This window comes from Rhizobium sp. WW_1, from assembly GCF_003610155.1.
Taxonomy (GTDB): domain Bacteria; phylum Pseudomonadota; class Alphaproteobacteria; order Rhizobiales; family Rhizobiaceae; genus Rhizobium; species Rhizobium tropici_A.
The window spans coordinates 57,474-113,317 of record NZ_RAIN01000005.1; the positions used below are offsets into that span (position 1 = coordinate 57,474).

56 protein-coding genes and 1 pseudogene (2 of these 57 cut by a window edge) are annotated in these 55,844 nt (G+C 60.2%); 28 read left to right on the plus strand and 29 right to left on the minus strand.

Going from position 1 to position 55,844, the window contains the following annotated elements; translation table 11 throughout:
- The 5 genes in view from BJ928_RS16030 to BJ928_RS16050 are tightly spaced (at most 30 nt apart) and all read left to right on the plus strand, a layout consistent with a single transcriptional unit that may run on beyond the window.
- Positions 1-6, plus strand: the final stretch of a protein-coding gene (locus BJ928_RS16030; RefSeq protein WP_047631498.1) for an ATP-binding cassette domain-containing protein. It extends 765 nt beyond the left edge of the window; the window shows 6 of its 771 coding nt (coding positions 766-771); its start codon lies off the left edge, out of view; it ends in the stop codon at positions 4-6.
- Between the two features lie 30 nt (positions 7-36).
- Entirely contained in the window at positions 37-1,023 is a 987-nt protein-coding gene (locus tag BJ928_RS16035; protein WP_047631497.1) for an autoinducer 2 ABC transporter substrate-binding protein, read from the plus strand.
- Positions 1,024-1,041: 18 nt separating this feature from the next.
- Complete coding sequence (locus BJ928_RS16040; RefSeq protein ID WP_082011853.1) at positions 1,042-2,019, plus strand: ABC transporter permease; 978 nt, start codon at positions 1,042-1,044, stop codon at positions 2,017-2,019.
- A complete protein-coding gene (locus tag BJ928_RS16045) occupies positions 2,016-2,975 on the plus strand; it encodes an ABC transporter permease (protein ID WP_245432363.1) in 960 nt (319 codons plus the stop codon). Before BJ928_RS16040 ends, BJ928_RS16045 begins: the two co-directional genes overlap by 4 nt.
- Positions 2,976-2,977: 2 nt before the next feature.
- The gene (locus tag BJ928_RS16050; RefSeq protein ID WP_052227677.1) at positions 2,978-4,294 is read left to right on the plus strand and encodes an ArgE/DapE family deacylase; all 1,317 of its coding nucleotides are present in this window, start codon (positions 2,978-2,980) and stop codon (positions 4,292-4,294) included.
- A 206-nt stretch (positions 4,295-4,500) separates the two neighbouring features.
- On the opposite strand, the gene BJ928_RS16055 is transcribed toward BJ928_RS16050, so the two are convergent.
- The 9 genes from BJ928_RS16055 to BJ928_RS16095 form a co-directional block, all read right to left on the minus strand.
- Positions 4,501-6,597 carry a carboxy terminal-processing peptidase gene (locus tag BJ928_RS16055; protein WP_047631496.1) on the minus strand — a complete coding sequence of 699 codons (2,097 nt, stop codon included), beginning with the start codon at positions 6,595-6,597 and terminating at the stop codon, positions 4,501-4,503.
- Positions 6,598-6,944: 347 nt separating this feature from the next.
- Complete coding sequence (locus BJ928_RS16060; protein WP_047631495.1) at positions 6,945-8,096, minus strand: M20 aminoacylase family protein; 1,152 nt, start codon at positions 8,094-8,096, stop codon at positions 6,945-6,947.
- Between the two features lie 8 nt (positions 8,097-8,104).
- The gene (locus BJ928_RS16065; RefSeq protein ID WP_047631494.1) at positions 8,105-8,869 is read right to left on the minus strand and encodes an ATP-binding cassette domain-containing protein; all 765 of its coding nucleotides are present in this window, start codon (positions 8,867-8,869) and stop codon (positions 8,105-8,107) included.
- A 26-nt stretch (positions 8,870-8,895) separates the two neighbouring features.
- Positions 8,896-9,597, minus strand: coding sequence for an ABC transporter permease subunit (locus tag BJ928_RS16070; RefSeq protein ID WP_047631493.1), 702 nt, complete (start codon positions 9,595-9,597; stop codon positions 8,896-8,898).
- A complete protein-coding gene (locus BJ928_RS16075; RefSeq protein WP_047631492.1) occupies positions 9,597-10,310 on the minus strand; it encodes an ABC transporter permease subunit in 714 nt (237 codons plus the stop codon). Before BJ928_RS16075 ends, BJ928_RS16070 begins: the two co-directional genes overlap by 1 nt.
- A gap of 195 nt (positions 10,311-10,505) precedes the next feature.
- Positions 10,506-11,306: a transporter substrate-binding domain-containing protein gene (locus BJ928_RS16080; RefSeq protein WP_047631491.1), complete on the minus strand. Its 801-nt coding sequence runs from the start codon at positions 11,304-11,306 to the stop codon at positions 10,506-10,508.
- Positions 11,307-11,336: 30 nt separating this feature from the next.
- A complete protein-coding gene (locus tag BJ928_RS16085) occupies positions 11,337-12,140 on the minus strand; it encodes an arginine deiminase family protein (RefSeq protein WP_047631490.1) in 804 nt (267 codons plus the stop codon).
- 40 nt (positions 12,141-12,180) lie between these two features.
- Positions 12,181-13,143 (minus strand): arginine deiminase-related protein, encoded by a 963-nt coding sequence (locus BJ928_RS16090; RefSeq protein ID WP_047631489.1) that lies wholly within the window; start codon positions 13,141-13,143, stop codon positions 12,181-12,183.
- 420 nt (positions 13,144-13,563) lie between these two features.
- A complete protein-coding gene (locus BJ928_RS16095; RefSeq protein ID WP_047631603.1) occupies positions 13,564-15,036 on the minus strand; it encodes a nucleobase:cation symporter-2 family protein in 1,473 nt (490 codons plus the stop codon).
- Between the two features lie 334 nt (positions 15,037-15,370).
- Here BJ928_RS16095 and BJ928_RS16100 point away from each other — a divergent pair, with 334 nt between their 5' ends.
- A complete protein-coding gene (locus BJ928_RS16100) occupies positions 15,371-15,703 on the plus strand; it encodes a hypothetical protein (protein ID WP_047631602.1) in 333 nt (110 codons plus the stop codon).
- A gap of 320 nt (positions 15,704-16,023) precedes the next feature.
- A complete protein-coding gene (locus tag BJ928_RS16105; RefSeq protein WP_047631488.1) occupies positions 16,024-17,652 on the plus strand; it encodes a thiamine pyrophosphate-binding protein in 1,629 nt (542 codons plus the stop codon).
- Between the two features lie 96 nt (positions 17,653-17,748).
- Here BJ928_RS16105 and BJ928_RS16110 read toward each other — a convergent pair whose 3' ends face one another.
- Positions 17,749-18,336 carry a TetR/AcrR family transcriptional regulator gene (locus BJ928_RS16110; protein WP_047631487.1) on the minus strand — a complete coding sequence of 196 codons (588 nt, stop codon included), beginning with the start codon at positions 18,334-18,336 and terminating at the stop codon, positions 17,749-17,751.
- Positions 18,337-18,454: 118 nt separating this feature from the next.
- On the opposite strand from BJ928_RS16110, the gene BJ928_RS16115 reads away from it, so the two are divergent.
- From BJ928_RS16115 to BJ928_RS16140, 6 genes are all read left to right on the plus strand, one after another.
- Positions 18,455-19,327, plus strand: coding sequence for a metallophosphoesterase (locus BJ928_RS16115; protein WP_047631601.1), 873 nt, complete (start codon positions 18,455-18,457; stop codon positions 19,325-19,327).
- Between the two features lie 16 nt (positions 19,328-19,343).
- Positions 19,344-20,651, plus strand: coding sequence for an ABC transporter substrate-binding protein (locus BJ928_RS16120; RefSeq protein ID WP_047631486.1), 1,308 nt, complete (start codon positions 19,344-19,346; stop codon positions 20,649-20,651).
- Between the two features lie 110 nt (positions 20,652-20,761).
- Positions 20,762-21,700 (plus strand): sugar ABC transporter permease, encoded by a 939-nt coding sequence (locus tag BJ928_RS16125; protein ID WP_047631485.1) that lies wholly within the window; start codon positions 20,762-20,764, stop codon positions 21,698-21,700.
- Positions 21,690-22,544: a carbohydrate ABC transporter permease gene (locus BJ928_RS16130; protein ID WP_052227676.1), complete on the plus strand. Its 855-nt coding sequence runs from the start codon at positions 21,690-21,692 to the stop codon at positions 22,542-22,544. The genes BJ928_RS16125 and BJ928_RS16130 overlap by 11 nt, the downstream gene beginning before the upstream one ends.
- Positions 22,544-23,281: a tyrosine-protein phosphatase gene (locus BJ928_RS16135; RefSeq protein WP_047631484.1), complete on the plus strand. Its 738-nt coding sequence runs from the start codon at positions 22,544-22,546 to the stop codon at positions 23,279-23,281. The genes BJ928_RS16130 and BJ928_RS16135 overlap by 1 nt, the downstream gene beginning before the upstream one ends.
- A gap of 217 nt (positions 23,282-23,498) precedes the next feature.
- Positions 23,499-23,939, plus strand: coding sequence for a Fur family transcriptional regulator (locus BJ928_RS16140; RefSeq protein ID WP_047631483.1), 441 nt, complete (start codon positions 23,499-23,501; stop codon positions 23,937-23,939).
- Positions 23,940-24,014: 75 nt separating this feature from the next.
- On the opposite strand, the gene BJ928_RS16145 is transcribed toward BJ928_RS16140, so the two are convergent.
- Genes BJ928_RS16145 through BJ928_RS16160 form a run of 4 tightly spaced genes read right to left on the minus strand, consistent with a single transcriptional unit; the run spans position 24,015 to position 27,533 of the window.
- Positions 24,015-24,860 (minus strand): metal ABC transporter permease, encoded by an 846-nt coding sequence (locus BJ928_RS16145; RefSeq protein WP_047631482.1) that lies wholly within the window; start codon positions 24,858-24,860, stop codon positions 24,015-24,017.
- Entirely contained in the window at positions 24,857-25,714 is an 858-nt protein-coding gene (locus tag BJ928_RS16150; protein WP_047631481.1) for a metal ABC transporter permease, read from the minus strand. The genes BJ928_RS16145 and BJ928_RS16150 overlap by 4 nt, the downstream gene beginning before the upstream one ends.
- 5 nt (positions 25,715-25,719) lie before the next feature.
- Entirely contained in the window at positions 25,720-26,619 is a 900-nt protein-coding gene (locus BJ928_RS16155) for a manganese/iron ABC transporter ATP-binding protein (RefSeq protein WP_047631480.1), read from the minus strand.
- The gene (locus BJ928_RS16160; protein ID WP_047631479.1) at positions 26,616-27,533 is read right to left on the minus strand and encodes a metal ABC transporter substrate-binding protein; all 918 of its coding nucleotides are present in this window, start codon (positions 27,531-27,533) and stop codon (positions 26,616-26,618) included. The genes BJ928_RS16155 and BJ928_RS16160 overlap by 4 nt, the downstream gene beginning before the upstream one ends.
- A gap of 173 nt (positions 27,534-27,706) precedes the next feature.
- On the opposite strand from BJ928_RS16160, the gene BJ928_RS16165 reads away from it, so the two are divergent.
- A complete protein-coding gene (locus tag BJ928_RS16165) occupies positions 27,707-29,011 on the plus strand; it encodes an Nramp family divalent metal transporter (protein ID WP_047631478.1) in 1,305 nt (434 codons plus the stop codon).
- A gap of 340 nt (positions 29,012-29,351) precedes the next feature.
- Here BJ928_RS16165 and BJ928_RS16170 read toward each other — a convergent pair whose 3' ends face one another.
- On the minus strand, positions 29,352-29,636 hold the full coding sequence (locus tag BJ928_RS16170; RefSeq protein WP_047631477.1) for a phosphopantetheine-binding protein: 285 nt from the start codon (positions 29,634-29,636) through the stop codon (positions 29,352-29,354).
- Between the two features lie 96 nt (positions 29,637-29,732).
- On the opposite strand from BJ928_RS16170, the gene BJ928_RS16175 reads away from it, so the two are divergent.
- The 3 genes from BJ928_RS16175 to BJ928_RS16185 all read left to right on the plus strand — a co-directional run bounded on the left by BJ928_RS16175 (position 29,733) and on the right by BJ928_RS16185 (position 33,092).
- Entirely contained in the window at positions 29,733-30,947 is a 1,215-nt protein-coding gene (locus BJ928_RS16175) for a beta-ketoacyl-[acyl-carrier-protein] synthase family protein (protein ID WP_047631476.1), read from the plus strand.
- Positions 30,948-31,329: 382 nt separating this feature from the next.
- Complete coding sequence (locus BJ928_RS16180) at positions 31,330-31,653, plus strand: metalloregulator ArsR/SmtB family transcription factor (protein ID WP_281024136.1); 324 nt, start codon at positions 31,330-31,332, stop codon at positions 31,651-31,653.
- Between the two features lie 74 nt (positions 31,654-31,727).
- On the plus strand, positions 31,728-33,092 hold the full coding sequence (locus BJ928_RS16185) for a GGDEF domain-containing protein (RefSeq protein ID WP_052227675.1): 1,365 nt from the start codon (positions 31,728-31,730) through the stop codon (positions 33,090-33,092).
- Positions 33,093-33,440: 348 nt separating this feature from the next.
- Here BJ928_RS16185 and BJ928_RS39355 read toward each other — a convergent pair whose 3' ends face one another.
- Positions 33,441-33,776: a hypothetical protein gene (locus BJ928_RS39355; protein ID WP_245432418.1), complete on the minus strand. Its 336-nt coding sequence runs from the start codon at positions 33,774-33,776 to the stop codon at positions 33,441-33,443.
- Between the two features lie 48 nt (positions 33,777-33,824).
- Here BJ928_RS39355 and BJ928_RS39360 point away from each other — a divergent pair, with 48 nt between their 5' ends.
- Together BJ928_RS39360 and BJ928_RS16195 are read left to right on the plus strand one after the other, a co-directional pair.
- Positions 33,825-34,439, plus strand: coding sequence for a LysR substrate-binding domain-containing protein (locus BJ928_RS39360; RefSeq protein ID WP_281024140.1), 615 nt, complete (start codon positions 33,825-33,827; stop codon positions 34,437-34,439).
- A gap of 272 nt (positions 34,440-34,711) precedes the next feature.
- Positions 34,712-35,353 carry a Pr6Pr family membrane protein gene (locus tag BJ928_RS16195; RefSeq protein ID WP_047631475.1) on the plus strand — a complete coding sequence of 214 codons (642 nt, stop codon included), beginning with the start codon at positions 34,712-34,714 and terminating at the stop codon, positions 35,351-35,353.
- Positions 35,354-35,433: 80 nt separating this feature from the next.
- Here BJ928_RS16195 and BJ928_RS16200 read toward each other — a convergent pair whose 3' ends face one another.
- Both BJ928_RS16200 and BJ928_RS16205 read right to left on the minus strand, forming a co-directional pair.
- Positions 35,434-36,219 carry an SDR family oxidoreductase gene (locus tag BJ928_RS16200; RefSeq protein WP_047631474.1) on the minus strand — a complete coding sequence of 262 codons (786 nt, stop codon included), beginning with the start codon at positions 36,217-36,219 and terminating at the stop codon, positions 35,434-35,436.
- 15 nt (positions 36,220-36,234) lie between these two features.
- The gene (locus BJ928_RS16205) at positions 36,235-37,167 is read right to left on the minus strand and encodes a dihydrodipicolinate synthase family protein (RefSeq protein WP_047631473.1); all 933 of its coding nucleotides are present in this window, start codon (positions 37,165-37,167) and stop codon (positions 36,235-36,237) included.
- Between the two features lie 115 nt (positions 37,168-37,282).
- On the opposite strand from BJ928_RS16205, the gene BJ928_RS16210 reads away from it, so the two are divergent.
- Positions 37,283-38,176, plus strand: a complete 894-nt coding sequence (locus BJ928_RS16210; RefSeq protein WP_047631472.1) for a LysR substrate-binding domain-containing protein — start codon at positions 37,283-37,285, stop codon at positions 38,174-38,176.
- 7 nt (positions 38,177-38,183) lie between these two features.
- Here the strand turns inward: BJ928_RS16210 and BJ928_RS16215 are convergent, their stop codons facing one another.
- The 6 genes from BJ928_RS16215 to BJ928_RS16240 form a co-directional block, all read right to left on the minus strand.
- A complete protein-coding gene (locus BJ928_RS16215; RefSeq protein ID WP_052227673.1) occupies positions 38,184-39,215 on the minus strand; it encodes a LacI family DNA-binding transcriptional regulator in 1,032 nt (343 codons plus the stop codon).
- Positions 39,212-40,048 carry an ABC transporter permease subunit gene (locus BJ928_RS16220; protein WP_245432365.1) on the minus strand — a complete coding sequence of 279 codons (837 nt, stop codon included), beginning with the start codon at positions 40,046-40,048 and terminating at the stop codon, positions 39,212-39,214. The genes BJ928_RS16215 and BJ928_RS16220 overlap by 4 nt, the downstream gene beginning before the upstream one ends.
- Entirely contained in the window at positions 40,045-40,869 is an 825-nt protein-coding gene (locus BJ928_RS16225; RefSeq protein WP_047631470.1) for an ABC transporter permease subunit, read from the minus strand. Before BJ928_RS16225 ends, BJ928_RS16220 begins: the two co-directional genes overlap by 4 nt.
- Positions 40,870-40,933: 64 nt before the next feature.
- On the minus strand, positions 40,934-42,067 hold the full coding sequence (locus BJ928_RS16230) for an extracellular solute-binding protein (protein WP_047631469.1): 1,134 nt from the start codon (positions 42,065-42,067) through the stop codon (positions 40,934-40,936).
- Positions 42,068-42,141: 74 nt separating this feature from the next.
- A complete protein-coding gene (locus BJ928_RS16235) occupies positions 42,142-43,218 on the minus strand; it encodes an ABC transporter ATP-binding protein (RefSeq protein ID WP_047631468.1) in 1,077 nt (358 codons plus the stop codon).
- 214 nt (positions 43,219-43,432) lie between these two features.
- The gene (locus BJ928_RS16240) at positions 43,433-44,527 is read right to left on the minus strand and encodes a lactonase family protein (protein WP_047631467.1); all 1,095 of its coding nucleotides are present in this window, start codon (positions 44,525-44,527) and stop codon (positions 43,433-43,435) included.
- Between the two features lie 330 nt (positions 44,528-44,857).
- Here BJ928_RS16240 and BJ928_RS16245 point away from each other — a divergent pair, with 330 nt between their 5' ends.
- The 5 genes from BJ928_RS16245 to BJ928_RS16265 are packed head-to-tail and all read left to right on the plus strand — an operon-like array spanning position 44,858 to position 49,503.
- Entirely contained in the window at positions 44,858-46,045 is a 1,188-nt protein-coding gene (locus BJ928_RS16245; protein WP_047631466.1) for an ABC transporter substrate-binding protein, read from the plus strand.
- 60 nt (positions 46,046-46,105) lie between these two features.
- Entirely contained in the window at positions 46,106-46,843 is a 738-nt protein-coding gene (locus tag BJ928_RS16250) for an ATP-binding cassette domain-containing protein (protein ID WP_047631465.1), read from the plus strand.
- Complete coding sequence (locus BJ928_RS16255; protein ID WP_047631464.1) at positions 46,836-47,585, plus strand: ATP-binding cassette domain-containing protein; 750 nt, start codon at positions 46,836-46,838, stop codon at positions 47,583-47,585. Before BJ928_RS16250 ends, BJ928_RS16255 begins: the two co-directional genes overlap by 8 nt.
- Positions 47,582-48,535: an ABC transporter permease gene (locus tag BJ928_RS16260; protein WP_052227672.1), complete on the plus strand. Its 954-nt coding sequence runs from the start codon at positions 47,582-47,584 to the stop codon at positions 48,533-48,535. Before BJ928_RS16255 ends, BJ928_RS16260 begins: the two co-directional genes overlap by 4 nt.
- A complete protein-coding gene (locus tag BJ928_RS16265; RefSeq protein ID WP_047631463.1) occupies positions 48,532-49,503 on the plus strand; it encodes an ABC transporter permease in 972 nt (323 codons plus the stop codon). The genes BJ928_RS16260 and BJ928_RS16265 overlap by 4 nt, the downstream gene beginning before the upstream one ends.
- 21 nt (positions 49,504-49,524) lie before the next feature.
- Here BJ928_RS16265 and BJ928_RS16270 read toward each other — a convergent pair whose 3' ends face one another.
- The gene (locus tag BJ928_RS16270; RefSeq protein WP_052227671.1) at positions 49,525-50,613 is read right to left on the minus strand and encodes an LLM class flavin-dependent oxidoreductase; all 1,089 of its coding nucleotides are present in this window, start codon (positions 50,611-50,613) and stop codon (positions 49,525-49,527) included.
- A gap of 128 nt (positions 50,614-50,741) precedes the next feature.
- On the opposite strand from BJ928_RS16270, the gene BJ928_RS16275 reads away from it, so the two are divergent.
- Entirely contained in the window at positions 50,742-51,299 is a 558-nt protein-coding gene (locus BJ928_RS16275) for a winged helix DNA-binding protein (RefSeq protein WP_047631461.1), read from the plus strand.
- Between the two features lie 50 nt (positions 51,300-51,349).
- Here the strand turns inward: BJ928_RS16275 and BJ928_RS16280 are convergent, their stop codons facing one another.
- Entirely contained in the window at positions 51,350-52,573 is a 1,224-nt protein-coding gene (locus BJ928_RS16280) for an MFS transporter (protein WP_047631460.1), read from the minus strand.
- Between the two features lie 135 nt (positions 52,574-52,708).
- On the opposite strand from BJ928_RS16280, the gene BJ928_RS16285 reads away from it, so the two are divergent.
- Positions 52,709-53,302: a TetR/AcrR family transcriptional regulator gene (locus BJ928_RS16285; protein WP_047631459.1), complete on the plus strand. Its 594-nt coding sequence runs from the start codon at positions 52,709-52,711 to the stop codon at positions 53,300-53,302.
- A gap of 57 nt (positions 53,303-53,359) precedes the next feature.
- Here BJ928_RS16285 and BJ928_RS16290 read toward each other — a convergent pair whose 3' ends face one another.
- The 3 genes and pseudogenes from BJ928_RS16290 to BJ928_RS16300 form a co-directional block, all read right to left on the minus strand.
- Positions 53,360-54,010 (minus strand): glutathione S-transferase family protein, encoded by a 651-nt coding sequence (locus tag BJ928_RS16290; RefSeq protein WP_047631458.1) that lies wholly within the window; start codon positions 54,008-54,010, stop codon positions 53,360-53,362.
- Between the two features lie 133 nt (positions 54,011-54,143).
- Complete coding sequence (locus tag BJ928_RS16295; RefSeq protein WP_047631457.1) at positions 54,144-54,707, minus strand: hypothetical protein; 564 nt, start codon at positions 54,705-54,707, stop codon at positions 54,144-54,146.
- A gap of 60 nt (positions 54,708-54,767) precedes the next feature.
- Positions 54,768-55,668, minus strand: a pseudogene (locus tag BJ928_RS16300) (LysR family transcriptional regulator).
- Positions 55,669-55,803: 135 nt separating this feature from the next.
- On the opposite strand from BJ928_RS16300, the gene BJ928_RS16305 reads away from it, so the two are divergent.
- Positions 55,804-55,844, plus strand: partial view of an SDR family NAD(P)-dependent oxidoreductase gene (locus BJ928_RS16305; protein WP_047631456.1) — the 5' end (the start) only. It continues 673 nt past the right edge of the window; only the first 41 of its 714 coding nucleotides appear in the window; its start codon is at positions 55,804-55,806; the stop codon falls past the right edge of the window.

Here is a 55,844-nt window from a genome sequence, read left to right on the forward strand (position 1 = left end):
CAATAAGAAGCGCGTCCAATCTCCAGAGAGGCTCTTATGTTCCACCATCTCAAGAAAGCATTCATTGCATCATCTCTCACACTGGTCATCGCATCGGCCGCCCTTGCGCAGGACAAGCCGAAAGTCGCCTTTGTGCCGCAGCTGATCGGCATTCCCTATTTCAACGCCATGGAAGAAGGCGGCAAACGTGCCGCAAGCGAACTGGGCGTCGATTTCATCTATACCGGCCCGGTCGATACCAACCCGGTCGACCAGTTGCAGATTGTGCAGAACCTGATCGACCAGGGTGTCAACGCCGTGTCCGTTAGCGTGCTTGACGCTTCCTCCATCGCCCCCGTCGTCGAAGCGGCAAAGGCGAAGGGTATCAAGCTGTTCACCAGCGATAGCGATGCGCCCGACAGTGGGCGAGCCGTCTATGTCGCCCAGGCGACCGACGAAGGTCTCGGCGGCGCTGTCATCGACGAGCTCGTGAAGCGCGTCGGCGACAATGCGAAGATTGGCATCGTCTCCGGCGAGGCGACAGCCTCGAACCTGAATGCCTGGATCGGCTTCATGAAGAAAAGAGCGGCCGAAAAATATCCGAAGCTGCAGCTCCTGGAACCGCAATATGCCGGCGGCACGGCACAACGCGCCGCACAGATCGCAGGCGACCTCATGACCGCCAATCCCGATCTGAAGGCGATCGTCGCGGTCGCATCCTCCACATGCCCGGGCGTCGCGCAGGCGATCGAGACGGCCGGCAAGATCGGCTCGGTCATCGGCACCGGCTATTGCAGCCCGAACACGGCCCGCGCTTACCTCAAGAGCGGCGCATTCGGCTTCACGGTTCTGTGGGACCCGGCTCAGCTTGGCTACCTGACGGTCTGGGCCGGCAAGCAGCTGATCGATGGCAAGCCTTTTGCGGTTGAGAATACCGTTCCGGGCTTTGCGGCGCCCGTCACCTACGACGCTTCGAAGGGGATACTGCTGCTCGGGCCGCCGGCTGTCTTCACCGCCGACAACGTCGACAAGTTCAATTTCTGAACCTGGATGACTGACGCGATGCGACCGTCGAAACCAGTCTTCTTCGCCATGGGCGGACGGGAATGGGCACTCCTTTGTGCCACCATTCTCGCCGCACTCCTCTTCACTGCCGCATCGCCCTTCTTTGCGACTATGGGCAACATCGACACGATCGTACGTAACAGCATCGAACTGATGCTGGTCGGCCTCGGCATGACCCTGCTGCTTGCCATGGGCGGCATCGATGTCTCGATCGGCATCGTCATGGGCCTTGCGGCGATCGGTGTCGCCAATACGCTGCTTGCGGGTTGGGGTGCACTGCCGGCCGCACTACTGGGCCCGGCGATGGGTGCCGTCCTCGGTCTTTTGACCGGCAGCGTCGTCGTTATCGGGCGCATTCCCGCGATCGTCGGCACGCTCGGTCTTTTCGGCGTCTATCGGACGGGCGTTTTCGCCCTGCTCGGCGGCCAGTGGCTGTCGGGCTTGCCGACGAACCTCACCGGGCTTTTGGGCGCAACCGTGTTTGGTGTGCCCATGGCGGGGATCGCCATTGCCGCTGCCTATCTTGCCGTCTGGACCGCGCTCAGGCGGACCCCCTATGGTCCGCATCTCCTGTCCATCGGCAATTCCGAGGAAAAGGCACGCCTGTCGGGCGTGCCTGTAATCAAGGTGCGGCTTGCGACCTTCGTGATCAGCGGCGCACTGACCGGACTGGCCGCGAGTTTCTACGTGGCCAATTATCGTAATGTCGAAATGGCGATCGGCTCGACCTTGGCGCTTGACGCGATCGCAGCCGTGGTGCTTGGCGGGACCAGCATCATGGGCGGCCGTTGTAGCCTCATTGGTACTGTCCTCGGTGTCGTGCTCCTGCGCATCCTGCAGAACGGCCTGCTGCTCATAGGTGTGCCCTCGCTTTGGCAGCCGGTGGTAACCGGAGCACTCCTGATCGGCGTACTGGCACTTGAGATGCCAGCAAAACGCCTTGGAGAACTGAAAATGAAGTGGATGCGGGGATGACGATGAGAATTCCAGCCGTTATCGGCTCGTCGCGCATCCTCATGCTGCTGGGCATCCTTTGGCTTGCCGTCGTTCTTCTGTTTGCGATGTTCAAGCCCGCGATGTTCAACGGGGCAACCGTGACGACCATCCTGCAGTTTTCGACCATCCTGGCATTGGTCGCACTGGGGCAAGGCTTGATTGTTCTGGCCGGTGGCGCCGGCATCGACCTTTCGGTCGGCGGGACGGTGTCGCTGTCTGCGACGCTTTGCATGCTCGCCGTCAAGTTCGGCATGCCGGTCTTCGCCATTCCAGTGTTCTGCCTCGTCATCGGCGCCGCACTCGGCGCATTGAACGGATTGCTCGTCACACGTCTCTCGATCCTGCCCTTGATCGCGACACTCGGGACGCTCTTCGTCTACTCGGGCTTAGCGGTCGCCTTGACCGGTGGGGCCGCCCAATCCGGCGTGCCAGCCTGGCTGCTGGCTTGGGGACGTGGGGTGTTTTTCGGCGTGCCCGTGCCATTCCTCACCACCGTCATACCGGTCTTCGTCTTCGGAGCCGTCACGCTATTGCGGACAGCCTGGGGCGCCTGGATCTTCGCGATGGGCTACAACGAGCGTTCCGCCCGGCTCGTGGGCATTCCGGTCGATCGCGTTCGACTGTTGATATACGCGCTGAGCGGCGCACTTGCCGGTCTTGCCGGGCTGATTTCCATCGCATGGCTCGGCAGTGCCCGACCGAACATCGGACAGAACCTCGAGCTTGAATCGCTGACGGCGGTGATGCTCGGCGGCATTGCCATTACCGGCGGCGTCGGCGGGGTGGGCGGCATCCTCGCCGCCGTGGTCCTGCTGATCACGCTCAAGACCGGCTTGCTGCAGCTGAATGTCAACACCGTCTGGCAGGTCGGTATCGTCGGCGCCCTGCTGATTGCCGTCCTCTTGATAGACCGCATCTCGAAACATTGGAGATAAGAATGCCATCCATCGAAACTTTGATTGCCGAACAGGTCGAGGCAGCGCATGAGCGTATCGTTTCGACCCTCAGTGATCTCGTCGCCTTTCCGTCGATCGTCAAATCCGACCCGAAGGAGGCAGGCCCCGGCGAGCGTGACTGCCAGCTCTACCTCCAGAAGCGGCTCGAACATCTCGGCTTTTCGACCGATCTTTGGGATCCGGACGGGCCAGCGCTCTATGCCAAGTATGAAGGGCGTCCCGGCGCGAACAAGGGCCGGACATTCGAAGGTCGGCCGAACCTCGGCGGCGTGCTGAAGGGCACGGGCGGCGGCCGATCCATTATGTTGACCGGCCATATCGATGTCGTACCGCCCGGCGCGCCTGAACATTGGACAACCGACCCCTTCGTGCCGGTGCTGAAGAACGGCTTCCTGCACGGCCGCGGCACCGTCGACATGAAGGGCGGCGTCGCCTGTATGCTGATGGCCGTCGAAATCCTGAAGGAGATGAATATTCCGCTGAAGGGCGATATCGTCTTTACGACCGTCGTCGACGAGGAGATTGGCGGCATGGGATCGCTTGCCATGGTCGATCGCGGCTTCCGGGCAGACGCCGGCATCATGACCGAGCCGACCGCAAATCGCATCGCTCCTCTTTGCCACGGCATTTTATGGGGCAAGATCATCATCGATGGCATTGGTGGACACGCCGAGTTGACGCCGAACGCCTGGTATACGAGCGGCCCGGTGGATGCCGTCCAGCTTTGCCGCCAGATGCTCGACGGCATCGATATCCTCAACCGGCGCTGGATGTTCGACCCGAAGAAGAACCATCCGCTGATGGATCTGCCGAACCAGATCATCGTCACTCAGGTCAAGGCCGGCGAGCACCCATCATCGATGGCGGGCAAGGCCGAGATCATCATCGATGCGCAATATCTGCCGAGCGAAAAGGACGAATTCGGTCTCGGTGGCCATGTGAAGCGCGAGATCGAGGAGCATGTGAAGAATGTCTGCCAGGCTGATCCCTATCTGCGCCAACATCCGGCGAGAGTAGAATGGATACTCGATGCGGATTGCGCGGAAGTTCCAGCCGATAATCCCTTCGTTCAGTTGTTGCAGGAGGCAGTGGAAGCCGCCGATCTGTCTTCGGCTCTATCCGGATTCGGCGCCCATAGTGACATCGGTCTCCCGACGTCGCTCGGCAACACGCCGACCATTAATTTCGGGCCGGGAGACCCGGCACAGGCTCATCAGCCGAACGAGCGCGTGTCTGTGCGCGATCTTATCGATTGTACCAAGGCGATTGCGCTCGCGGTGCAGAAGTGGTGCTCCTGATCGGCTGGCGTCGCAGGAGGAGGCCGAACGGCACGATGCCGGCGATCGAGCTTTGCAAAGGTGCCAGCCGTTCGCTTTGATGTTGGCAGATCGCAGATGAAACCGTGATACTGGCGTCGCAACTGCAGTGATGATGCCCCGATTTTGCGCGACCGATGAGCATTCGACATCGGTCGCGGTAAGCAGGGCCGGGGCGAGCTTGCCGATTACTTCGCCGCGGCCTTCGACACGCCGACTTGCAAATCCGCCTCGTCGGCAACGATGGAGGCGGCTTCGGTCTGCAGGATGTCCTTTGCGTTTTTGCGCGCTTTTTCGATGGCGATATCGGCGCTCAAGCTGCGTTCGTTTGCCTGCAGGCCATCATCTTCGCTGGTGTCGAGGCCATCATTGACCTGACCGCGCGCCTTGAGACGATTTGCCTGGGCGGTCAGTTCGTCGCGACGTTCGGTTTCGTTGAGGGAAATCACCTTCTTATCGCGCTGCTCCTTCAGCGTGGCGATGTCTTCCACGAAGCGCTGGTATTCCGAATCATTCTTCACGCGGGCATCGTGGCGGCTTTGCAATTGCGGCAGCACCGCCTGGATGTCACCCCAGGGCTTGTAATTCGCCGGCTTTACCTGCGTCCACGGCAGAGCATTGTCGTAGCTCGACTCGCCGAAGGTCTTGAGATCCGAAAGTCCCGGCAGGCTGATGTCGGGCGTCACGCCGCGCAACTGTGTCGTACCCCCGTTGACGCGGAAGAATTGAGCAACCGTCAGCTTCAGCTCACCGAATTTCGGCTTTGCGTTATGGGCGACCTGATCGAGATTGACCACGGTTTGCACCGTGCCCTTGCCGAAGCTCGGCTCGCCGATGATCACGCCGCGGCCGTAATCCTGGATCGCGGCCGCAAAGATTTCGGAAGCGGATGCGGAACCGCGATTGATCAGCACGCCGAGCGGGCCGGTCCAGGCCGGAGTGGCAAGATCGTCGCTCGAAACTTCGACTTCGCCGCCCGCATCCCGTTGCTGCACCACGGGGCCCTTGCCGACGAACAGACCCGTCAGGTCGATCGCCTCTGACAACGAGCCGCCGCCATTGTTGCGCAGGTCGATTAGCACGCCGTCAACCTTATCCTGCTTCAGTTCGGTGAGGAGTTTGGCGACGTCACGGCTGGCGCTGCGGTAATCCTTGTCGCCCTTTCGCCGAGCTTCGAAATCCTCATAGAAGGCTGGCAGGGTGATGACGCCGATCTTGCGGGTGGCATCGCCATCCTTCACCGACAGGATCGTTTGCTTGGCGGCCTGCTTGTCGAGGCTGATCTTGTCGCGCACCAGGCTGATGATGTGATGCTTGCTATCCGGGCCAGCGTCGGCCGGCAGGATGTCGAGCCGCACGACGGAGCCCTTGGCGCCGCGGATCATCTGCACGATTTCGTCGAGACGCGTGCCGACGACTTCCTTGATCGGGCCGTTCTCGCCCTGACCGACGCCGGTGATGCGGTCACCGACCGCAAGCTTGCCGGATAGTTGCGCCGGGCCGCCGGCCACGAGTTCGCGGATCGTCGTATAATCGTCTCTTTCCTGCAGGACGGCGCCGATGCCGACCAGCGAGAGCTTCATCGAAATATCGAATTCGGCTGAGGCAGTCGCGCCGAAGTAATCGGTATGCGGGTCGACGGACGTCGTGTAGGCATCCATGAACATCTGGAAAACATCGTCGCCCTTGTACTTGTAGGCACGCTCGAGCGAATTTTGATAGCGCTTGTCCAGCGTATCGCGAATGGAGGCATCGTCCTTCCCGGCAAGCTTCAGGCGCAGCCAGTCGTTCTTGACGCGCTTGCGCCAGAGATCGTTGCTTTCCGCTTCCGACTGCGGCCAGGGCTCGTTGTCGCGGACGAGCGGGTAGACTTCCTTGGTATTGAAATCAAACTTCTGATTGAGCAGGCTGCGCGCGTAGGTCATGCGATTGACGACCCGCTGCTCGTAGACGTTGAAAATGGAAAACGGGATATTCAGGTCTTCCTGATTGATGGCATCGTCGATCTTGGTGCTGCCGGCCATGAACTTGTCGATATCCGTCTGCAGGAAAAGGACCCGATCCGGATCGAGGGATTTGATGAAGCGGTTCATGATCCTGGCCGACAGAACGTCGTCCAAGGGAACAGGCTTGTAGTGGAAGCGCTGCAGAAACTGCGCTGTCAAATGCGCGGCTTGCGCCTGCTGCGGCAGCGGCGTCAGAACTGGCGGTGAACCGGCTTCCAGAGCATATGCCGACGAAGCAAATGCCAGGAACAGGCAGAGGAAACCATATTTCATACGCATCAAGTCTTGGCCCGATTCTCAACGTTAAATGTTCAATCTATAATCTAGGTGGAACAATTATGGTTTTTTGGCAACCAGACAGATGCTTTCCTTTGCGAAAGTTTTTCCAAACATTTGCGTGAAGCAAGTTTGACGGGCGGTGATTTTCTGCGCCGTACGGGTCCAAATTTATCGAGGAATCAAAATAGTAACGTCACGGGATGCGGTGGTGAGGCTGTCTGAATCCCACCAAAAAGGCTTGAACTGTCAGGCGAGAGCCCATGAGAACGAACCGCCGGTCGTCGGACGCGTCACTCCGCACCATATGAAGCGCCGCATCCTTTCCCGGAATCCCTAAGATGCTTACTCTAGGACAGGCGACCCTTGGCCAGATGGTAGAAGTACATGGCGCCGCGCTGAAGGATGTCGTCGTTAAAGTCGTAGGTCGTGGTATGCAGGCCGGCGCTGTCGCCGTTGCCGATAAGGACGTAGGCGCCTGGAACCTTTTCGAGCAGGAACGAGAAATCCTCGCTTCCCATCAAAGGGAGATCGAGGCCGACAAAGGCGCCCTGACCGAAGTGCTGAATGATAGTGGACTTTGCGGCTTCGACCGCATCCTTGTCGTTGATGGTTGCGGGATAGCCGACCTGCCAGTCGAATGAGATATCGGCGCCATAGCTCTTGGCCTGAAGCGTTGCGACTTGCTCCACGCGCTCGCGTATCTCCTCGCGCACATTCGGGTTCATCGCCCGCATGCTGATCTCCAGCACGGCGGTGTCAGGAATGATGTTGGATGCGGAGCCGGAGAGGAAGGCACCGACGGTGACGACCGCGGGTTGATGAGGGGAGATGTTTCTCGATGTCAATGTCTGAAGCGCCATGACGATGCTGGAGCCGACGACCACCGGATCGACGGTCAATTCCGGCTGTGCACCATGGCCGCCCTTTCCCTTGACGGTCACGGTCACCACGTCGATCGAGGCTGCGATCGGTCCGGCGCGGGTCGTGAAGGTGCCCGCCGAGATGCCGGGCCAGTTATGCAGCGCGAAAATCTCGTCGCAAGGAAAGCGCTCGAACAACCCGTCTTCCATCATCAGCTTGCCGCCGCCGAAATTTTCCTCGGCCGGCTGGAAGATGAAATGCACGGTGCCGGAAAAGCTCTTGTCCTTGGACAGCGCCCAGGCCGCACCGAGAAGCATGCTGGTGTGGCCGTCATGGCCGCAGGCATGCATGGCGCCCGGATGCTGGCTGGCATAGGGAAGATTGGTTTCCTCCTGCATCGGCAGTGCGTCGAAATCAGCGCGAAAGCCGATAGCGCGATTGCCGTTGCCGGCGCGAAGGGTTGCGACGATACCGGTCTTGCCGAGGCCGCGCGTAATCTCGAAACCCCATTTTTCGAGTTGTGCGGCAATGAAATTGGACGTTTTGAGCTCGGAAAGGCCGATTTCGGGAATTTGGTGCAACTGATGCCGGATCTCGATAAGGTCTGGCAGGAAGCTCTGGAAGTCGATGTCGCTCATGGTGGTCCTCATCCCATCCGCAGAAATTGGCGAAGCCGCTCGGATTGCGGATTCCGCATGACGTCGTCGGGAGCACCTCGCTCCTCGACCAGGCCCTTGTGCAGGAAGATCACTTCGCTCGAAATGTCGCGCGCCAGCGCCATTTCGTGGGTCACCATCACCATGGTGCGACCCTCTTCGGCGAGCTTCTTGATGACCTGCAACACTTCGTTGACGAGTTCCGGGTCGAGTGCCGACGTCGGCTCGTCGAACAGCATGACTTCCGGCTTCATGGCGAGCGCACGGGCAATCGCCGCGCGTTGCTGCTGACCGCCGGACAGTTGCGCCGGATACTGGTCGCGCTTCGGCGTAATGCCGACCTTTTCCATGAGGACTTCGGCTTCGGCGATCGCTTGACTGCACGAGGTGCCGAGGACATGGATTGGCCCCTCGATGATGTTTTCGAGGATCGTGCGGTGAGACCAGAGATTGAAGCTCTGGAAGACCATGCCGAGCCGTGTGCGAATGTGTTCCAGTTGCCTCGCGTCGGCGGCATGCATCTTGCCGCCTCGACCCGGCGCCGTGCGAATGGCCTCGCCGGCGACCGAGATTTCGCCCTGGTCCGGTGTTTCGAGATAGTTGATGCAGCGAAGCAGGGTGCTCTTGCCGGAGCCGCTGCTGCCGATCAGCGAGATCACGTCGCCCTTGCGGGCTTCGAAGGAGATACCCTTCAACACTTCGACGCTGCCGAAGCTCTTGTGGATGTCCTTTACCGAGAGTGCAGTCTCGACCATTTCAATTCCTCCCGAGGCTTTCAAGCTCACGCCCGAGCGGCGCGATAGCGCGTCATGCGGAACTCGACGACGTTCATGATCCGGGTCAGGATGAAGACCACGGCGAAATAGATGATGCCTGCAGCGATCAGCGGCTCGAAGATCAGCAGCGACTGGCGTTGCAACATTCGGGCCGTTCCCATCACTTCGAGAATGGTGATCGTCGAGGCGAGCGATGTCGTCTTCAAGAGGATGATGAGGTCGCTTGTCAGAACCGGCATGCAATGGCGGAACGCCTGCGGCAGTGTCACGCGGCGGAGGATCGTCCAGGGCCGCATGCCGACCGAAAGCGCCGCCTCGATCTGGCCGCGCGGGATCGCCTGGATCGCGCCGCGAATGACTTCGGCATTGTAGGACGCCTGGTTCAGGCTGAGTGCGGCGATCGCGTACCACAGCCCGTCACGCAGATAGGGCCAGAGGAAGCTGTGCCGGACCCAGGTCCCGGGCAGGATCTGACCGAAGCCGTAGTAGATCAGATAGATCTGCACTAGCAGCGGCGTGCCGCGAAAGGCGAAGGTAAAGGCAAAGGCCGGCCAGGCGAGCAGCCTGTATTTCGACAGGCGGGCAAGCGCCGTCAGCGTGCCGATGACGAGCCCGAAGATCCCTGCCGTTGCGGTCAACAGCAGCGTCAGCGGCGTTGCCTTGATAAGGGCGGGCAGGAAGGAAATGACGTTGGTGATCGTTTCCATCAGCGATGCCCCCGGTTCAGGTGGTTTTCGATGCGGCTGATGATGAAGACGGAAACCAGAGTGATCAGCAGGAAGAGCAGGGCGGTCAGACCATAGAAGAGAATGTACTGCTTGGTGCTGGCTGCGGCGCGGTAGCCCGTATAGAGCAGTTCGCTGAAGGAGCCTAGCACCGAGATGATGGCGCTTTCCTTGGTGATGGACAGCCAGAGATTGCCCATTCCGGGAACGGCGTGGCGCATCATTTGCGGAAGGACGACGCGGGTCAGGATCTTGCGCCGCCGCATGCCGATCGATACCGCCGCCTCGATCTGGCCGGGTGGCACTGCAAGATAGGCCGACCTTAGAACCTCTGTCATGAAGGCCCCGGAGACGAATGCGAGCGCGATGATCGCGGCCCAGAAGGGGCTGAACTGGAAGCTGGCGTCGACGAGGCCGGCATATTTCAGGAAGCGCTCGGCCCCGCTTGCAACGGAAAAATAGAGCAGGAGAATGACCAGCAGTTCCGGAAGCGAACGGACGACGGTTGTATAAAGTCCGGCGATAAAGCGAAGCGATCGATGGTGCGAAAGCTTGCCGGCGGCTCCCAGAAAGCCGAAAATCACGGCCACGATGTAGGAGATGAGCGAGACCTGGAGGGTCATCAGCAGGCCCCAGGCAAAATTTGCGCCCCAGCCTTGCGGCCCCCAGCCGAGCAATTGCCAATATGTGTCCATGCGTTCTACCTGCTCGATCCGGCGTTGCTAATCGCAGCCAGCCGGACGGCCTTTGGTGTTGCCGAAATGCGAGATCAGGCGCCGTCTGGCCTATAAAGCTGCGATGAAGCCGTGGAAGCGATTTTTCGACGGAATCAGCTGGGCAGGCTGGCGCAGCGCCCGGGCGCGGCCGAAGCCACGCCCGACGTCACGCAATTACTTCTTGTCGAAGATCCACTTGTCGACGAGCTTCTGCGTCGTGCCGTCCTTGTCGAGCTCGGCAAGGGCCGTGTTGATCTTGGTCAGCGTGTCGGCATCACCCTTGCGGATGGCATAGGCAACACCTTCGCCGAGCGTGGTGTTCTTCGGCACGGTCAGCTTGACCTCGTAGTCGGCGCCGGCAGCCGTCTTCAGGAACGTTTGGATGTAGAGGTCCGGGATCAGGACATAATCGACGCGGCCGGCAACGAGATCGGCGACGGAGTTGTCGGCGGTGTCGTAGCTCTTGGCTTCGGCGCCCTTCAGGTATTTCGCGACATAGGCTGCCTGGACGCTGGAGGTCTGTACGCCGATGATCTTGCCCGAGACGATCGACGGATCGACGATCTTGCCCGAACCATCGGGCGCGTCGACCGTGGTGATCTTGGTGCTATCGGACTTGGCACCGACGAACGACGTGCCTTCGGTGTAGTAGGGAGTGCTGAAATCCACGACCTTGCGGCGGTCATCGGTGATCGAGAAGGCGCCGATGATGAAATCGACTTTCTTCTCGTTCAGCGAAGGGATGAGGCCATCCCAGGCCATCTGCTTGATCTCGCATTTGACCGGCAGTTTTGCGCAGACGGCGCGGGAGAGGTCTGCTTCGAGGCCTTCCCATTCGCCCGATGCATTGACCTCGGTAAACGGCATATAGGGTTCGGGAGTCATGCCGAGGCGGATGGTGTCTTCGGCATGAGCGAGGCCGGCGGTCAACAGAAGTGCCGCGCCGGCAATGATTTTCGATTTGAAGCTATGCATGCTGTTCTCCCAGATTGTTTTTGAGGTTGCTTAGTGACCGTTGCGATACCAGCGCAGCGACATGCAGGACAGGCCCGCATCGATCTTGCCGATCTCGGTCGTCTTCATCGGCACGACCTTGTAGCCGAGCTTGTCGAGCATCTCGATGGTGCGCGGGAAGTCCGAGCCGACCATGACGACATCGTTGACACGCAGCGCGTTGGCGGCCGGCTCTTCGCCTTCCGGAATGATGATCTGCTTGAAATCCTTGAAGACGCCCGAGCGGGCGAGGCGGGCAGTCGACAGTACGCTTTCGTCGTCGAGCAACGAGCAATCGGTCTTGAAATGCAGAACGCCTTCAGGGGTAGCCACGATCTCTGCCTTGCGGCCGAGCTTGGCGATGCAGGCGACAAGAGCCTCGGCGCCAACCTTGTCGGTGCGGGCGGAAAGCCCGATCATGACGCTCTTCGGCGTCGTCAGCACGTCACCACCGTCGGCAAAGCCGGGGGTCGGAAGATCAAGCACCGTTTCGAACATGTCGCGCAGCGTCGGGGTGATTTCGGCAGTTTCGCCGACACGGCTGACCGCGCCGGGGCGAAGCAGGATCGCGCCTTCGGTGAAGACGAGCGCCGGGTCCTCGACGAAGATCGAGTCAGGGAAGGCTTCGAGTGCCGGAAGGATCGTCACATCCACGCCGGCATCGCGCATGGCAGCGATATAGGCGTCATGCTCGGCCTTTACGCCGTCATAGGTCGGGTTGCCCCGATCGTCGGCGCGAAGCCCGTTGACGACCGAACGCGAAGGCTCGCGCACGATGACCGAATTGAAGTGATAGACTGATCTTGCTTGCGACATTTCAAGTACCTTTATTTTTGTACGGGCTTCTCTATCCGGCTCAACCGGCGGCGTAAAGCAATTGTGTGGATGCCGGCTCGCGGCGCGAAAGATGGACGCCGGCGAGCATGCAGCGAACCGATCCGCCGGCAAGCTCTATGGTCGAGACATCGAAGGGAAGCAGTTTTGCGGACTGTTCGATCGTTTCGATCTGCTCCGCATCGAGTGCGGCATGAGCCCTGGCGGACAGCACGACGAGCCTGCCGTCGCGGCCATCAAGCTCGATCGCATTGCCGGCGAAGTTCTCGATCTGCTCGATCGAAAGATCGATCACCTTGCGGCCGGTCTCTTCGAGGCGCGCGATGATTTCCCGCCTGCGTGCCTCGTCAGGTATCATCTGTGATCCGAGAAGCGCGAAATCGGTTCCGATGCACATCAGGACATTCGTGTGGTAGATCGCCTTGCCATTGCGATCGACTGCATCGAACACCATCGGCTCGAAGTTGAAGTGGGTGCAGAAACGTTCCAATGCCACTTCGTTGGTGCGGTTGGAACGGACGGCATAGGCGACGCGGCCGATATGATCGAGCACCATGGCGCCGGTGCCCTCGAGATAGACGTGATCCTTTTCGAGGCCGGAATAGTCGATGACGTCCTGAACGCGATAGTCGCTCTTCAGCATTTCGATCACATCGCTGCGCCGCTCGGACTGGCGGCTTGCGGAATACATCGGATAGATGGCGACATGGCCGCCGGAATGGGTCGAGAACCAGTTGTTCGGAAAGACGGAGTCGGGTGTTGCAGCGCTCTTGTCTTCGAAGACGTGCACGGTCACACCGGCCGCAGCCAGACCTTCGGCCATCTGCGTCACCTCATCGAAGGCGGCAGTAGCGATTGCGGCTGCTGCGCGCTTCTCGTCATTCGACTGGAAGGCATTGTCGTTGGCGGTCATCGGATTCGGCGTGAAGTGATGTGGCCGGATCATCACGACGGACTTCGGCGCCTGTACGGAAAGCTTGCTCATCGCTCGAACTGCGCTCCGCAGCCGAAGCGATCTGCCTGACCGGGCAAGAGTGCCTCAATGCCGATATTCCCGACCCACCCAACGACGCTGTCGCCGCCTGCATATTCAATCACGTTTTCAGCTCCCCCAGGAAGTTCGATGAGGCAGCGTAGGAAGGCATAGCGTCAGTTGAAATTTGAGAACTGTAGAAATTTTTACAGGAAATATGGCATATTGCTCAAGCCATTTGTACAAGTTGTTCAATGTCACTTCATGCGTGCAGACGGGCATGCGATTTCCATTCACTGCGATATCAACGAGCCCAGCCGGCTTGTCTGGGAAAAATGGGGAAACCGAGCATTTCGAGGCGGCGGATGCAAAAAAGCGTCCTGATGCCGTCAGTGCGACGACATCAGGACGCGATGTTAGAGGCGACGGCAATCAGTGAGCTTCAGCAGGGACCAGTGGAACCTCGGCGCCGTTGGCGTCATAGAGCTTGCCGTCCAGAAAATAATCGCCGTCGTGGAGACTGGCGATGTCTTGATATCGGATCAGTCGCTCCGTTCCTGCGACGAAGACCGATTGCTGATCGGAGTTGCCCGTTTTCAGGTGGTTGAACAGCAGGTTCAGGGCGATCGCCATCAACGCTGCCGAACTGATGCCGGAGTGGAAGATGGTGATGACCCATGCGGGAAAATGCTCGTAGAAGCCTGGCGAGGCGATCGGGATCATACCGAAGCCGATCGACGTCGCCACGATGATGAGGTTCATGTTGTTCTCGTAATCGACCTTAGCGAGCGTGCGGATACCGCTCGCAGCGACCGTCCCGAACAGCACGAGGCCTGCACCTCCAAGGACCGAGCTCGGCACGGCTGCGACGATGCGGCCGACGATCGGCAGCAGTCCCAGCGCGACGAGGAAAAGGCCGCCGGTCGCCACGACAAACCGGCTCTTGATGCCGGTCACGGCCACGAGGCCCACATTCTGGGCAAAGGCGCTCTGCGTGAACGAGCCGAAGACGGGAGCCAGGATGCTGGAGAGCATGTCGGCACGCAGGCCATTGCCCAACCGGCGCGCATCGACTTTGGTTCCAACGATTTCGCCGACGGCAAGGATATCAGCGGATGTTTCGACCAGCGTCACCATGATGACGATGCACATGGAGATGATCGCCGCGGTGTCGAACACCGGATAGCCGAAATGGAAGATCTGCGGCAAGGCGACGAAGGGTCCGTTCATTACCCGCGAGAAATCGGCGATACCCACCGCGTAGGCTATACTCGTGCCGATGATGATGGCGAGCAGGATCGAGAGCCTGGATATGGCGGCGCTGCCGAGCTTGCTGAGCAGCAGGACAATGACCAGCGTCGCGGCCGCGAGCAGGATGTTGGCCTGGCTGCCGAAATCCGGCGCGCTCCTGTTGCCGCCCATAGCCCAGCCGGCCGCAACCGGCATGAGGGTGAGCCCGATCGTCGCAATGACGATGCCCGTGACGATCGGTGGAAAGAATCGCGTGATGCGCGAAAAGACGGGCGTTATGAGGAGCCCGATGAACGACGCCGCCATGACTGCACCAAGAATGGCCTGGATGCCTCCATGTCCGGTAATCGCAATCATCGTCGCGACGCCGGAAAACGATACGCCTTGCACGAGAGGCAGACGGCTGCCGAAAAATGGTATCCCCATCGTTTGCAGGATGGTCGCCAGACCGCCGGCAAACAGGGACGCCGTCACGAGCAGGCCGACATCTGCCGGCGTCAGGCCCGACGCCTGGCCGATGATCAGCGGGACGGCGACGATACCGCCATACATGGTCAGCACATGTTGCAGGCCGTAGGCCAGATTGGCGCCAAGGCTGAGCTTTTCATCTTCCGGGGATAGGCCTGCGGTATTTTCCTCTGCGGCTGCTGCCAAGGTAATCTCCTCCATACCTTTGCGTTTCTCGTTTCCTCCAAACGAGCGTCGCACGTTACGATCTGTGTCGTCAGATGACTTTATAAAAAAATGCGAAACACCTTACGGTAAGGCGCCACCCGCCCCACGGCCTTGATAAGGGTCACAATCTCGCATTGGACGAAGGTCGGCGACTGCCAAAACCCGCTCTGGTCGATCTGCGACGGACAACGCATGACAGCATAACCGGCAACGCAGTTGTTGCAACGACTTCAGTCTCGCGAAAGAATATATGTGCAGGAACATATAGTATATTTTCCGATTCGAGTATCGTTTAGAAGATTTGGGTGGGGGCATGAGCGAATATCAAAACAAGGCGGTGAAGCTGCTGGCATCGAGCGTCGGTACCGAGTCCCTGATGGACCTGAGTGATCGCCGAGAAGCGTTTTTATATCGAGCCCTGGCGCTTTATTTCGCCGCCGGCGGGATCGAAGATGCGATCCAGCCGATGATCGAGAGGGTATATTCGAAGAACAAGCCACGGGTGGATATCGCCGTCGGCGACGTGCTCTACAAATTGGCCGGCATCGGCCATGCGGCCGATATCGATATCATACAGGCCGCCTACAACAAGCTTGATGACGCAAAGCTGAAACTTGCCGACGAGAGCCAATATCGCCCGCGATAGGAGCGTCGATATCCGTTATGGGCGCCTACCGAGGCACGGGCGCCCCGCCTTCCTCCCCCTTGTTCTCTCCCGGCTTGAGACAGCCCATTCGCGTTCTCGATAGGGGTTTGGCGTGCGCTTGCAATGTCAGTTGCATACCGTCGAAAGATTCTAAGTCGGGGCGGCATGATTCGTGTGAAATTTGGGGTATTGTGCCAATAATCATGCGTCTAACGGGTCAATCTGTTTGAAAATTGCGCACCTCTTGCGCGTCTCTACTGATATTCTGAGCATCTATGATTTGGCCCGGCTGCTGCGCCGTGGGAGGGGAAATAGTCAAGATGCCCGAGACTGCGATCTATGTTTATCAGTCGATTGCGCGCGCTGTGTGCGATCATGATGTCGGTACGATGTTCGGTCTGATGGGCGATGCGAACCTGTTCATGATCGACCACTATGTGCGCGGGTGCGGCGGCCGGTTCGTGCCGGCGGCGCATGAGGGAAGCTCGGTTTTGATGGCGCTCGCCTATGCACATGTGTCGGGCAAGATCGGCGTGGCGAGTGTGACCCACGGTCCGGCATTGACCAATTGCGTCACCGCCCTCACGGAAGGCGCTCGCGGCTCTATCCCCATGGTGCTTCTCGCGGGCGACACTCCAGTCGCCAATCCGCATCACCTGCAAAGCATCGATCAGCGCGAGGTCGTCAAGGCAACAGGCGCCGGCTTCGAGCAGATGCGCTCGCCGGAGACCGCCACCTGGGACGTCGCGCGCGCATTCTATCGCGCCCGGGTCGAGCGGCGCCCGATCGTCTTGAACATGCCGGCCGATTTCATGTGGTGTGAGCAGGTTCACGAAAGGGCTGTTTTCGAAGTCTTCGATGCTCCAGGATATGTGCCCGAGGGGGACGCACTGGACAAGGCGATCGGCATGATCGCCTCGTCAAAACGCCCGCTCATCCTTGCAGGGGGTGGCGCTTGCGACGCGCGCGATCAACTTATCCGTCTGGCCGATCGGCTGGAAGCACCGCTTGCGACAACCTTGAAAGCAAAGGGACTGTTCGGCGGTCATCCCTACAATATGGATATTTTCGGCACGCTCAGCACGCCGGCTGCCTATGATCTCATCGCCAAGAGCGATTGCCTGATCTGCTTTGGAGCCGGGCTGCATGATTTTACCACCGACAGGGGGAAGCTCCTGAAGGGCAAGCGCGTCGTCCAGATCGATATGGACGCACGCGCCATTGGCAAGAATATCCATCCGGATGCGGCTCTGGTCGCCGATGCGGGCCTGACGGCAGACAATTTCGTCCATTGGCTGGACGAGGCGGAAATTCCGCCGAGCGGTTTTACGCGCGAGCTGGATATACCCTCGCTCACCACTCATCCCCGCGACCAGCGCGACAAGACGAATGCGGGATATGTGAACTATATCGCGGCGCTCGAGGAGTTGGAAAAGGCCTTGCCGAAAGACAGGGTGCTTGTGACGGACGGCGGGCGCTTCATGACGGAAGTCTGGTGCCGGATCTCGGTCAGCGATCCCCGCAGTTTCGTCGTGACGGCGAATTTCGGCTCGATCGGTCTTGGATTGCAGGAAGCGATCGGCGCAAGCGTTGCCGCTCCGGATCGGCCGGTTGCTCTCTTCACCGGAGATGGCGGTTTCATGATGAGCGGCGTCAACGAGTTCAACACCGCCGTCCGTCTCGGTCAGGACCTGATCGTCATCGTCTGCAACGATTCTGCCTATGGCGCCGAACACATACAGTTTCGCGACCGGAAGATGGACCCTGGCCTCACGCAGTTCGACTGGCCTTCATTCGCCGAGGTTGCGACCGCGCTGGGTGGGCACGGCGTTGCGGTCAGCTCCGCCGGCGAGCTTGAAGGCGCTCTGCATGCCATCAGAAATCGCAACCGCCCAGTGCTGATCGAGCTGCGCCTCGATCCCAACGATGTGCCACGGATGCGCATCTGACGATCTCTTATGAGGTCTGAAGAAGCAAATCGCCCTCAAGGGTCGGCAAGGCGGTATCCGTGGCCTTGGTCGCTATTCAATCCTGCTTTGTGAAATTCAGCGCCCTCTTGCGGATAGAGCCGCAATCGCGTTCCAGGACATGAGGGCGATCTCGTCTCGTTCGTGATCCGACAGGGGTGCGGGATTGAAGCGGCGCCATTTTAGCGTATTGCGAATGCCGCCGCCGATATAGCCCGACATCGTTGCCGCCGGCAGATCGAGTAGCAGGCCTGCCGCCTGTGCTTCACGCATCAACCCGATCGAGTATTGCGTCACTTCGTCGAAGGTTGCGCTCAATTCCGCGCCCGATACCAGCGGCACATTGGAGAGATATTCAAACAGCAGCGCCCGCTGCCGATCCCGCCATATGAAATCAATATAATCGTAGATATAGCGCATGATCCGTTCGCGAGGGCCACCCGGATCGGCAGGGGACGGGACAAGGTTTGCCGTGATGGTCGCGGCCAGCCGCGTATAGACACCGCGAATGAGATCGTCCTTCGATTTGAAGTAGTTATAGATCGATCCGGTTGCTACGCCGGCTGAATCCGCAATGGCGGCCATCGAACATTGCAGACCGTTTTCGACGATCAATTTGGCGGCGGCATCGAGAATGCGTTCGCGCCGGGCGGGGTCTAATTCCATTCTGAATGAACCTTCATTCACCTGTCATGTCCCCTGTGTATCGGTGTGCCGTCAAACAGGCAAGCGCCTTTGCAATGCATCCACCGGAAAGCGCACGACGCAGAAGGAAACCGACGTCATGACGGCCCATACGACCTTCGTTCACCTCACCGATCTGCATATCTCTGACCCCACGGTAAAGGACGATCACCTTTACTCCGAGACGTCGAAGACGCTGGTCGCGATTCTCGCCGACGTCAAACGGCTGACGCCGCCACCGCGCTTCGTGATCGCGAGCGGCGATCTCACCAATCGCGGCGACGTCGGCTCCTATGAGGAACTGAAGCGCATTATGGCGCAAGCCGAACTCGATGTCCCCGTGCTCTACGCGCTTGGCAATCATGACAAGCGCGACGGCTTCTACAAGGCCATGACCGACCGTACCGAGGACCTTGGCGCCCCTTACGACCATGCCGCCGTCATCGATGGCATCCACATCATCGTCATGGATTCCAGCCATCCCTTCAAGATCGGTGGCAGCTTCGAAGCCTCGCAATTTGCCTGGCTTGAAGCCGAACTTGCCAACCATCCCGATCTGCCGAAGCTGATGGTCATGCACCACGCCCCCGCGCTCGACGCCAATGCCGATCTCGAATGGGAATCACTTGCCATCGCCGACACGGAAAAGCTGCGTCGCCTGCTTGAGGGCCGCAACATCATCGGCATTCTTTCGGGCCATATCCATTTCGACCGCGTCAGCAACTGGTACGGCATTCCTGTCATCGTTGGCATCGGCCAGCATGCGGCGACCGATGTCCTTTATCTGCATGAAGGCCTGCGCATGCTGTCGGGCGCATCCTTCGCGATCGGCGCAGTGCGCCCATCCGGCCTTACGGTTTCCTTCGTGCCGCAGCCTGCCGAACGCCGCGAGCTGCATAGCTTCTCCTTCACCGACATGGCCGACATCATCAAGAAATACGAAGAGCAGGCGGCACTCGCCGCTGCCGAATGATCGGGAGATTTCCAGGATGAAACGCAGACTGTTCCTCGGCGCCGGCATCGCCTTTGCGACGCTCGCGTCAGTATCCCTTGCCAGCGAGATCCCGGCCAAGGTCGACACGCCCGTTACCATCAACTATTACAACTACAATCTCGCCTCGACCGGAAACGGCGCTGCCGCCACCAAGCGGCTGATCGCCGAGTTTGAAGCCGCAAATCCCAACGTCAAGGTCAACGGCGTCGGGGTTCCGTCGTCCGATATCAGCACCCGTATCCAGGCCGACGTCGCCGCCGGCCACGGGCCCGACATCGCCCAGATGGTGTTTTCCGATCTGGATTTCTTCGTCAACAATCTCGGCGCCGTGGCGCTTGAGGATGTGGTTCCGGCCGAAGAACTCCGCGCTCATTTCGAAGGCATGTCTCCGAAGGGCCTGAAACTCGGCGTCTATAACGGTAAGACCTACGGGCTTGCCTATACTTTCTCGACGCCGGTTCTGTTTTACAATGCCGATCTGTTCCGCAAGGCAGGTCTTGATCCCGATCATCCCCCGCAAACCTGGGCCGAGGTCAAGGTTGCCGCCAAGGCGATCGTTGACAAGACTGGACAGGATGGCCTCGCCACCGGTATTTTCGGACCGTCCGCGGGCGACTGGCTGTTTCAGGGCCTCATTCGCTCCAACAATGGCGACGTGCTTTCGACCGACCGTAAGAAGCTGACCTTTGCCGATCCGGCAGCGGTCGAAGCGGTGTCGATGCTGCACGACCTCTACACATCAGGCGTCTATTCCAATCTCGACCTCAATGCCGCGATGGACGGCATGGCTGCCGGAACGGTCGGCATGTACTTGCAGACATCGGCCATCCAGGCCTATCTCGTCAAGGGCGCCACCGGCAATTTCGACCTGCGCGCCACGACCATGCCGCGCTTCGGCGACAAGCCGGTACGGCCGAACAATTCCGGTAGCGCGCTCGTCATCATGAGCGCCGATCCGCTCAAGCAGCGTGCTGCCTGGGAACTGATGAAGTTTATGACATCAAAGCACGCCTATACGGTCATCACGTCGGAGATCGGCTATCTGCCGCTGCGCACCGATATCGTCAACGATCCGCAATATCTCGGCAACTGGGTGAAGGAGCATCCGCTCGTCCAGCCGAACCTCAAACAGCTGGAAGCGCTGGAGCCTTGGGAATCCTTCCCCGGCCCCAACTATCGCCAGGTTGCCAAGGCGATGATGGACGGCGCCGAGCAGGCTGTGTTCGGCGGCGGTGATCCCGCCGAGGCGATGAAGGCTGCTCAGGATACCGCCCAGGCGCTGATGCCGGCGAGCACCAACTGAGCCGATGACAATCTCCTCCCGCTCGATCGCGGGAGGAGATCTCGCAAGACCGAACAATATCCTTGAACTCGCAACGGCGCGTCATGAGAGACGGGGCAGGCAAGCGCACTATGACCACGATAACCGCCTCCACCACAGCGCCGGCCGCAACGAGCCGGCCGCGTCAGGCCCGCAGGCGCGGCTATCTGCCGTGGCTCTATCTGTCGCCCGCCATCGCCACCTTTCTCCTCTGGATCTACTGGCCGCTGATCGATGCCTTCCGGCTGAGCTTCTACGAATGGAACATGCTGGCGACCTCGCCGATGACCTTCGTCGGCTGGACAAACTACCTCAATATATTCTCGCTGCCGAAATTCTGGCAGGCGCTCCGCAATACCGGGATTTACGTCGTCGGCCTCTTGCCGCTCGCTGTCCTCCTGCCGCTGGCGATCGCCATCTTCACGGCCGACCTGCCGGCGCGCTCGCGCAACATTTACCGGGCGATGATCTTCGTGCCGATGATCGTCGCTCCCGTCGTCGCCGCGGTCCTGTGGCGCTGGTTGCTTGACCCCGGTCACGGCATGGTCTTCGTAACCTTGAAGGCGATGGGCATCATGGCGCCACGTTTTCTGCAAGACCCGAAGATCGCCATCTGGACGATCATCGTGCTCACCGGCTGGAAGCTGATCGGCTTTTCGACGCTGATCCTTTCAGCCGCCAATGCCAATATCAACCCGTCGCTGATCGAGGCCGCCCGCATGGACGGCGCCAGCCGCTGGGCGATCATTCGGGATATCCGCCTGCCGCTCCTCAGCTCGACCATTCTGTTTCTCGTTATGATGACCATCCTGCTCGGGGCGCAGTGGAGCTTTTCCTATATCAACGTGCTGACGGGCGGCGGCCCGCTCGGGGCGACGACCAACATCTACTATCTGCTCTGGGATTTCGGCTTTTCCAGCCTTTCGGTCGGCTGGAGTTCGGCCGCTGCCGTTGTCCTCTTCATCGGTTTCGGCATGCTGGCCTATGTTCTGTTCTGGCTGATCGACAGGTTTTCCTTCTATGACAATTGATGTCCTCACGCGGCCGCGCCGGCGCGGCACCACCATGCTCGGGGTCGAGAAGATCGCCGGTCATGCGATCATGATCGCCCTGTCGTTCTTCTGCCTGTTCCCGGTTTACTGGATGATCGTAACATCGCTGCGGCCGGCCAATCGGGTCTTCGAAAAGAGCATCTGGCCGACTGCGGCGTCGCTCGACAATTACGTCTACGCGCTGAACGCCATCCCGATCGGGCGGATGCTGGTCAACACGCTGGTCGTGTCGGCAGTTGTGACAATCATTCAGCTTCTCACCGGATTGCTCGCGGCTTATGCTTTTGCGCGCTGGCGCTTCCCCGGCGACCGCATCGTCCATATCCTCATCGCGCTCACCTGGCTGGTGCCGCTGCAGGTCGTGATGATCCCGAATTATCTGATCGTCGCCAATCTCGGCCTGCTCGACAGCGTCACCGCTCTGATTCTGCCGCATTTTGCATCCGCTCTTGCGATATTGCTGCTGCTGCAGACCATGCGCAGCTTTCCGAACGAGGTGCTTGAGGCCGCCCGCATGGATGGTGCCGGCAGCTGGCGCATCCTCTGGGAGGTAATCGCGCCCAACCTGCGCGGCACCATCGCCTCGCTCGCCATCCTGATCTTCATCTCGACCTGGAACGAGTATTTCTGGCCGCTGCTTCTCTCCCGCACGCCGGAAAACAGCGTGATCCAGATCGGCATCCAGATGTTCATGACGTCGGAAGGCACGCTTTGGGGACCGTTGATGGCGGCGGCAACGATGGCTAGCCTGCCGATCTTCATCCTCTATATTGTCCTGCAGAGGCAGGTCGTTTCCTCCTTCATGAAATCGGGAATACGTTGATGAACTCCAATGCCATGCGCCACCTGCCCGTTAAGGGCACCTACAATGTCCGCGATCTCGGCGGTTATTCTGCGGGCGAGGCGACCACGCTCTGGCGCCGGGTGCTGCGTGCTGATGGACTGCATCGCCTGGATGATGAGGGAATGGCGGTGCTGACCGGCGAGGGCGTGCGTGTCGTCATCGACCTGCGCAACGGTACCGAGTTGACGCATCAGCCCAATCCGTTCAGCCGCAACGAGGCGGTGCGCTATCACAACATCTCGCTGTTCGATACGCTGGCCCCGACTTACCGGCCCGATGCGGACACATTGCTCGATCTTTATGTCAGAGCCTTGCGGGAACGCCGCGAGGCGATCTGCGCGGTCTTGTCCCTGATCGCCGATGCTGATGATGGCGTGGTTCTCTTCCATTGCACGGCCGGCAAGGATCGAACAGGCATTATCGCCGCTCTGCTGCTTTTGACCGCTGGCGTCGATACGACGACCATTCTTGAGGACTATTCGCTGACGGGCAGCCTGATTGCGCCGATGGTCGACGACATCCTCGCCAATGCCGTCGCGCAGGGCGCCGACATCGAGAAGTTCCGGCCGCTGCTTGCCTGCGATCCTGCGACCATGGCCGCAACGATCGCATTCATCGAGCAGGAATACCGCACGGTGGCGGATTATCTCGGCTGGGCCGGTCTTCCGGCCGAAACCGTCAGCCGCCTTCGGCAGCGGCTTCTCGGCAATTCGTAACGACCCGGTTCCAATCGGCTCTCTTGTCATCCGCTGGCCTTTCGGCCGTAGCATGTAATGATTGCGCGCGAGGCGATTGTTGAGACTTCTTCGCCGGATCGTTGCGACGCCGTGCCGATGGCTGTAAAGCAAATGGTGTCGCGCCTGAACTTGGCGCAGGATATCGCCGCGGGATCATGATCCTTGCGGCGCGCCAGAGGAATTTGGGTTCTGATTCATGGATGAAAAGAAAGACATTGCCGGGCTTTGCAAGGAGAAGGGGCTGCGGCTGACGGCTCCGAGACAGGCGATAGCCAGGGTGTTGTCTGAGGCGTCGGATCATCCGGACGCATTGGAAATTCATCGCCGAGTCACGGCGATCGATCCCGGTATCGCCATTGCTACCGTTTACCGGACGCTCAGCATCCTTGAGGAAAACGGTATTCTCGAGCGTCATTCCTTCGGAAATGGTCCCGCGCGTTTCGAAACCGCCGATCAGGAACATCACGACCATCTGATCAATCTGGAGACAGGCACGATCACGGAGTTTCGCTCCGATGAAATCGAGCGCCTCCAGGAGGAGATAGCTCGAAAGCATGGCTTCGAGATTGTCGGGCACAAGCTCGAAATTTATGTCAGGCCCCTGAAGAGAGCGCGCGGCCGAAAGAATGCGGGCTAGTTGGCTCCGTCACCGGCGCCGGTTCAAAGCCGGATGTGCCCCGAGGCGGCATCTCAGCCGCCTCTTGTCGCGGGTTCAGCGAATCTCGCCTGCCTCCATCGTTGCTGCCCTGCGGGTTGCTCTCACAAAGGCGAGGATGAAGGCCGCGGCTAGCAGAAGCACGATGGTCGGCGCCGGCGCACTGTCGATGAAGAATGACAGATAGACGCCCGCAAAGGAGCCGATCATCGCGATCGCCGTTGCCAGGATGAGCATCGTGCTGAACTTGCGGGCAAGCAGAAAGGCGATAGCGCCCGGCGCAATCAGCATGGCGACCGCGAGGATGAGGCCGACCGCCTGCAAGGCTCCGACGATGGTCAGCGAGATCAGTCCCAGCAGGCCATAATGCAGCAGCTTCACCCGCAGACCGACGGCGCGCGCCTGCGCCGGATCGAACGCGTGCAGGAGGAAGTCCCTCCACTTGATGCCGATGATCGCCGCCGTGACCGCCGCGATGACGGCCGCCATTCCGATATCGTGCCAGGAAACGCCGAGCATGTCGCCGAACAGGATGTGATCGAGGTGCACTTCGGACCGAACCTTGACATAGAGAACGAGGCCGAGGCCGAACATGCCGGAAAAGACGACGCCCATGACGGTATCCTGCTTGATACGGCTGTTGTCTTTCAGGAAGCCGGTGGCGATGGCGCAGAACATGCCGGCGGCGAAAGCGCCGACGGCAAAGGGGAAGCCGCCGATATAGGCTATGACGACGCCGGGGAAGACCGCGTGACTGATCGCATCGCCCATCAGCGACCAGCCCTTCAGCACCAGGAAGCACGAGAGAAGCGCCATCGGCACGGCAACGAGCGTCGAGATCACCAGCGCATTGATCATGAAGTCGAACTGCCAGGGGGAAAGAAGGGTTTCGATCAAGCTCATTGCCCACTCTCCAGTGCCTGCGCTGCCCGTCTGCGGGCGGCCAGCATGCCGTGTTTGGGTGCGAAGAAGAAGGCGATCAGGAAGATCGCCGTTTGCAGCACGACGATGATGCCGCCCGTCGCTCCGTCGAGAAAATAACTCGAATAGGCGCCGACGAAACTCGTCACCGAACCGATGACGACGGCGATGACAAGCAGCTTCGGGAAACGGTCGGTCAGCAAGTAGGCCGTCGCGCCCGGTGTGACGACCATGCAGATGACGAGAAATGCGCCGACTGTCTGAAGCGCTGCGACCGTCGAGGCCGAAAGTAGCGTGAAGAACATCAGCTTGAGCGCCGTCGGGTTGAGCCCGATGGAGCGCGCATGGCTTTCGTCAAAGAAGGTGACCATCAAATCTTTCCACTTCACCAGCAGGACGGCGAGCGAGACGAAGCCGATGATTGCGAGCTGCAACGTGTCGCCAGGCGTGATGGCAAGAACATTTCCGAGAACGATCGTTTGAATATTCACCGCCATCGGCTTCAAGGAGACCATGAACAGGCCGAGCGCGAAGAATGAGGAGAAGGTCAGGCCGATGATGGCGTCTTCCCGCAACTTGGTTCGCTGGTTGAGAAAGAGCATCGCGGCAGCTGCAAGGCCGCCGGAGAAGAAGGCGCCGAGAGAGAAGGGGAGCCCGAGCATGTAAGCCCCGGCGACACCGGGCACGATCGAGTGCGAAAGCGCGTCTCCGATCAGCGACCAGCCCTTGAGCATGAGATAGCAAGAGAGGAACGCGCAAACGCCGCCGACAAGGGCCGAAACCCACATGGCATTCAGCATGTACTCATAGGCAAAGGGTTCGAGGATGCCGGTCATCGTTTCTAATCGCCCCCATTGATCTCGACCTGTCGGCTGCTCGTTCTCCCACCTTTAAGGATCAGCGGGCGCTCGTCGTCGCTCAGCACGCGAACCGCAGCTTTCCCGCCGTCCCGAACATCATTCAGCACGAAATGGCGCAGCACGCCGCCAAACGTCTTCTCTAGGTTTTCCTGCGTGAACGTCTCGGACGTCGGCCCGTAGGCGAGCACGGTGCCCTTGATGAGGATGGTCCGGTCGCAGAACTCCGGCACGGAGCCGAGGTTGTGGGTCGATACCAGCATCACGCGACCTTCGTCCCGCAATTCTCGGAGGAGTTTGATGATCTGTTCTTCGGTCTTGACGTCGACACCCGTGAAGGGCTCATCCAGAAGGATTACGCGGCCGTCCTGCGCCAGCGCGCGGGCGAGGAAGACCCGCTTCTTCTGCCCGCCGGAAAGCTCACCGATCTGGCGCTTGCGGAACTCGCTCATATTGACACGGGCAAGCGCGGCCGCGACGGCCTCATGATCGGCTTTCCTGGCAATGCGCATCATGCCCATATGGCCGTAGCGGCCCATCATCACGACATCTTCGACCAGAACCGGAAAATTCCAGTCGACTTCCTCAGTCTGTGGCACATAGGCGACGAGGTTGCTGCGCAGCGCGTCCTCGATCGGCATGCCGAGCACGCGGATCTCGCCCTTGGCAAGGCGGACAAAGCCCATGATGGCTTTGAACAGGGTGGACTTGCCGGAACCGTTTACCCCAACCAGCGCGGCGATGGTCCCCTTCGGAATGCGAAAGCTGGCGCTTCGAAGAGCTGTATGGCCATTGCGATAGGTAACGGCGGCATCGCGGACAGCGATACCGGAGCCCGCATCCTCGGATGCGGGCGAGTGGAAGACACTGACGGAAGAACTCATTGCGGCAGCCCTTCGCTCAGGCCCTTGACGAGGGTGCCGGAGGTTACGCGCAAAAGGTCGAGATAGGTCGGCACCGGACCATCGGCTTCGCTCAGCGAATCGACATAAAGCACTCCGCCATAATGGGCGCCCGTTTCGCGGGCCACCTGCCGGGCTGGCTTGTCCGATACCGTGCTTTCGCTGAAGACGGTCGGAATCCGGTTCTTCCTGACGGTGTCGACGACCTTGCGCACCTGCTGCGGCGTGCCCTGCTGGTCGGCGTTGATCGGCCAGAGATAGAGCTCCTTCAGGCTGAAATCGCGGGCCAAATAAGAGAAGGCCCCTTCGCTCGATACCAACCAGCGTTTGTCTTGCGGGATTTTATCGAGCGTCTCGCGGATGGGCGCGACCGTCGCCTTGATCTTTTCCTTGTAGGCTTCGGCATTGGCCTTGTAGGTGTCCGCGTTCTCCGGGTCGTATTTGACGAAGGCGTTTCGGATATTGTCGACGTAGATGATCGCGTTCTCGGGCGACATCCAGGCATGCGGATTGGGCTTGCCCTCGTAGGGGCCCTCGACGATGCCCATCGGCTCTATACCGGTCGAGACGACGACGTCGGGAACGTCCTTGAGATTCCGATAGAACTTCTGGAACCAAAGCTCCAGATTGAGGCCGTTCGAGAAAATGAGCTTTGCCCCTTGGGCGCGCTGAATGTCGCCCGGCGTTGGCTGGTATTCGTGGATCTCCGCGCCTGGCTTGGTGATGGATTCGACAATTGCCGCATCGCCAGCAACGTTCTTCGCCATGTCGGCGATAATAGTGAACGTCGTAATCGCCTTGAATTTTTCCTGAGCCGCGACTGGGGCCGCTGCCAGTGTGACGGCAAATGCGCCTGCCATTGCTGCCAGGACAGACCGTCTCACCACATCGAACATACCTACCTCCTAATTGATAATAAGACCTATTTGCATCTGCGATCGATCTTGACCTTCATGCGATTGATAATGATTTGCAAAAAGGGTTGACGTCCGCGCGATTTCCCATATCGTGCAATTAAGAATGAGTTGCAAGTAAAAATTGGCAGCAGACCCCAGGCTGGAGAAATGTGATGACGGAATTAGTGAGGCAGCCGACATTGTCGGAGCGGACGGATGAGCAGATTCGCGAGGTGCTTGCCGGACGGCGGCGAGGCATCCGCTCGATGCTGCTTTTTGCCGGGCCTGCGATGATCGCCTCGATTGCCTATATGGACCCCGGCAACTTTGCGACGAATATTCAGGCCGGCTCCAGCTATGGCTATTCGCTGCTTTGGGTGGTGCTCATGGCCAACCTGATCGCCATGCTTTTCCAGGCACTGTCGGCCAAGCTCGGCATCGTCACCGGCCGCAATCTCGCTGAATTGTGCCACGATCAATTTTCGACGCCGGTTCGCATTGCGATGTGGATCGTCAGTGAAATCGCCGCCATGGCGACCGATCTTGCCGAATTCCTCGGCGGCGCCATCGGCTTATCGCTGCTCTTTCAGATGCCGCTCCTGGCGGGTATGGCGGTGACCGCCGTCGTCACCTATGGCGTTCTGTTGTTCGAAGGCCGAGGCTTCAGGCCGATGGAGCTCATCATCGGCGCATTGGTGGCGATCATCAGCCTTTGCTACGTCATCGAGATGTTCATTGCGCCGGTTGCCTGGGGACAGGTCGGTATGGGGCTGATCACCCCCTCCATGCCCGATATGACGGCACTGACGATTTCTGTCGGCATCATCGGCGCAACCGTCATGCCGCACGCCGTCTATCTGCATTCCGGCTTGACCCAGCATCGCGCGCCGGCTCGCGATGATTCCGAGCGGCGCAAGCTCGTCCGCTTTTCGAATTGGGAATGCATCATTGCGCTGGCGGTGGCCGGCGCGGTCAATATTGCCATGGTGGTCATGGCGTCCGCCGCCTTTCATGCCGGCCATCCCGAGGTCGCCGAGATCGAGACCGCTTATCACATGCTGACACCACTGCTCGGCGGTGCGGCGGCGGCCGTCTTCCTCGTGTCCCTGATGGCCTCCGGCATTTCGTCGTCGGCTGTCGGCACGATGGCTGGCCAGATGATCATGCAGGGCTTCGTCGGATTCCATATTCCGATCTGGGTGCGGCGTCTGGTGACGATGCTGCCGGCCTTCGTGGTCGTGCTGCTCGGCGCAAACACGACCGACGCATTGCTCTATAGCCAGGTCGTTCTGTCCTTCGCATTGCCGGTTCCGATGATCGCGCTCGTCATGTTCACGCGCAACCGCGCCATCATGGGGAATTTCGCGAACGGCCGGTGGACCGATATCGCCGCGATCGTCGGGACGATCGTCATTCTGTGTCTGAACGTAGTCCTGCTTCTCCAGACATTCGGCATGCCGATCCCCGGGCTCGGCTGAGGCCGCGCCGCATAACACGCTGCAATCATGATCGAACCGTTCGGCGGTGGGGTTATCGAAACCCCGCCGCTTTTCGCCTCTCTGTGTCGCTCGCGGGAGCGGTCGGCCCGCCCCGCAAGACCGCCTTGCGGCGTCTGTCTGACCCGTTGCCGTCTCGAAGTGCTCACGCCCATTTCAATTTCTTGTGATGGCGCGCTTGTGGCTTTGGCCCTGCACGCTGCGGCGACGGTGGAGACGCGACCGCGATCGAAGCGCGGGCGCTGTTCATCTGGCCGTTGTCGTGAAGACTAGCGAAAGATCCGTTGCAGCGATCGTTGCTGCTTACGGTCGGGGAATTTCTTCAACCCGTGGACGCTTGCTTTTGATTTGCCGCATTCGCGTATTCTTCTGCGAGATGATAGATGTCTCCGATACAGTCGATCTTGCCGCGGAGTTCCGTGGGACTGGAGGGGATTTCGAGACCTGTTTTATCTTCAATGAGATACAGAATTTCGATGAAATCGAACGAGTCGATGTTGAATTCTTCCAGTCTCCGCTCCGGGGTTAATTCGGCAGGGGGAACACCGAGAAAATCTGCGATCAGATCGCGCAGCTTGTCGGCGATAGGTGTTTGTGGCTCACTCATTTATCTCTCCACAAAACTGGGTTGCGGGGCGTTATTTATTCCATCGCAAGATTAAGCTGGGCTGAAATGTCGATGTAGAGGCCCGAGGAGTGTAAAATGCGCAGAGTAGCGATTACCGGCATGGGCGTCGTCGCCGGAACGGGCAATGGTCTCGATCCATTCTGGCAAGCGGTCAAAAGTGGGCGGCATTGCTTCAGCCCGCTGGAGGGCTTCGATGAGACCCGTCTCAACATCAGGCACGGCGCCATCGTGCGCGACTTTCAGCCGAACGAGCAGATCAACCGCAAGAAGCTCGGCTATCTCGATCGCTTCGCGCAGCTAGCGCTTGTGGCCGCCCAGGAAGCGATAGGCGATGCGAAAATAGAGTGGACCGAAACGCTGAAGCGCAATACCGGTGTCGTGACCGGCTCGACGATCGGCGGACAGGCAACCCAGGATGATTCTTTCCTGAGGCTCTATGGCAGTGCCGGGCGGCTCGTCAATCCCGTTACGATTCCGAAAGTCATGCCTTGCGCTGCGACGGTTGCGATCTCGATGGAATTCGGCCTGACCGGCCCGTCCTACACGCTCTCGACGGCGTGCGCTTCTTCCGCGCATGCAATCGGTCAGGCGTTCTGGATGGTGCGTCAGGGCACCCTTGATCTCGCCATCGCCGGGGGCAGCGAGGCGCCTTTCAGCTTCGGCTATCTGAAGGCATGGGACGCGCTGCAGGTGGTCGATCCCGAGCCTTGCCGGCCTTTCTCGGAGGACAGGCAGGGACTGAACCTTGGTGAGGGCGGAGCAATGCTGGTGCTTGAGCCCCTTGACGCGGCGATTGCGCGCGGCGCGAAAATCTATGCGGAGATAGTCGGTTTCGGCATGACCGCCGACGCCCATCATCTCACCCAGCCGCATCTGGATGGGCCGGTGAGGGCCATGCAGTCGGCTCTCAAGGATGCCGGGCTCGAACCGGCCGTAGTCGACTATATAAACGCGCATGGTACGGGCACGCCGACGAACGATGCGATGGAATGCCGCGCTATCCGTGCGGTTTTCGACAGAGGGGCGGATCGGATCGCAGTCAGCTCGACGAAGGGGGTGCATGGCCACACGCTTGGCGCGGCCGGAGCGCTGGAGGCTATCGCCACGGCGCTCGCCATAAAGAATGAAACGATACCGCCGACTGCCAATTTCACCGTGCGGGACCCGGAATGCGACCTCGACATCGTGCCCAATACGGCGCGTTCACAGCCGATCCGCGCGGCATTGAGCAACTCCTTTGCCTTCGGCGGATTAAATGCTGTTCTCGCCTTCTCGCGTCACGACGCTTGATTTTGGCGGAGATCGGCTTCGCCGCGAATGTCGAGCATGCGGGGAGCTGGCGATCCGGCTCCCCGCACTATGACATGATTCAGCGATCGGGGAAGCGGGCGCGGTGAAGAGTATAATATAGAAATGTCTTAAATATAAATCCTTGTAGCATTGCAAGATGTCTTTATGCTCTGGCGATCGGATGTAGCTATGTTTCGTGTATAGCGTAAAGTCCTGCTCACACTGATGAATATTTCTCACCATAAGCTGCTGCTTCAATTTACTAAAATCCGCTCTATTTGATATACAAGGACTTCGATCTCCTTTGAGACTGTAGCGCCTGGTAAGATACATCGGCGGCCTGCCGATGTTTGAATTGGCATTTTTTGCAGGAGGCGCACAGGTGCTTGATCTTGTTCCCGATGTTCTGGAACGTTATGCGGCTATATTGAACTCCATGGGAAACCCCAAGCGGCTGGAGGTCCTGTTGCTGCTTACACAAACAGAGTGGAGTGTCGGCGAATTGGCCATCAAGGTCGAGCTCAGCCAGTCGGCCCTGTCGCAGCATCTTGGCAAGCTTCGCGCGGAGCGATTGGTTGTGACGCGAAGGGATCGGCAAACCGTCTATTATTCCTGCGTGTCTCGCGACGTCCATCAGATCCTTTCGGCACTCGAGGAGCTCAATGGCGTATCACGGAGCCAGGCGGAAAGCAGGGTTGCTCGATAGTCGCGACACTCTCGCATGTTCAGGCAAACGCTGCTTCTTACCCCAAGCTTTGGGTCTCCATTCGAGGCACATGAATGACAAGACCGATTTTCGTCTTGGTGATATTCGTCCTGTGCGTTTCGAATGCCCTTGCATCTTGCCTGCCAGCGACGGGCCTGTTGCTTTCGCCCACCAGCCAACTGGTCGGCCGAGCCACGGCGGCCTCCCTGTACGCAGTCGAACAGGCCGCAACGGAGGGCACTTCATTCTCCGCCGAGATGCGCGAGTGGCTCCTTGCATTGCGGGCCGAAGGTCATGGGCTGCTGTCGCGCCTGTGGGGCGAAGTTGGAAACGATGCTGCCGCACCGGAACTCGATCAGATCGTCATCGATGACGAAACGGTCGAGGGCAATCGCTTCCTGCTCGCCACAGTGCATGGCTTTCGTGGAATCTATCTCAACAATCTCGATCGCTTCCGGGACGCGTTGGGAAAACTGGAGATCGCCGACGCGCACCTTCACCTCGATGAGGTTGCCAGCGACGATGGCGGTCCGGCAAGCGTCAGTCAGTTCGAACCGTTTCGCCTCAGGGCCGAAGTCAATCGTCGCGCGGGTGATCTCCCGGCTGCACGGCTGGACTTCGGTACCTATATCGAGGGCTATCGGCATTGGAAGAATGCCGCAACGTCGCGCCATATGATCGTCTCGTCCGCCCAGTCTGCAGCCGATCTCCAGTCGGTGAAGGTCGAGACCTTGCAAAGGACGCTCGCCGCCGAGCGCGAGGCGACGCGGGCCAATACGCGAAACCTGCTGGTTTCCATCAGCGCATTGGCGTTCGGGCTGCTGATTCTCTGTCGTATGCATTACGTCGATCTGCGCCATCGCCGGCATCTGGTCGAGGCGGCCAATACCGACCCGCTGACGGGCTTGCCTAACCGCAGACACATGCACGAGCGTGCAACGGCACTCCTTGCCGCAGCACGGCAAGATGGCCACGATTTCTGCGTTGCTCTTTTGGACCTGGATCACTTCAAGCTCATCAACGACAATTACGGCCATCTGGTGGGCGACGAGGTGCTGAAGCGTGTTGCTTCTGCCGCAGTCGCGCAGCTCCCGGTGAACATATCGATGGGTCGCTGGGGAGGTGAGGAATTTCTGGTCGTCCTTGACCGCCATTCTCCCGAGCACAGTGTCCGCTATCTGGAGCGGTTCCGTCAACAGGTGATGTCTATTCGACCCCATGGCGACGCCGCAATGATTGTCAATTTCAGTGCCGGCGTTGCAGGCGATGAAAGTCCAGATTTCACGATCGATCAGCTCATCGATCGAGCCGACAAGGCATTGTATTGCGCCAAGGCAGCCGGCCGCGGACGAACCTGTCTATTCAGCTGCGGGGCAGCGTCTGCCGAGCACTCACCTTATGTCGCAGTGCATGTCCCGCCGCATCGTGACGAGGCCTGAATTTCAGCTTGTTCGCGCAGGAAGGCGGCTCAGCCATTCGGTCATAGGGCAATCCTGAACGCATATATTTTAACATTAGCTTGAAATAATAATATTAAGTAGTAAAAATTGGAATCTTAATAGGTATAGTATGATAAATATATTTTATATATTTGATGATCTATCGCGTCTTTAAATAGAGATTTGGAATATTACAAAGATATATACAAATATAGGTGGAGTTCGTCTTAATTTTATGAGATAACCGGACTATGGCTCTTAGTCTGCTCCGGGTGCCCCGCTTAAGACACAGGACTTTGCGTTCCGCTCTTTGCTCAGCGCGCAGATTGTCTCGGGCTCAATCCAGGGCTAACCGTCCACGCGCTCAGCAATCCATCCCACTTCATCCAATCGAAATTCAGAATGCGAAACCGGCTGCGCAACCGCTGCCTGTCTTGCCCATGCTGCAATCGAAAGTGCCAGTCGACGGGGAAAGCCTTGATGCAATGCAATATCAGAGCGCTTCAGATATTCGAATGCGTGTTTCGTCATCGCTCCATCGCGAAAGCGGCCGAAGAACTCATGATAACCCGCAGCGCTATCAGCCATCAGCTCCGCTATCTGCGGACGCAAATCGGCGAAGATCTCGTCGAAAGCACGGGGCGTAGCCTGATATTCACCGATCGTGGCGCCCGGCTGGCTCAATCCCTGTCCTTTGCCTTCGCCCAGATCGAGAACTCGGTTCAGGACAGTATCAAGAGCAGAGCCGGTGCGCTCCGCGTCGCGGTATGCACAGCGTTCGGGTCGGGATGGCTCATTCCGCGAATGAGGCTCTATCCGCACGCGGCGGAATGCAGGCTGCAGATCAAGCTGCATGCCTACCAGCCCGAGCTTAGCGATTCGGCGGCTGACGTCTTCTTTACGACTACGCCGATCAAGGACGGCTTCTGGAGCGTGAAACTTCTGTCTGAGGATCTGGTGCCGGTCGGCACGGACGAGCAGCTCTTTCCGGATGGCAAACGCGGCTACACGTTCATCACGACGGATGTCGAAGCCCGCAACTTCATGGAGGACTGGAAGGATTATCTTGGCCTCATCCAGAAAACGTCTCTTCTCGACAAGGCGGCCGTGATGGGCGCCAGCCACTATTCGTTCGCGGCCGAGATGGCTCTTGAAGGCGTTGGTATCGCGCTTGTGCCGTATTTTCTGGCGGAGCAGCGCCTGTTGGACGGCGGGCTTCGCATCTGGCACGACACCCGTCTGCCGACCGGGCGGGCCTATTACCTGAACGTCAAGCATGCTCGCCGCAGTGAGCCGAGTATCAGGAGCTTCATCAACTGGGTTCGCCGCAGTATCGCCGAGGGGTGATCCATCCCGGTTCAAGCCGATGCGGCAGACGCGTTCGGATGTCGATAGACCAAATACCGCGCAAAATGCCGCCCCGGGACTGGCAATCGGATAAGATGGCGTGTCGAATGCAGCGTCTGGCAAGGCTTGCGGCGCAGTGATCTCTAATGCTGCCGTAATCGGCACATATTCGACACCGTGAGTGACAAGAGCATCGCAAAGTGTTGAAATTGAGCAGGCTCGAAGGCGAGAACGGCAGGCAATCCGCCTGTGAAATCGATAGCAGGAGTTTCATGGCGCGATTGACCTGTATCTACCGCTGTCTGCTTGCCCTGTTTGCTTTATCGGGGATCGTCGTTTCATACGTCGCCATCATACCGGGTGCGCATGTGTCGCGGCTGACGATGACGGCGAACTTCTTCAGCTATTTCACGATTCAGTCGAATCTTCTGTTGGCCGTGGCCCTGCTTTGCGCAGAAATCGCACCGCGCTCGGCGCTCGGCCGGTGGGCGAACAAGCCGTCGACACGAGGTGCGCTCCTTATCTACGTGGGAATTGCTGGCATCGTCTATGTCTTGATGCTGAGGGGTGTATGGCATCCTCGTGCCTGGCAACTGCTGGGAGACCAGATACTCCATTATTGCGTCCCGCTACTTTACGCCGTGGATTGGATTTTCTTGAGCGAGCGCGGAAAGCTTTCGTGGCACGATGCGCTCTGGTGGCTGGTCTTTCCCGCCGTCTATTCCGCCTACACCCTCGTGCACGGATCTCTCTCCCGCTTCTACCCCTATCCATTCCTGGATGTCCGCGATCTCGGTCTTGAAGCCGTCCTGCTCAATATGGGGTTGCTGGCGTCAACCCTCGTGCTGCTGGGGGGAGTTCTGATTCTGCTTGACTGGATCAGCCTCAAGCAACGGGCCTTTCGACGCGCGTAGTCCGCGCAATGCCAAGGCACCGTGTGACAAACTTGCCACAACCCCGCTGCGAGGGTCGCGGCAGTCTCCTGTTTCAGTTGCTACAGGCTCGGCACCAGTCCGCCGTCGACCCTGATCGTGGTGCCGGTGATGTAGGAGGCGCGGTCGCTGGCAAGAAATGCGATCGTATCGGCATATTCCTCGGGGCGGCCGTATCGGCCGACCGGGATCGAGGCGACGCTTTCCGCGGCCACTGCTTCCACCGTCCGCCCCTCGCGCTTGGCCTTTTGTTCGTCAAGGAAGCGGATGCGATCCGTGGCGATACGGCCGGGCACGATGATGTTGCTGGTGATACCGTCCGCGGCAACTTCGCGCGCCAGCGTCTTCGACCAGCCGACGAGGGATAGCCGAAGAGCGTTCGAGAGGCCGAGATTGGGGATGGGAGCCACGACACCCGAGGAGGTGCTGGTGACCAGGCGTCCCCATCTGGCGGCCCGCATGCCCGGCAGGAGCCGATCGGCCGTTGCGATGATCGAGACGATCATCATGTCGAAGAAGCGTCGCCAGGCTTCCGGACTTTGGCCCGAGACCGGAGTAGGAGGAGGGCCACCGGTAAAGCTGACGAGAACGAGCGGCGGTCCAAAGCGCGTTTCCGCCTCGGCAACACGCGCGTCAATGGAGGCGATATCGGCAAGGTCCCATACGATCCCGTGTGCCTTTCCGCCGGCATCGGCTATTGCCCTTACGGACGCCGCGACCGCTGCCGGGTCAATGTCGGCGATGACGATAGACGCACCTTCGCGCGCCAATGCGAGCGCGGCCGCCTTGCCCAATCCGCCACCGCCGCCGAGTACCAGCGCCGGCCGTCCCTTTAAGCCCAGATCCATCATAAACCTCCCTGTTCAGGCAATGGCCGCGCGGCGATCAACGCGCGCAAGCCGCGAAAGCAGATATTCGATTTCGGCCTTCGCCGTTGCCGTCAAGCCGCCCGCCGGAGAGCGTTGAGCATCCGAACCGATCAAGCCGCGTCGCGCCATCACATATTTGCGCACGGCAAGCCCCACGCCCTGTTGTTGTTCGTAGCGCAGGAGCGGCAGATGCGCGTCGAAGAGATCATGTGCCTTGTCGCGTTCGCCGGCCTGGGCGAGGCGCACCGTATCGACGAGCATGTCCGGAAACGCATATCCAGTCATAGCGCCGTCAGCGCCGCGTTCGGTCTCGAAGTCGAGGAACAAGCCGCCGTTGCCGCAAAGGATGGAAACACGCCGCAGCGAACCCTCGGCTTCCCACCGCCGAAGTGTCGATATCTTCTCCAGGCCCGGCCAGTCTTCGTGTTTGACCATGACGCAGGACGGGTTGTCGGTAATGATCCGCTTGAGGACGCCGGGCGTCATTACGACGGTAAAATTAAGCGGATAGTCCTGGATGACGAAGGGGATGTCGGTGCCGATCGCCTCGACCGCCTGACGATAATAGGTGACGATCTGATCGTCGGTCCGAAGTGTATTGGGCGGCGCGATCATGACGCCGGCTGCCCCGCGCTCCATCGCGGCCCGAGCCAGGCTGCGCATGGCGGCAAAGCCGGGCGCCGAAACGCCGACGATCACGGGAAGGGATGGCGCGCGCTTGATGAAGCGCGTGGCAACCGCGAGCGCTTCCGCGCCCTCGAGCTTGGGGGCCTCACCCATCACGCCGAGCACGGTCAGGCCGGTCGCGCCGCACTCCATATAGAAATCCGTCAACCGGTCGATGGAGGCGAAATCGATCTCACCATTCTGTTCAAAGGGGGTCGGCGCGATCGGGTAAACCCCTTTTGCGGTGTGCTGCAGCAACATGGATGGCCTCCGTTCAGACGATGGATGTTGAATAGCCGATGGCAATATCAGGATAAACCATGATAATACCGTCATCAGAAAACGGATTTTCCGTTAATTTGGGTGATCGACAATCATGAACATCCGCTTTATGCGCACCTTCTGTACCGTGGCGGAGAAAGGGTCGATGGCGGCCGCCGCTCGGGCGCTCGGGCTTGCGAACGCCTCCGTGGCGGAGCAGATCCGGGCCTTGGAACAGGAGCTCGGAACGACGCTTACGCTGCGGCGTGGTCAAACCGTTGCGCTTACCGATGCGGGCCAGGCAGTTCTCGATACCATGCGCAATATCGTGGCGCGGGCTGAGGATCTGCCGCTGATCGCGCAAGCAGGCGCGCTTCGCGGGCGGTTGCGGGTCGGTTCGATCTCGACGGTGCTGACCTCCCTCATCCCCGGCACGTTGCGCAGGCTTGCGCTGCTTCACCCCGAGATCGAGCTCAAAGTCGTGCCCGGCACGTCCATGGGACTGCTTGCCATGCTCGAGGCCGAGGAAGTCGATTGCGCGGTGAGCGTGAAGCCGCCCTTCCCATTGCCGAAAAGCCTGAGCTGGCAGCCGGTTCGCGCTGAGCCGCTGGTGCTTGTCGCACCCGATGTTCTGTCAAGACAATCGATCGCCGCCGCCATCCGCTCCACGCCCTTCATTCGCATGGATCGCAATGCCTGGACCGGCATGATCGTCAATCGTTACCTCGCAAGCCGCCGCATCCCGGTCCGCGAATTGTTCGAGCTCGACGCGCCCGAGACGATCGTGGCGCTCGTCTCCGAGGGGCTTGGCGTATCCCTGCTGCCCGATTGGGGTATTACCTCCCCTCAGGGCCGCAAGATTGCGATCAGGCCGGTCAACGATCCGCGCTTCGATCGCGAGATCGGGCTTATCGGCAGGCGAAGTGCCGCGTCCTCCCTGATCGGCGCCTTTGCCGATGTTCTGATCGGGAGCCATGCCGCCTCCGATGGCGGTAAGGGGCAAGCCTAACCTGTCTCTAAGGAGCGCTTTGTCGTCTGATCAGTTCGGGCTCGATGCTTTCCGTCAATGGCGGCGCATCCGGATCGGACAGCCTTCGATCTATCAATCCCACGGCGCGGCGCGCCAGGAAGGTGGGGTCCTGGCGAAAAGTCGTCAGATTGTAGCTGAGCCAACCAGCTTCCGGGACATCGTCGAAGCCGATCACCGCGAGCTGTTCAGGGATCTGCAGATGCAGCTTGCGTGTCGCATAATCCATCAATCCGAATGCGACCTGGTCGTTGACGCAGAAGATCGCCTCCGGCCTGTTCTCTCTGTCGAGCAGCTCCCGAGCGGCCTGCAGACCGCCAGCATAATCGGAATCCCGGCCCCTGGCGACGATGACGGTCGCTCCAAGTGTTGTGGACGCCTCAACAAAGCCCGCTTCGCGCTCGGTGATGCTCGGTGTCCCGGACTGCGATCCCGCCAGGCCAAGCCGGCGATATCCGCGTTCGGCAAAGGCCTGGGCGGCTCTCGCCGCCGCGGCGACGTTGGCGACCCTGACCTGATCCGCACCTGGCTCAGAGCGTCCGATGACAATCACCGACTGGCCGTTGCGATGGGCAAGATCGACGAAATTTTCCGGCGTCGAGCCCGAGAGGATAATCGTCGCTTCCGCGCGATGGCCGATCAGCGTCCTTTGGGCGGCGGCCAGCTCTTCCTCCGTCTGACCGGTGTTGATCAGGATGGGAATGTTGCCGCGCTGGATGAGAGCCTTTGTCAGCGCGGATGCAAGATGGGCGCGGAAGCCGATTTCCGGGTTGGTCGCGACGATGCCGACGAGGCGGCTGTGGTTGTTCAGTACGGCCCTTGCGAGGTCGTTGACCTGATAGCCGAGCTCTTCCGCCGCTCGCAGGACTTTTTCGCGCGTGAGGGGCGCAACGCTTGCGCCCGGCGTGAAGGTTCTCGAGACGGCCGATCTTGAGACACCCGCCAGCCGTGCGACATCTTCGGCGCTTACGAAGCGCCGTTCTCGTTGTGATTCTTCGCGTTCGCCGCCGCGCACTGTCAATGACCCACTCGTGAAAGAACGTCCGCCTTGAGGAAACGCTCTACCATGAGCATGAAGGCCAGGGAAGGAACCAGCAGCAACAAGGCGGTGATCGATGCGATCTGGTAGTTCCCGCCAGCTGCCGCGGTGTAGAGAAGCAGGGGCAGCATGTTGACGTCGGGCGCGCCGACGAAATAGCTGCCGGTAAACTCGTCGAGGCTTTCCAGAAACACGAAAATGGCGCTGGCCATGAGGCCGGGTGCGGCAAGCGGCAGCGTGATGTCCCTAAATGCCCGCAGCGCACTTGCTCCGGCCGACCGGGCCGCCTGCTCCAGCTCGATTTCGATTGCCGAAAACGCGGCCGTAGCGATCCACACCGCGTAGACCAGTCCATGCGAGACATGGACGAGCACGACGCCCGCAATGGTTCCGTTCAGGCGCAGCTCATAGAAAATGCGGGCTACGTTGACGTAGACGGTCAGATTGGGAAACGCCTGCGGAATGAGAAAGGCAAGCAGGATCAGCCCTCGCGCGGGTAGCTTCAAGCGGGCGAGAGCATAACCTGCAGGGATCGCAAGCAGCAGCGACACGATGACGGTGAGGACGGCGACCACGAGTGAATTCGCCAGCGACTCCGTGGCGCCGCCACGCGGCGCAAAGACCCGGAACCATGAGCTGAGCCCGTATTGCAGGGGCAGCGCATGCGGGAAATACCACTTTTCCGCCACGGTCCACAGCACAAGGTTTGCGAGCGGCCCGAAGATGAAGAACGCAATCAGCCCGAAGATGAGGCCGCGCGGCAGCCACCAGAGCAAGCTGAGCCGGGATCGTATATCCGCATTCATCAAGGTCATGCGCGTGTCCTCAAATTCTGGCGCAGATAGATCCAGGCGACCGAGCAGGCGAGCACCAGCGAGATGATGCCGAGCGCATTGGCAACGCCATAATCGCCGTAGGCATTGACGCGAAAGGCAATGTCGGCCGTCAGCATCGTCGGCGACTGGGCGTTGATCATCATCGGCACGGAAAGCACGGACATCATCGTTACGAAGGAAAGGACGAGCCCGACGGTCAAGGTGATGGCGACCTGGGGAAGAAGAATGCCGACAAGGATGCGCAGCGAGCCTGCGCCGAGGTTGCGGGCCGCCTCGATATTGTCGCGGTTGACCGAAGCCATGGCGCCGGCGACCAACATGGCGACGAAGGGCGTCTGCTTCCAGACAAAGGCAAAGACGATGCCGCGCCAGTCCAGAAGGCTTGTCGCGTCAATCGGCGTGATCAGGCCGAGGCTGATCGCGGTGCTGTTCATCAATCCGCTTTTCGACAGAAAGGTCCTGAGGATCTGGCCGACGACGATGAATGGGATGAACAGCGGCCAGCGGTAAAGCCAGCGCAGGATTGCGATGGCTGCAGGGTTTCCGCCGAGCGTGAGGTAGCCGCCGATCGCAACGGAGAATAGTCCGACCAGGGCGGAAGAGAGGCTGACGATCACGACCGTAAACAGAATGTCTTTCCAGTAGAGGTCGAAGGATTTCTGGAAATTGCCGAAGCCGTATGCGCCATTTTCGAGCTGAAATGCTCCGACACCGGACATCACCATCGGCAGGATGAAGAGAAGGGCTATCACCGCAAGGGCGGGCAGGACGAGGAGCAATCCTATGAGCTGTCTGGGCATCGGCAATCCATCGGCGCGTTGGGGGCGTCCCCTGCCGCCTGGGCAGGGGACGTTGTGTCATCGCTTACTTCACGGAATTCTCGTAGGCCTCGAGAATGGCGTTGTTGTATTTCGCGATCGGGAAGGGCTTGCCCTTGGTCGCAAGATCTTCCGGGGTGATGTCCACGAACAGCTTGCTCCAGGTGGCGTCGTCGAGCTGGGCCTTCACCTGCGCTGCGTCGATGCCGGGATACCAGTTGAAGCGCTTGACGATGCCTTCGGCCTGGACCTTCGGGCTTGTTGCCAGAGCCACGAATTTTTCAGCCAGTTCCTTGTGGCCGGTCTTTGCCGGAATGACATAATGCATCGGCTGGCCGGGCATGCCGGGAGCGGGCAGGACGAGCTTCAGCTCGGGCGGCAGCTGACCATTGGCCTGCCAGCTGTAGAACATGTCGACCCATACCGGACCCATGGCGATTTCGCCGCGGCTCAAAAGATCGAGCGTTCCGGCATTGCCCGGCGTCAGCGTCGCGTTCTTGGTGAAGTCCGCAAGGCTCTTGAAGGCGCCGCCCCATTTCTTCGTTTCTTCTTCCTTGTAAGGGCCGGTCATCAGGTTCTGGGCGTCGCCATCGCCGAAGGCGTAGATCCAGCCCATCACGAAGCTCACGCCGGATGCGCCGCCCTTGATCCCGTTATAGCCGAACTGCTTGGGATGTGCCTTCACCCATTCGGCGAGTTCCGCATAGGTTTTCGGCGGGTTTGCGACCAGTGATGGATTGTAGGCAATCGCCGTCTGGCTGTTGAACATCGGCATGACATAGCCGTCGACATCGGCGCCAAGCGCATTCTTGGCGTTGTCGCGGGTGACGAGCGTCCCGGTGTCGATGTTTCCGCGGTATTTTTCGAGATAGCCCTTTGTGACCATCGGTCCGGCGAATTTCTCGTGGACGACAGCGACGTCGATATCCCACACGGGGCTTTTCGCGGCTTCCTGGGCGTCGAAACGCTCAAGGATCTTCTGCGAACCGGCGTCTCCCGGGCCTGTGCCCACGGCCCGGACGGTGTTGCCGGGATAGGTCTTTTCGAACAGTGGGCCGAGATACTGATTGATGTAGTCGACCATGTTCTGGTCGCCGGCGGTCGCCACCGTCAGTTCTTCGGCTTTGACGGGGATGGCCGCCAGTGCAAATGCGAACACGGCATAGGTCAGTCTTCTCATGAACGCTTCTCCATGGTTCAGGTTGAGGTATTGAAATCTTGAATTCTCATTGCCGGGGTCCGGCAGAACGCCCGTCAGGCGGCAGCAAAGAGGAAGAGGGCTTCCGGCGGAACGTGCACGAGGACCTCCTCTCCGGGCGTGTGGGCACGATGGCAATCCGCCAGGATTTCGCGATCGCCGACATGGATGGAATGACGCCAGTGACCGCCCGGATAAGTCATCGTCGTCACGATCCCCTTGAAGCAGACCCCTTCCTCCGGGATCTCGTCTGTTTTCGAGAAAATGCGCGCCGCCTCCGGTCGGAAGCGCGCCTGCACCGGGCCGTCGGCCAGGGGATGGCGAGGCATCGGCATCGCGGTGGCCTCGTTTATGGCGCTCGCCGCAATCATGAAGCGATCGTCGTGGGCCATGCCTGTGAGCCGAAGATAATTTTCGGCGCCCATGAATGCGGCGACGAAAGCGGATGCCGGCCGATTGTAGACCTCCTCCGGCGTGCCGTGCTGGGCGATGCGACCGGCATCGAGGATCACGATCCTGTCGGCCATCACCATCGCTTCCTCGCGATCGTGGGTAACGTGGATGGCGGTGATGCCGAGGCGTTGCTGCAGGGCTCTAAGCTCATGTCGGACAGTAAGCCGAATCCGCGCATCGAGATTGGACAGCGGCTCATCGAGCAACAGGATCTCGGGATCAACCGCAAGCGCGCGGCCGAGTGCTACTCGCTGGCGTTGCCCGCCGGAAAGGGCTGCCGGCTTCCTGGCGCCGAGGCCGCTCAGCCCGAGCAGGGCCTGGATCGCAGCGATCTTGTCCTTGATCTCCGGCTTCGAGACACCCTTGAGTTTCAGGCCATAACCGATGTTCTGGTCGACGGTCATGTGCGGCCATAGCGCATAGGACTGAAAGACCAGAGCCATGCCTCGCTTGTCCGGCGGAAGCCGCGTCACCTCGCGATGACGAACGATCACCTTGCCGTCCGACGGGGTGACGAAGCCCGCCAGCACGCGAAGCAGCGTCGTCTTTCCGCATCCCGACGAACCAAGAAGCGCCACGAACTCGCCACGCTCGATTTTGAGATCGATGTCGGACAGAACCGGCGTCGAGCCGTATTTGCTCGCTATCCCCTCAAGCTGCAGAAACGCACCGGATTCCATTCATCACCCCTTTTGCACAGCCGTGCAATCCATCTGCGCGATGAATAGAGGAGATGTTTGACAGCCGAATGACATGCCGAGGGTTGTAAGAATTTCAGGCTGATGCCTTGCCTTGTCGACAAAGGGCCTAGCGCGTTGGCAAAGTCATGAGCCTCACGCGCGATAATGTTGACCTCGGCGGCAATTCTCCGCCGAAGTCAATTCGTTAGCAGGCCTATCGCGCAAATCGCACACACATCGGCGTGCCGATCTCGATCGCCTTGCCGGTGTCCTTAAGCGCACCGTTATCGGGATCGCGCTCGAAGATCGAGATGCGGTCGGCGTCCTGGTTGGCGCTGAAGATATGCCGGCCGGAAGGCGTGATCGCGAGGTTGCGCGGCGTGGCGCCACCGCAGGGGAAGAAGCGGGCCTGCGAGAGCGTGCCGCGTTCGGGATCGGTTTCGAAAACGACGATGCTGTCATCGCCACGATTGCCACCATAAAGGAAGCGACCATCGGGAGAGATCTGGATGTCGGAGCAATGGTTCTCCGCAGTGAGATTGTCCGGTATGGCGGACTTGGCATCGATGGCCGTCAACCGGCCACTATCACCCTCGACCGTATAGCTTGCGATGGTCGAGTTCAGCTCGTTGATCGCGTAGAGGAAGCGGCCGTTTGGATGCAGGGCGACGTGTCGCGGCCCGGCGCCCGGCACCGTCTTCGTCACCGAAAGCAGCTCCAGTTGGCCGCCATTGCCGAGGCGATAGGAGACGAGGCTGTCGCTGCCGAGATCGGCGACGATCAGGACGTTGCCGGGAAGTTCGGTGACGCTATGGGCATGGCTGCGCTCCTGGCGGTCCTTGTCCGGTCCCGTTCCGGTCAATGCGGCGCTGGCACGAGGTGGCGTCAGGCCGCCGTCGTCACGCCGCTCGTAGACGACGAGCGACTGGTCCGGGCCGCCGCTTCCGATGCTGTAGTTGGTGACGAACAGTCGGCGCTCGTCGCGGCTGACGGCGTTGTAGGCGGTGACACTGCCAAGCGCGGGTTGCATGTTGATATGATGCAGCGCCCGCGCCTCCCGGTCGAAGCGGAATGCTGTCACCAGGCCCTCTTTCCAACCCGCGATTTCCGAATTCGCATAGACATGGCTGCCATCGGCGCTGACCGAGAGGAATGTCGGATTGTCGATATCGTTCGCCTCGGCGAGCTTTTCGACCTCCAACGTGTCTTCGTCGAAGCTGTAGACCAATAATCCGCAGCCTCTTGCGTTACGGAAATAGGGTGCGGGCCGGTTCAGCGTGCCGACGAAAGCCAGATATTTCGAACCCATTGTGATTCCTCCCTTATGTTTTGCAGCGGCGATAGATCATCCTCACGTCGTCGCTTCGCGCAAGGCGTGACGATCCTCGATTCGACCTTTTCTCGCGGAGCGCGGCCTATGAACGCTTCCTAACAGATGATGGCGGTGCTTGCAAAAGTGATCCATATGTGAAAAATCTATTCACATAAGAAGAACTTCTGGAGACTTCGGGTCTGCCGGATTGCTGGCTGGGATCGCCATCGACGCGTATCTGCGGCGATACTGCAAAGCATTTGGCAAGGCTGCGATTTGGGTTGAGCACGCCGCCGCTGAGGGCCGGCCAAGGAGGAGGAGAGATTGATGAAGACATGGATGGGCGGCCTTTTGGCCGCGACGGCGGCATTGTCGATGACGGCACATGCGCATGCCGAGGATGTCGCGAGCGTCGTCAAGGGTCTGCCAGATGGTTTGAAGGCGCAGTATGACGGCGCACCGCAGAAAATCCTGCCGTCGGCCTGGGACAATTGGACCCCGCCGCCGAAGCCCTGGAAATGGTGCCATTCGGAATCGTATCAGGGCAATCCTTGGCGCGTGACGGTCACCAAGGAGCTGAAGCGTCTCGCCGACGGGCTGATCGCTGACGGCACGGTGTCGAGCTTCGAAGTCTCCGATAGCAACAACGACGTCAGCCAGCAGATCAACCAGATCCGCGCTTTCATCGATGCGAAATGCACCATCATCACCTCGATTCCCGGCTCGGCAACCGCGCTGAACGATGCGATCGATGCCGCCGCCAAGGCCGGGATTCCGTTCATCACGGCTGCGGGTTCCGTCACCAGTCCGAACGCCATCAACGTCGATTCCAACTATGCCCGCTGGGGCTACGACATGATGTCGGCGATCAACAAGGCGCTACCGAACGGCGGCAACGTGCTGATGGTCGAAGGCATTGCCGGCCATCCGATCGTTGCACAGGAGCGGCAGGGCGCCGACAAGGCGCTGGCGGAAGACAAGAAGCTGAAGGTCGCCCGCAGCGTCAACGGCAACTGGACGGCGAACGTCACCAAGACAGTGGTTCTTCAGGCGATTGCCACCAATCCGGCGAAGATCGATGCGGTCTGGTCGACGGGTAGCGAAAGTCGCGTCATCGCCGAGGCTTTCGCCCAGGCACATCGCCCGGCACCGCTGATCACCGGCTCGCTGACCGGCGACGCGCTCGGCTACTGGAAAGCCAACCCGGACAAATACCGCTTCGAGGGCCATGCGCTGCTGCCGCACTGGACCGCGCAGACGCTCTACCGTGTCGCAGCCCGCATGCTCGACGGCCAGAAGCCGAAGCTCAACACACTGATGATCCCGATCCCGGCCGTACACGAGGCCGATCTCGGCAAGTGGTACAAGAGCTGCATGACGCCGGACGCCGTCTCGATCTTCCCGGTCCCGCCGACCGATCCGATGCCGGAAGAGTTGATGGACGCCTATTTCACGGGCGCAAAGCCGACGATCGGCTGGGACTACTCCAAGACGCCGGACCCTTGCATCAAGTGATATGATGTCTGCAGGATTGCGGTCAAAGGGCCGCGATCCCCACCAGTTCAAGAGTACGATATGCTTGAAATCGAAAACGTCTCCAAGCGCTACGGCGAGACTGTCGCGCTGTCGGGAGCTTCCATCGCCTTCAAGGCTGGCACGGTACACACCATCCTCGGCGAGAACGGTTCGGGCAAGAGCACGATGGTGAAACTCTTGTCCGGCATTGTCCAGCCGGATGGCGGAGTGATCCGCCTCGACGGCCGGCCGTTCTGCGGCCATACGCCGGCGGCTTTCCAGACGGCGGGCTTTGCAACGGTCTTTCAGGAGGTGCTGATCGCGCCCGATCGCACCGTCACCGACAATATCTTGCTTGGGCTCGATGGCCTATGGACACGCCGCATTCCTCGCGCCGAGCGCCGGGCGACGGCCGAGGCCGCGCTGAGACGCTTCGCCATTACCGAAGTGTCGCTCGACGCGCCGGCCGGCTCGCTGCCGCTTGCAGCTCAACAGCTGGTCGTGCTTGCCCGCGCCGTCGTGCGCCGCCCGCGCGTCCTGATCCTCGACGAAGTCACCGCCGCGCTCGACTATGCCGACCGAGAATCCGTCTTCCGTATGATGCGCGAACTTGCCAGGGAAGGCTCGCTGTTGCTGTTCATCACCCATCGCATGGACGAGGTCATGTCGCTCTCGGACCGCATTTCCATTTTGCGCGGGGGCAAGGTCGTGAAGACCGAGGATTGCGGCGCCTCGACGCCCGCCGAACTCTTGAAGGCGATGGCGCCGCAGACCGCAGCGGAGCTTACCCATGCCTGAGGCTCTGACGCTCGAAGCCAGGGCACTCGTCATCAAGAGGGACGCCAGGCCGATTTCGCAGCTCATCCGCCCCGGCGAGATCGTCGGGCTTGCCGGCCTCGACGGTCACGGCCAGGAACGCTTCCTCGAAACGCTGGCGGGGCTGAAAGCGCCTGTCGATGGCGAGGTCTATCTCGAACGGGCCGGCGGACGAACCCGTGTTTCCGGCTTCCGCAAGGCGGTTGCCCATGGGATCGCCTACTTGCCGCGCGACCGGCGGGCAACAGGGATCTTTCCGACGCAATCCGTGCTCGACAACTTCGCGATCTCCACGGTCGGCCGGGACGCATTCTTTGGGTTGCTCAGCTTCAAGAAGCGCCGTCGTCGTTACGAAGCCTATCGCGAACGTCTCTCCATTCTGGCGCCGAAGCCGGAAGCGGCAATCACTACGCTTTCGGGTGGCAATCAGCAGAAGGTGCTGCTTGCCAGAGCACTGGCGCTTGAGCCCGGCGTGCTTCTGCTCAACGACCCCACTCGCGGCGTAGATGTGGCGACGCGCCACGTTCTCTACGACGTCTTCCGCGAACTGGCACGCGATGGCATGACGCTGGTCATCCTCTCCAGCGAGATCGAGGAGATCCTGCTTTTGTGCCATCGCGTCCTGGTGTTCCGCGAAAACGAGGTGGCGGCCGAGATGACTGGAGACGTCATGACGACCGACAACGTCATTGCGGCCATGTTCGGTCGGGAGGCAAGACCATGACATTCTCCTCCAAAATCGCAAACGCGTTACGCAGCGGCGGCTTTGCATTAGTGCTGCTGGTCGTGCTCCTTGTCTTTAACCTGTTCCTCAATCCCGCGCGCTTTGCGCCGGCCGCCTGGGGCACCTTGATCGGACTTGCCGCGCCCCTGATCGGAGCTGCACTCGCCTCGGCGCCCGTCATTCTCGCCGGGCGCGGCGGCATCGATATTTCCGTCGGGCCGCTGATGGGCTTCGTCAACGCCATCGTCATCCAGGCTCTGTTCCTGTCGAGCGGCATAGGTTCGCCCTTCATCCTGATCCCGGCCGCCCTTGCCATTGGTGCAGCCATCGGCGCGATCAACGGCTTCATGGCGACGGTCATCCGCATCCAGCCGATCGTCGCGACGCTTGGCACCTATCTCATCCTGACCGGCGTCACTCTCGTTATCCTGCCGGCTCCGGTCGGGCCCGCGCCGGATTGGCTGAAGACGCTGTCGGGCACCTATTCCATCGTGCCGCTGCTTGCCATCGCCGTCGCCTGGTGGGCGATCCGCCGGCTGCCCTATTACGATCTGCTGATGGCGATCGGCAGCGATGACCGCGCCGCCTATACGGCCGGCGTCGACGTCACCCGCGTCCGCTTCGTCGCCTATGTGATAACGGGTGTCTTCGCCGGCATCGCCGGGTTGATGCTGACGGCGCTGATCGGTTCCGCCGATCCGAACATCGGCCAGACCTATACTTTGATCGCGGTCGCCGCGGTGGCGCTCGGCGGTGTCAGCCTGGCGGGCGGACGCGGTGGGCTGACGGGTGCGGCAATCGGCGCGATCGATATCTTCCTGCTGCAGAGCGTGCTGACCTCGTTTAACGTCTCCACCTATGTCTTGCAGATCGCCTATGGCGCGATCCTGGTCGTGGCCGTCATCTTGACGGCCGTCCAGGAGCGCGCGGTCAAGGGGAGGGCCGCATGATCCGCCTGAAAAGCTTCCTGGCGAGCACCAGCGGCCGCGTCATCGTTGCATTCCTCATCGCACTGGCCCTGCACCTCTTAGGCACTGTGCTGATCGACGGTTATTCCTCCTCCTTCTCGATCCGGGCCATGCTGGTGATTGCCTCACTGCTGGCGGTCGCCTGCGTCGGCCAGACGCTCGTCGTCGTCCTCGGCGGCATCGATCTGTCGATCCCCTTCGTTATCGGTTTTGCCAATGTTGTGGCCGCACAACTCTATGGCGAGCAATGGAATTTCGGCCTCGTCTGCGTGCTCGTCGGCGTCATCGCCATCCTCATCGGCGCTTTCAACGGCTACGTCTCGCGCAAGCTCGATATCCATCCGCTGATCGTTACCCTCGGGACGGGCATGGTCGTGCAGGGCGCCGTGCTGCTATGGACGGCAGGCTTTCCCTCCGGTTCTGCGCCGCAGGCTGTTTCTGATTTCGTGTCGATCGGCGGATCGGTCGGTCCGCTGCCGTTCCCCTGGGTCGTACCCTGTCTCGCCGTATTGGCAGTGGCCATCATGGCGCTGATGGCACGTTCGCCCTACGGCCGGCGGCTTTATGCGCTCGGCAGCAATCCGGGTGCCGCACCCCTGGCCCTGATCGATCCGGTGCGGATGTGGGCGGTAACCTTCGCGATTTCGGCTTTCTTCGCCGCCGTCGCCGGCGTGCTTTTACTCGGTTTCACCGGCTCGGCCTATGGCGATGTCGGCCAGCCCTATCTCTTCCAGACGATCGCCGCTGTCGTCGTCGGCGGTGCGGCATTGGTCGGTGGACGTGGCAGCTATCTCGGCACGATCGCCGGCGTCTTGGTTCTGACTGAGATCAACACGCTGTTGATAGGCCTTGGCTTTCAGCCTTCGGCGGTACAGGCGGCTCTCGGTTTCATCATCGTCGTTCTCGTCTCCATCTACGGTCGCGAGCGGCATGTGAGCGCCACGATCTGAGGCGCTCTTGCATCCCGAAGCTCAATGTTGAGCCGGCTTGCGAATACCAGCCTGTTCGAGCAGCGGCAGCACCTGATCGCGGAAATAGGGGAACTCGGCATTGTAGTCGACAAAGGATAGGGTCGTTCCGCCGAACCCAGCCCGATGCAAGGCAAGCAGACCTTCGGCGACCTGTTCGGGCGTGCCGACGAGCGGAAAGCCGCCATGTCCCGCCGCCATCCGGTCGCGGATCAGGGCCAACAGGTCATGCGGGAAGGATTGGGCATGCGCGAATTGCAGGCGCACCAGATTGTCGACGGCCTCCCAATCGGCATTGTCCTTGCCGAAATGCTGCAGATAGTCTCGCGCCTCCTTTTCCGACGGACGGCAGACGACATGAGCGAAGGTGAGGACACCCAGGTTACGGCCTGCAGCCTTGCCCTGCTCCTTCAACTCTGCGATTTCAGCCGTCGACCGGCCGAGGTCGATCGCCGGCGTGAACAGAAAATCGGCATTGCGCACGGCGAATGCGCGGCCCTGGCCGGAGCCTGCCGCATTAAGAATAGGCGCGCGATGCTCGGGGCGGGGATCGCCGAGTATGTTCTTCAGATGAAAGAAATTTCCGTCATAGTCGAACGTCTGATCCTCTTCCCACAGGCGCTTGACCACATCGAACCATTCCTCGGCATAGGCATAGCGGCTCTCGTGATCGGCCGGCAGATTAAGCCCCAATGCTTCGTATTCCGGCTGGTTCCACCCAGCGACGATATTGAGGCCGATGCGGCCGCGGCTGATCTGATCGATCGTGGCCATCTGCTTGGCGACGACGACCGGATGATTGGCGGCAGTGTGGATGGTGGCAAAGACGTTGATTTTGTTCGTGCTGGCGAGCAGACCCGCCGCCCACGTCATCGTTTCCAGCACGTTGCCGTGAAAATTCGTCTCACCGCCATAACCGATCCATCGGGCGATCGGCAGCATGAAATCGATGCCCGCCTCATCCAGCTGACGCGCGAGCTTCAGATTGTTGTCCCAGGAATTAACCCAGCGTTCCCCCACCTTGGTGACGCTCATGCCGCTGGAGCAATTGCTGGCGAAGGTGCCAAGCAAAAATTGTCCTGCGGCGAACATGGAGTTCTCCGACATTTTCGTTCCCTTTATTTTTTGGTATAATTTACGATAGAAATTCTATTTGAAACTTCAAGTTTGTCAACGCTCGCCGCTGCGGCATCATTTCAAACATCTGGAAAAGGAAGCATATGAGCATCGAATCCGATGACCAGAGAGCCCAACCGCAGGGCCTCGATCGCAACTGGCATCTGGCGAAATCGCCGTTGCAAGTGGAGCTGACCGAGCTGGAGTTCGCCCTTATGCGCGCATTCGAAGCCTTCGGGCGCTGGCAGACCGAATGCCTGGCATCGGTAACGGGTCTTGCGGCGAGTGGCCCGGAAAATGCCATGCTGCACATCATCCGCATGCATGACCGTCCGAAATCCATCAAGGATCTGGCCCGCCTTGCCAATCGGGAAGACATCCCCAACATGCAATACAGCCTGAGAAAGTTGCTCGGTGCTGGGTTGGTGGAACGGAAGGGGAGCGGCCGTTCGGGCGTCACCTATTCAGTGACGGAAAAGGGTAGGGACGTCACGGACCAATATGCGACCGTGCGTGCGGCTCTTCTCGTTAAAGCCGTGCAGGGCGTCCCGAATATGGGCCGCCGCCTGGAGGAGGCGGCGAGCACGCTCGATCTGATGACCGGTATTTACGAGCATGTGGCAAGGAGTGCAGCAACCCATCGTCGCTTTTCGGAGGGGTGAAGGTTCGGCCCCGATGCGACGCGCGCCTCGCTCCAGCCGGGCCGCTCCGCTCATTCCGCCGGCTGCGCGAGAGAGCCGGTGTTCGCCTCCCGTTTGCCGGACAGGCTCGCCTGACCGATGGTGACGGTTAGAAGGGCGAGGATGCTGGCTGCGACAGAGACCCAGAAGCCGTTTGCTGGCCCGAAATTGTCTACCACCCAGCCGGACACGAAAGCGCCGAGCGCCATGCCGATGCCTATGCCGGTCATGACCCAGGTCACGCCTTCCGTCAGCATCGCTTCGGGGACGCGGCGCTCAATCAGCCCGAAGGCGGTGATGAAGGTCGGGGAGATGGCAACGCCGCTGAGGAAGACGGCGAAGGCAAGCAGCGCAACCGATGTGCTGGCGACAAGTAGCGGCAGGGCGGTGACCACAAGGACGCTGAGCGCGACCAGGAGCTGGCGCTGGAGCGGCATTTTAGGGTTCAGTGCGCCGATGATGAGGCCGACGACGAACGAGCCGAGCGCGTAGACGCCGATCACGAGGCTTGCCGCGCCTGGCTGGCCGAGCTGCTTGGTGATGGCCACCGTGCTCACCTCGGCCGTGGCGAAGGTCGCACCCACGAAGACCAGGGCGAGCGTGATGAACTGGACCGGCCGGAGCCAGATTGCCGAGCGTTGCGAGATCTCGGAGTCATGCGGCCGTACCTTGGGTTCCGTCGATCGCTGCATCAGGAAGGCTGTTGTTCCAAGCGCCAGGAAGATCGTATTGACGATCATTCCGGCTTCGGGAAACAGCGAGACCGCAAGCCCGACCGAAACGGACGCACCGGCGATGTAGACCAGCTCGTCGGCTGCGGATTCGAACGCGAAAGCGGTGTTCAACTGGGGGCGATCGCGAAAGATTTCAGTCCAGCGGGCTCGCACCATGGCTGGAATGGAGGGCATGGCGGCGGCGAAGAAGGCCGTGGCAAACAATGACCATGCCGGCCAGTTCTGATTCGAGGCGATGACGAGAAGGGCGAAGGAAACGACCGAAATGACGGTAGCCGGCGCGACGATCGCGCTCTGGCCGAGCCGGTCGACGAGCCGCGATATCTGCGGCGCAACAAAAGCGTTGGTCAGCGCGAAGGTCGCCGAGACGGCGCCTGCGAGCCAGTATTCGCCGTGTGTCTGCGACAACATGGCCACGATGCCGATCGGAGCCATGGCGACGGGAAGGCGGGCGAAAAAGGCTGCTGCAGAAAAGCCCTTGGCGCCCGGTGCTCGGAAAATCTCGCTATATGGATTGGACATCGGATCATTCCTTCGATTGGACGAAACGGCCGTGAACATACGCGGCGTATGTGAATGAAATAATTGCATACGCTGCGTATGTCAACTAATATACGCGGTGTATGTGAACTAATGTGAGTGATTGACGGAGACACAATGCGCAAACCTCGCAGTGAAATGATTGCCGAGACGCGAGCCAAGCTGCTGGCTGCTGGCCGCAAGGCATTCGGCAGCGTCGGTTATGCCGAGGCATCGATGGATGATTTTACAGCCGCGGCCGGACTGACGCGCGGAGCCCTCTATCACCATTTCGGCGACAAGAAGGGATTGCTGCAGGCCGTGGTCAGCGAGATCGATGGCGAAATGACAGCAAGGCTCTGTCAGATCTCGTCGAAGGCGCCGTCGCGTTGGCAGGCATTCCTCGATGAGAATGTCGGATATGTCGAGATGGCGCTGGAGCCGGAAATCCAGCGCATCATGTTTCGTGACGGCCCGGCCGTGCTTGGCGATCCCTCGGAATGGCCGAACGCCAACGGCTGCATCGCCGCGGTCAGGGAAAGCCTTCGCTCCCTTCGCGAAGAGGGCATCATCGTTGATATCGATCCGGAAGCTGGCGCTCGCCTCATCAATGCGGCAAGCAGCTGCGCCGCCCAGTGGATTGCCCATTCGGACGATCCGGAGGCGACATCGAAACGAGTGGTCCGCGCTTTTCGCACCTTCCTCGAAGGCTTGCGCATCAAGAGGGACTGATCGGCATGGGTTGGGCATCGGCGCTATTCCACAGCTGCGGTTGCCGCATGATTTCTGTCAATCGCCTGATGCGGCGGTAAAGACCGCCAGCTGGGCGGCGAAAGCCCGCTTGTATGCCGGCCGGGCTTCGCCGCGGGCGACATAGGCGGAGAGATGCCGATAGTCCTCCAATATGCCTGTGCCTTTTATTCTGAGCAGGACCGATATCATCATCAGATCGCCGGCACTGAAGGTTCCGTCGAGCCATTCGGCATCGCCGAGACGATCGGAAAGTTCGCTCAGTCGCTGTTTGATGCGATCGTCGACCATGGCTAGGCGCTGTTCATACCAAACCTGATCGCGCTCCTGGAACCTTACGATCGCGCGATCGATGATTGGCGGCTCGACTGTGGAGAGAGCCGCAAACATCCATGTGATCGCCCGTGCCCGCGCATTGGCATCGTCCGGCAACAGGCCGGTATGACGCTCCGCGACATGGAATACGATCGACCCCGACTCGAACAGGGCAAGGTCGTCCTCCTCATAGGTCGGGATCTGCCCGAAGGGATGATGGGCGAGATGTGCGGGCTCCTTCATCGCCTCGAAGGACAGAAGGCGCACCTCGTAAGGCTGGCCGACCTCTTCGAGCGCCCAGCGAACGCGCATGTCACGGGCCAGACCTCTGCCGCGGTCCGGTGATCTTTCAAAGGCGGTAATCGTTATCGTCATTGATGCTCTCCATCGCTCGTCTTTCCTGAAGACGGGTGGCTGAACGCGATTCCGACACTGCGCCTCGAGAAAAGTCCCCGTGGCCGGGAGTTGCCGGCCAGAACCTCCGCAGATCGGCGGCCAAGATGTCGTTTCAGTCCTTTTCGAATATCGCAAGTGACAGGTCGTCGGCAGGGTCGAACGTCCTCGCGGAGTCAAACGCCTTTCGCAACGGCTGCTGCTGGAACAGATGATAGAAGAAGCCATGCACGAAGAGCGGTATCGCGGCTCCGTCCGGATAATCGATTGAAGCGATATAGGCGCTAACCCCTCCCGCGAGGAAGGCGCTTGCGAATGCTTCGGTGCCGCTCAGGCATGCGGTGCTGAGAACGACGCAGCCAGGCAGATTGATCTTCCGGTCGAGCTGTTCGGCAGGTAGGCATCCGGCGACAAGCATCGAGGTATCGATGCCTTCGTCGAACTCTCCGAAGACCAGGCCGCCCTCCTCGCCATGGCCGGACAGGATCATGTATCTGGGAGCGGATGTTCCCTGATCCACACATTTGAGAAAATCGCTCGGCGTTGCCGGCAAATGCAGCGTCACCACGGCCCCGAGACTTTCCAGAATGGCTCTCAGAAGCAAAGCCTCACCACTGTCGCCTAGCGCGACGATCGAAACCGGTCTGCGAGGGTGAAAGAAATTCTCGTCGACTGCCATCCGGGTCAATGCTCCTCATTTTGCGACGCAACCGTCTGCCGGATCAAGTCCCGGACTAAATCATGGGTAGGCGGTGCGGCACACGCGAGCGACGATGTTGCGCAGCCACCGTTGCGCGGGGTCGGCGTCTACGCGCGGATGCCAAATGGCCGCGATCAGTATCTCCGGCGTTTCAAACGGCAGTTCAAAGCTGCGAATGCCGAACTCCGTCACGAGTTCGTTCACTTTGTTCTTGCCGAGGCAGGAGATGGGGACGGCGGCGACGAAATCGGTCGAGGCCGCAATTCTCATTGCATCCGGAAATCCGGGCACCACGACGCGAATTGCCCGCTTCAGGCCCCGGCTTTCCAAGGCCCCGTCGATCGCATCGGCAAAATCTCCCCTTCGCGAGGCGGCGACATGGTCGCAGGCTGCAAAGCGATCTGTTGTCACGGCACTGTCCGCCAGGAGCGGATGGCCTTCCCGTACGACGCCGACCAGCCGATCGCGAATCAGGAGCCGCGTGCGCAACTCGGGTGCCGGCACGCCCAGCACGCCGATTTCCAGATCGATCAGCCCTTCGCGCAGCATATGCGGCTCCTTGTCCGGCTTGAGTGCGAAGCGGATACGGACATGGGGAGCGGCCTGGGTCATGGCCGCCACGAGGGGTGCGGCCAGTAATTCGAGAAAGGCTTCGCTGACGCGGATCGAGAAGGTGGCTTCAAGCGTTGTGATATCGAGTTCGCCTGCGGCTGGTCGCAGGATCGCGCACACGATCCTGAAGGGTTTCGGCAAATCGCGTCGGCACGAGCGACCTGCCGGCTCTCACAAGCAAGGGGTCCCCCATCACCTCACGCAGTCGCGACAAGGTGCGGCTCATGGCGGAAGGGCTGAGGCCGAGGCGCTTTGCCGCTTCCGTCACGCTTCCTTCGGCAAGCAGAACATCAAGGGCGACGAGAAGATTGAGGTCTATGTCTTCCATGACAATTGGGTAGCTCAGATCGCTCGACATGCCTAGCGTTTGACGCAACTATTCTTTGCAATTTGTGCGCCTGGCGAAATCCAGGACGAGTTTTCATATTGAGCCCAGGATAAGCAAACAGAGGAGGCATGCCCCATGCCGTCATCATCTTCCAACTCCACAGGCAGCATCTTGAT

Excerpts from the sequence above, each read along its gene's own strand:
- BJ928_RS16035 (WP_047631497.1), top strand. The coding sequence starts at position 37 with ATGTTCCACCATCTCAAGAAAGCATTCATTGCATCATCTCTCACACTG.
- BJ928_RS16040 (WP_082011853.1), top strand. The coding sequence starts at position 1,042 with ATGCGACCGTCGAAACCAGTCTTCTTCGCCATGGGCGGACGGGAATGG.
- BJ928_RS16045 (WP_245432363.1), top strand. The coding sequence starts at position 2,016 with ATGACGATGAGAATTCCAGCCGTTATCGGCTCGTCGCGCATCCTCATG.
- BJ928_RS16050 (WP_052227677.1), top strand. The coding sequence starts at position 2,978 with ATGCCATCCATCGAAACTTTGATTGCCGAACAGGTCGAGGCAGCGCAT.
- BJ928_RS16055 (WP_047631496.1), bottom strand. The coding sequence starts at position 6,597 with ATGCGTATGAAATATGGTTTCCTCTGCCTGTTCCTGGCATTTGCTTCG.
- BJ928_RS16060 (WP_047631495.1), bottom strand. The coding sequence starts at position 8,096 with ATGAGCGACATCGACTTCCAGAGCTTCCTGCCAGACCTTATCGAGATC.
- BJ928_RS16065 (WP_047631494.1), bottom strand. The coding sequence starts at position 8,869 with ATGGTCGAGACTGCACTCTCGGTAAAGGACATCCACAAGAGCTTCGGC.
- BJ928_RS16070 (WP_047631493.1), bottom strand. The coding sequence starts at position 9,597 with ATGGAAACGATCACCAACGTCATTTCCTTCCTGCCCGCCCTTATCAAG.
- BJ928_RS16075 (WP_047631492.1), bottom strand. The coding sequence starts at position 10,310 with ATGGACACATATTGGCAATTGCTCGGCTGGGGGCCGCAAGGCTGGGGC.
- BJ928_RS16080 (WP_047631491.1), bottom strand. The coding sequence starts at position 11,306 with ATGCATAGCTTCAAATCGAAAATCATTGCCGGCGCGGCACTTCTGTTG.
- BJ928_RS16085 (WP_047631490.1), bottom strand. The coding sequence starts at position 12,140 with ATGTCGCAAGCAAGATCAGTCTATCACTTCAATTCGGTCATCGTGCGC.
- BJ928_RS16090 (WP_047631489.1), bottom strand. The coding sequence starts at position 13,143 with ATGAGCAAGCTTTCCGTACAGGCGCCGAAGTCCGTCGTGATGATCCGG.
- BJ928_RS16100 (WP_047631602.1), top strand. The coding sequence starts at position 15,371 with ATGAGCGAATATCAAAACAAGGCGGTGAAGCTGCTGGCATCGAGCGTC.
- BJ928_RS16105 (WP_047631488.1), top strand. The coding sequence starts at position 16,024 with ATGCCCGAGACTGCGATCTATGTTTATCAGTCGATTGCGCGCGCTGTG.
- BJ928_RS16110 (WP_047631487.1), bottom strand. The coding sequence starts at position 18,336 with ATGGAATTAGACCCCGCCCGGCGCGAACGCATTCTCGATGCCGCCGCC.
- BJ928_RS16115 (WP_047631601.1), top strand. The coding sequence starts at position 18,455 with ATGACGGCCCATACGACCTTCGTTCACCTCACCGATCTGCATATCTCT.
- BJ928_RS16120 (WP_047631486.1), top strand. The coding sequence starts at position 19,344 with ATGAAACGCAGACTGTTCCTCGGCGCCGGCATCGCCTTTGCGACGCTC.
- BJ928_RS16125 (WP_047631485.1), top strand. The coding sequence starts at position 20,762 with ATGACCACGATAACCGCCTCCACCACAGCGCCGGCCGCAACGAGCCGG.
- BJ928_RS16130 (WP_052227676.1), top strand. The coding sequence starts at position 21,690 with ATGACAATTGATGTCCTCACGCGGCCGCGCCGGCGCGGCACCACCATG.
- BJ928_RS16135 (WP_047631484.1), top strand. The coding sequence starts at position 22,544 with ATGAACTCCAATGCCATGCGCCACCTGCCCGTTAAGGGCACCTACAAT.
- BJ928_RS16140 (WP_047631483.1), top strand. The coding sequence starts at position 23,499 with ATGGATGAAAAGAAAGACATTGCCGGGCTTTGCAAGGAGAAGGGGCTG.
- BJ928_RS16145 (WP_047631482.1), bottom strand. The coding sequence starts at position 24,860 with ATGAGCTTGATCGAAACCCTTCTTTCCCCCTGGCAGTTCGACTTCATG.
- BJ928_RS16150 (WP_047631481.1), bottom strand. The coding sequence starts at position 25,714 with ATGACCGGCATCCTCGAACCCTTTGCCTATGAGTACATGCTGAATGCC.
- BJ928_RS16155 (WP_047631480.1), bottom strand. The coding sequence starts at position 26,619 with ATGAGTTCTTCCGTCAGTGTCTTCCACTCGCCCGCATCCGAGGATGCG.
- BJ928_RS16160 (WP_047631479.1), bottom strand. The coding sequence starts at position 27,533 with ATGTTCGATGTGGTGAGACGGTCTGTCCTGGCAGCAATGGCAGGCGCA.
- BJ928_RS16165 (WP_047631478.1), top strand. The coding sequence starts at position 27,707 with ATGACGGAATTAGTGAGGCAGCCGACATTGTCGGAGCGGACGGATGAG.
- BJ928_RS16170 (WP_047631477.1), bottom strand. The coding sequence starts at position 29,636 with ATGAGTGAGCCACAAACACCTATCGCCGACAAGCTGCGCGATCTGATC.
- BJ928_RS16175 (WP_047631476.1), top strand. The coding sequence starts at position 29,733 with ATGCGCAGAGTAGCGATTACCGGCATGGGCGTCGTCGCCGGAACGGGC.
- BJ928_RS16185 (WP_052227675.1), top strand. The coding sequence starts at position 31,728 with ATGACAAGACCGATTTTCGTCTTGGTGATATTCGTCCTGTGCGTTTCG.
- BJ928_RS16195 (WP_047631475.1), top strand. The coding sequence starts at position 34,712 with ATGGCGCGATTGACCTGTATCTACCGCTGTCTGCTTGCCCTGTTTGCT.
- BJ928_RS16200 (WP_047631474.1), bottom strand. The coding sequence starts at position 36,219 with ATGGATCTGGGCTTAAAGGGACGGCCGGCGCTGGTACTCGGCGGCGGT.
- BJ928_RS16205 (WP_047631473.1), bottom strand. The coding sequence starts at position 37,167 with ATGTTGCTGCAGCACACCGCAAAAGGGGTTTACCCGATCGCGCCGACC.
- BJ928_RS16210 (WP_047631472.1), top strand. The coding sequence starts at position 37,283 with ATGAACATCCGCTTTATGCGCACCTTCTGTACCGTGGCGGAGAAAGGG.
- BJ928_RS16220 (WP_245432365.1), bottom strand. The coding sequence starts at position 40,048 with ATGACCTTGATGAATGCGGATATACGATCCCGGCTCAGCTTGCTCTGG.
- BJ928_RS16225 (WP_047631470.1), bottom strand. The coding sequence starts at position 40,869 with ATGCCCAGACAGCTCATAGGATTGCTCCTCGTCCTGCCCGCCCTTGCG.
- BJ928_RS16230 (WP_047631469.1), bottom strand. The coding sequence starts at position 42,067 with ATGAGAAGACTGACCTATGCCGTGTTCGCATTTGCACTGGCGGCCATC.
- BJ928_RS16235 (WP_047631468.1), bottom strand. The coding sequence starts at position 43,218 with ATGGAATCCGGTGCGTTTCTGCAGCTTGAGGGGATAGCGAGCAAATAC.
- BJ928_RS16240 (WP_047631467.1), bottom strand. The coding sequence starts at position 44,527 with ATGGGTTCGAAATATCTGGCTTTCGTCGGCACGCTGAACCGGCCCGCA.
- BJ928_RS16245 (WP_047631466.1), top strand. The coding sequence starts at position 44,858 with ATGAAGACATGGATGGGCGGCCTTTTGGCCGCGACGGCGGCATTGTCG.
- BJ928_RS16250 (WP_047631465.1), top strand. The coding sequence starts at position 46,106 with ATGCTTGAAATCGAAAACGTCTCCAAGCGCTACGGCGAGACTGTCGCG.
- BJ928_RS16255 (WP_047631464.1), top strand. The coding sequence starts at position 46,836 with ATGCCTGAGGCTCTGACGCTCGAAGCCAGGGCACTCGTCATCAAGAGG.
- BJ928_RS16260 (WP_052227672.1), top strand. The coding sequence starts at position 47,582 with ATGACATTCTCCTCCAAAATCGCAAACGCGTTACGCAGCGGCGGCTTT.
- BJ928_RS16265 (WP_047631463.1), top strand. The coding sequence starts at position 48,532 with ATGATCCGCCTGAAAAGCTTCCTGGCGAGCACCAGCGGCCGCGTCATC.
- BJ928_RS16270 (WP_052227671.1), bottom strand. The coding sequence starts at position 50,613 with ATGTTCGCCGCAGGACAATTTTTGCTTGGCACCTTCGCCAGCAATTGC.
- BJ928_RS16275 (WP_047631461.1), top strand. The coding sequence starts at position 50,742 with ATGAGCATCGAATCCGATGACCAGAGAGCCCAACCGCAGGGCCTCGAT.
- BJ928_RS16280 (WP_047631460.1), bottom strand. The coding sequence starts at position 52,573 with ATGTCCAATCCATATAGCGAGATTTTCCGAGCACCGGGCGCCAAGGGC.
- BJ928_RS16285 (WP_047631459.1), top strand. The coding sequence starts at position 52,709 with ATGCGCAAACCTCGCAGTGAAATGATTGCCGAGACGCGAGCCAAGCTG.
- BJ928_RS16290 (WP_047631458.1), bottom strand. The coding sequence starts at position 54,010 with ATGACGATAACGATTACCGCCTTTGAAAGATCACCGGACCGCGGCAGA.
- BJ928_RS16295 (WP_047631457.1), bottom strand. The coding sequence starts at position 54,707 with ATGGCAGTCGACGAGAATTTCTTTCACCCTCGCAGACCGGTTTCGATC.